At 58.6% G+C, this 57671-nt stretch carries 57 protein-coding genes and 1 pseudogene (2 of these 58 only partly in view); 5 read left to right on the top strand and 53 right to left on the bottom strand.

Going from position 1 to position 57671, the window contains the following annotated elements; all coding sequences use genetic code 11:
* The 33 genes and pseudogenes from rplE to JJ917_03925 all read right to left on the bottom strand — a co-directional run.
* A protein-coding gene (gene rplE / locus JJ917_04085; GenBank protein MBO6697991.1) for a 50S ribosomal protein L5 crosses the window boundary here: on the bottom strand, positions 1-458 show its 5' portion. 97 nt of this gene lie to the left of the window's left edge; 458 of the gene's 555 nt are visible here — the first part of the coding sequence; the start codon lies at positions 456-458; the stop codon falls past the left edge of the window.
* Positions 451-768: a 50S ribosomal protein L24 gene (gene rplX / locus JJ917_04080; GenBank protein ID MBO6697990.1), complete on the bottom strand. Its 318-nt coding sequence runs from the start codon at positions 766-768 to the stop codon at positions 451-453. Before rplX ends, rplE begins: the two co-directional genes overlap by 8 nt.
* 2 nt (positions 769-770) lie before the next feature.
* Complete coding sequence (rplN, locus tag JJ917_04075) at positions 771-1139, bottom strand: 50S ribosomal protein L14 (GenBank protein ID MBO6697989.1); 369 nt, start codon at positions 1137-1139, stop codon at positions 771-773.
* Between the two features lie 35 nt (positions 1140-1174).
* Positions 1175-1435 (bottom strand): 30S ribosomal protein S17, encoded by a 261-nt coding sequence (gene rpsQ / locus JJ917_04070; GenBank protein ID MBO6697988.1) that lies wholly within the window; start codon positions 1433-1435, stop codon positions 1175-1177.
* 24 nt (positions 1436-1459) lie between these two features.
* On the bottom strand, positions 1460-1663 hold the full coding sequence (gene rpmC / locus JJ917_04065) for a 50S ribosomal protein L29 (GenBank protein MBO6697987.1): 204 nt from the start codon (positions 1661-1663) through the stop codon (positions 1460-1462).
* A gap of 18 nt (positions 1664-1681) precedes the next feature.
* Entirely contained in the window at positions 1682-2095 is a 414-nt protein-coding gene (gene rplP / locus JJ917_04060; GenBank protein MBO6697986.1) for a 50S ribosomal protein L16, read from the bottom strand.
* A gap of 124 nt (positions 2096-2219) precedes the next feature.
* Positions 2220-2957, bottom strand: coding sequence for a 30S ribosomal protein S3 (gene rpsC, locus JJ917_04055; protein ID MBO6697985.1), 738 nt, complete (start codon positions 2955-2957; stop codon positions 2220-2222).
* Positions 2957-3337: a 50S ribosomal protein L22 gene (gene rplV / locus JJ917_04050; protein ID MBO6697984.1), complete on the bottom strand. Its 381-nt coding sequence runs from the start codon at positions 3335-3337 to the stop codon at positions 2957-2959. The genes rpsC and rplV overlap by 1 nt, the downstream gene beginning before the upstream one ends.
* A gap of 1 nt (position 3338) precedes the next feature.
* A complete protein-coding gene (gene rpsS / locus JJ917_04045) occupies positions 3339-3617 on the bottom strand; it encodes a 30S ribosomal protein S19 (GenBank protein ID MBO6697983.1) in 279 nt (92 codons plus the stop codon).
* Between the two features lie 10 nt (positions 3618-3627).
* Entirely contained in the window at positions 3628-4467 is an 840-nt protein-coding gene (gene rplB, locus JJ917_04040) for a 50S ribosomal protein L2 (GenBank protein ID MBO6697982.1), read from the bottom strand.
* Between the two features lie 22 nt (positions 4468-4489).
* A complete protein-coding gene (locus tag JJ917_04035) occupies positions 4490-4786 on the bottom strand; it encodes a 50S ribosomal protein L23 (GenBank protein ID MBO6697981.1) in 297 nt (98 codons plus the stop codon).
* A complete protein-coding gene (rplD, locus tag JJ917_04030; protein ID MBO6697980.1) occupies positions 4783-5403 on the bottom strand; it encodes a 50S ribosomal protein L4 in 621 nt (206 codons plus the stop codon). Before rplD ends, JJ917_04035 begins: the two co-directional genes overlap by 4 nt.
* Positions 5403-6122, bottom strand: coding sequence for a 50S ribosomal protein L3 (gene rplC / locus JJ917_04025; protein ID MBO6697979.1), 720 nt, complete (start codon positions 6120-6122; stop codon positions 5403-5405). Before rplC ends, rplD begins: the two co-directional genes overlap by 1 nt.
* A gap of 55 nt (positions 6123-6177) precedes the next feature.
* A complete protein-coding gene (rpsJ, locus tag JJ917_04020) occupies positions 6178-6492 on the bottom strand; it encodes a 30S ribosomal protein S10 (protein ID MBO6697978.1) in 315 nt (104 codons plus the stop codon).
* Positions 6493-6600: 108 nt separating this feature from the next.
* Positions 6601-7776, bottom strand: coding sequence for an elongation factor Tu (gene tuf / locus JJ917_04015; protein MBO6697977.1), 1176 nt, complete (start codon positions 7774-7776; stop codon positions 6601-6603).
* A 63-nt stretch (positions 7777-7839) separates the two neighbouring features.
* Positions 7840-9930 (bottom strand): elongation factor G, encoded by a 2091-nt coding sequence (fusA, locus tag JJ917_04010; GenBank protein ID MBO6697976.1) that lies wholly within the window; start codon positions 9928-9930, stop codon positions 7840-7842.
* 36 nt (positions 9931-9966) lie between these two features.
* Entirely contained in the window at positions 9967-10437 is a 471-nt protein-coding gene (rpsG, locus tag JJ917_04005; protein MBO6697975.1) for a 30S ribosomal protein S7, read from the bottom strand.
* Between the two features lie 12 nt (positions 10438-10449).
* Positions 10450-10821, bottom strand: coding sequence for a 30S ribosomal protein S12 (locus JJ917_04000; protein ID MBO6697974.1), 372 nt, complete (start codon positions 10819-10821; stop codon positions 10450-10452).
* A 536-nt stretch (positions 10822-11357) separates the two neighbouring features.
* On the bottom strand, positions 11358-15566 hold the full coding sequence (rpoC, locus tag JJ917_03995) for a DNA-directed RNA polymerase subunit beta' (GenBank protein MBO6697973.1): 4209 nt from the start codon (positions 15564-15566) through the stop codon (positions 11358-11360).
* Positions 15567-15695: 129 nt separating this feature from the next.
* Positions 15696-19853 (bottom strand): DNA-directed RNA polymerase subunit beta, encoded by a 4158-nt coding sequence (gene rpoB, locus JJ917_03990; GenBank protein ID MBO6697972.1) that lies wholly within the window; start codon positions 19851-19853, stop codon positions 15696-15698.
* Positions 19854-20206: 353 nt separating this feature from the next.
* Positions 20207-20587, bottom strand: a complete 381-nt coding sequence (gene rplL / locus JJ917_03985; protein MBO6697971.1) for a 50S ribosomal protein L7/L12 — start codon at positions 20585-20587, stop codon at positions 20207-20209.
* A gap of 48 nt (positions 20588-20635) precedes the next feature.
* Positions 20636-21154 carry a 50S ribosomal protein L10 gene (gene rplJ, locus JJ917_03980; GenBank protein MBO6697970.1) on the bottom strand — a complete coding sequence of 173 codons (519 nt, stop codon included), beginning with the start codon at positions 21152-21154 and terminating at the stop codon, positions 20636-20638.
* A 374-nt stretch (positions 21155-21528) separates the two neighbouring features.
* Positions 21529-22224, bottom strand: a complete 696-nt coding sequence (gene rplA / locus JJ917_03975; GenBank protein ID MBO6697969.1) for a 50S ribosomal protein L1 — start codon at positions 22222-22224, stop codon at positions 21529-21531.
* 3 nt (positions 22225-22227) lie between these two features.
* A complete protein-coding gene (gene rplK, locus JJ917_03970; GenBank protein ID MBO6697968.1) occupies positions 22228-22656 on the bottom strand; it encodes a 50S ribosomal protein L11 in 429 nt (142 codons plus the stop codon).
* A 121-nt stretch (positions 22657-22777) separates the two neighbouring features.
* Positions 22778-23308, bottom strand: a complete 531-nt coding sequence (nusG, locus tag JJ917_03965) for a transcription termination/antitermination protein NusG (GenBank protein MBO6697967.1) — start codon at positions 23306-23308, stop codon at positions 22778-22780.
* A gap of 14 nt (positions 23309-23322) precedes the next feature.
* Positions 23323-23520 (bottom strand): preprotein translocase subunit SecE, encoded by a 198-nt coding sequence (secE, locus tag JJ917_03960; protein MBO6697966.1) that lies wholly within the window; start codon positions 23518-23520, stop codon positions 23323-23325.
* Positions 23521-23897: 377 nt separating this feature from the next.
* Positions 23898-25673 (bottom strand): adenine deaminase, encoded by a 1776-nt coding sequence (locus JJ917_03955; protein MBO6697965.1) that lies wholly within the window; start codon positions 25671-25673, stop codon positions 23898-23900.
* Positions 25670-26560: a nucleoside hydrolase gene (locus tag JJ917_03950; GenBank protein MBO6697964.1), complete on the bottom strand. Its 891-nt coding sequence runs from the start codon at positions 26558-26560 to the stop codon at positions 25670-25672. Before JJ917_03950 ends, JJ917_03955 begins: the two co-directional genes overlap by 4 nt.
* Complete coding sequence (locus tag JJ917_03945) at positions 26560-27576, bottom strand: ABC transporter ATP-binding protein (protein MBO6697963.1); 1017 nt, start codon at positions 27574-27576, stop codon at positions 26560-26562. The genes JJ917_03950 and JJ917_03945 overlap by 1 nt, the downstream gene beginning before the upstream one ends.
* A 7-nt stretch (positions 27577-27583) precedes the next feature.
* Positions 27584-28363 carry an ABC transporter permease gene (locus JJ917_03940; protein ID MBO6697962.1) on the bottom strand — a complete coding sequence of 260 codons (780 nt, stop codon included), beginning with the start codon at positions 28361-28363 and terminating at the stop codon, positions 27584-27586.
* Between the two features lie 13 nt (positions 28364-28376).
* Complete coding sequence (locus tag JJ917_03935) at positions 28377-29198, bottom strand: ABC transporter permease (protein ID MBO6697961.1); 822 nt, start codon at positions 29196-29198, stop codon at positions 28377-28379.
* Between the two features lie 69 nt (positions 29199-29267).
* Positions 29268-30299, bottom strand: coding sequence for an extracellular solute-binding protein (locus JJ917_03930; GenBank protein MBO6697960.1), 1032 nt, complete (start codon positions 30297-30299; stop codon positions 29268-29270).
* Positions 30296-31261: pseudogene (locus tag JJ917_03925) on the bottom strand (LacI family DNA-binding transcriptional regulator). Before JJ917_03925 ends, JJ917_03930 begins: the two are co-directional and overlap by 4 nt.
* A 299-nt stretch (positions 31262-31560) precedes the next feature.
* On the opposite strand from JJ917_03925, the gene JJ917_03920 reads away from it, so the two are divergent.
* Entirely contained in the window at positions 31561-33276 is a 1716-nt protein-coding gene (locus JJ917_03920; protein ID MBO6697959.1) for a serine/threonine protein kinase, read from the top strand.
* An 18-nt stretch (positions 33277-33294) separates the two neighbouring features.
* Here JJ917_03920 and JJ917_03915 read toward each other — a convergent pair whose 3' ends face one another.
* The 10 genes from JJ917_03915 to dctP form a co-directional block, all read right to left on the bottom strand.
* Positions 33295-34233, bottom strand: coding sequence for a sulfite exporter TauE/SafE family protein (locus tag JJ917_03915; protein MBO6697958.1), 939 nt, complete (start codon positions 34231-34233; stop codon positions 33295-33297).
* Between the two features lie 3 nt (positions 34234-34236).
* A complete protein-coding gene (locus JJ917_03910) occupies positions 34237-34695 on the bottom strand; it encodes a hypothetical protein (protein ID MBO6697957.1) in 459 nt (152 codons plus the stop codon).
* 13 nt (positions 34696-34708) lie between these two features.
* The gene (locus tag JJ917_03905; protein ID MBO6697956.1) at positions 34709-36706 is read right to left on the bottom strand and encodes an FHA domain-containing protein; all 1998 of its coding nucleotides are present in this window, start codon (positions 36704-36706) and stop codon (positions 34709-34711) included.
* 2 nt (positions 36707-36708) lie between these two features.
* On the bottom strand, positions 36709-37584 hold the full coding sequence (locus JJ917_03900; protein MBO6697955.1) for a hypothetical protein: 876 nt from the start codon (positions 37582-37584) through the stop codon (positions 36709-36711).
* Positions 37585-37668: 84 nt separating this feature from the next.
* Positions 37669-38742, bottom strand: coding sequence for a serine/threonine-protein phosphatase (locus JJ917_03895; GenBank protein ID MBO6697954.1), 1074 nt, complete (start codon positions 38740-38742; stop codon positions 37669-37671).
* Between the two features lie 11 nt (positions 38743-38753).
* Positions 38754-39413, bottom strand: coding sequence for an FHA domain-containing protein (locus JJ917_03890; GenBank protein ID MBO6697953.1), 660 nt, complete (start codon positions 39411-39413; stop codon positions 38754-38756).
* A gap of 139 nt (positions 39414-39552) precedes the next feature.
* A complete protein-coding gene (locus tag JJ917_03885) occupies positions 39553-41004 on the bottom strand; it encodes a sulfatase-like hydrolase/transferase (protein ID MBO6697952.1) in 1452 nt (483 codons plus the stop codon).
* 5 nt (positions 41005-41009) lie between these two features.
* Positions 41010-42299, bottom strand: coding sequence for a TRAP transporter large permease (locus JJ917_03880; protein MBO6697951.1), 1290 nt, complete (start codon positions 42297-42299; stop codon positions 41010-41012).
* A complete protein-coding gene (locus JJ917_03875) occupies positions 42296-42856 on the bottom strand; it encodes a TRAP transporter small permease (GenBank protein ID MBO6697950.1) in 561 nt (186 codons plus the stop codon). Before JJ917_03875 ends, JJ917_03880 begins: the two co-directional genes overlap by 4 nt.
* A gap of 117 nt (positions 42857-42973) precedes the next feature.
* The gene (dctP, locus tag JJ917_03870) at positions 42974-43969 is read right to left on the bottom strand and encodes a TRAP transporter substrate-binding protein DctP (protein MBO6697949.1); all 996 of its coding nucleotides are present in this window, start codon (positions 43967-43969) and stop codon (positions 42974-42976) included.
* 136 nt (positions 43970-44105) lie between these two features.
* Between dctP and JJ917_03865 the strand changes: the two genes are divergently transcribed.
* Genes JJ917_03865 through JJ917_03850 form a run of 4 tightly spaced genes read left to right on the top strand, consistent with a single transcriptional unit; the run spans position 44106 to position 48067 of the window.
* Positions 44106-45026 carry an N-acetylneuraminate lyase gene (locus tag JJ917_03865; protein MBO6697948.1) on the top strand — a complete coding sequence of 307 codons (921 nt, stop codon included), beginning with the start codon at positions 44106-44108 and terminating at the stop codon, positions 45024-45026.
* Positions 45027-45039: 13 nt separating this feature from the next.
* The gene (locus JJ917_03860) at positions 45040-45735 is read left to right on the top strand and encodes a GntR family transcriptional regulator (protein ID MBO6697947.1); all 696 of its coding nucleotides are present in this window, start codon (positions 45040-45042) and stop codon (positions 45733-45735) included.
* A 3-nt stretch (positions 45736-45738) separates the two neighbouring features.
* Positions 45739-46677 (top strand): dihydrodipicolinate synthase family protein, encoded by a 939-nt coding sequence (locus JJ917_03855; GenBank protein ID MBO6697946.1) that lies wholly within the window; start codon positions 45739-45741, stop codon positions 46675-46677.
* The gene (locus tag JJ917_03850) at positions 46667-48067 is read left to right on the top strand and encodes a sulfatase-like hydrolase/transferase (protein ID MBO6697945.1); all 1401 of its coding nucleotides are present in this window, start codon (positions 46667-46669) and stop codon (positions 48065-48067) included. Before JJ917_03855 ends, JJ917_03850 begins: the two co-directional genes overlap by 11 nt.
* Positions 48068-48109: 42 nt before the next feature.
* Here JJ917_03850 and JJ917_03845 read toward each other — a convergent pair whose 3' ends face one another.
* The 10 genes from JJ917_03845 to JJ917_03800 form a co-directional block, all read right to left on the bottom strand.
* Positions 48110-49615: an aldehyde dehydrogenase (NADP(+)) gene (locus JJ917_03845; protein ID MBO6697944.1), complete on the bottom strand. Its 1506-nt coding sequence runs from the start codon at positions 49613-49615 to the stop codon at positions 48110-48112.
* 24 nt (positions 49616-49639) lie between these two features.
* On the bottom strand, positions 49640-49831 hold the full coding sequence (locus JJ917_03840) for a hypothetical protein (GenBank protein MBO6697943.1): 192 nt from the start codon (positions 49829-49831) through the stop codon (positions 49640-49642).
* Positions 49832-49909: 78 nt separating this feature from the next.
* A complete protein-coding gene (locus JJ917_03835) occupies positions 49910-50800 on the bottom strand; it encodes an SMP-30/gluconolactonase/LRE family protein (protein ID MBO6697942.1) in 891 nt (296 codons plus the stop codon).
* A gap of 199 nt (positions 50801-50999) precedes the next feature.
* Positions 51000-51608, bottom strand: coding sequence for a histidine phosphatase family protein (locus tag JJ917_03830; protein MBO6697941.1), 609 nt, complete (start codon positions 51606-51608; stop codon positions 51000-51002).
* The gene (locus JJ917_03825; GenBank protein MBO6697940.1) at positions 51605-52669 is read right to left on the bottom strand and encodes an ABC transporter ATP-binding protein; all 1065 of its coding nucleotides are present in this window, start codon (positions 52667-52669) and stop codon (positions 51605-51607) included. Before JJ917_03825 ends, JJ917_03830 begins: the two co-directional genes overlap by 4 nt.
* Positions 52670-52680: 11 nt before the next feature.
* Positions 52681-54426, bottom strand: coding sequence for an iron ABC transporter permease (locus JJ917_03820; protein ID MBO6697939.1), 1746 nt, complete (start codon positions 54424-54426; stop codon positions 52681-52683).
* A 92-nt stretch (positions 54427-54518) separates the two neighbouring features.
* Positions 54519-55640 (bottom strand): ABC transporter substrate-binding protein, encoded by a 1122-nt coding sequence (locus JJ917_03815; protein ID MBO6697938.1) that lies wholly within the window; start codon positions 55638-55640, stop codon positions 54519-54521.
* Positions 55641-55668: 28 nt separating this feature from the next.
* Complete coding sequence (locus tag JJ917_03810) at positions 55669-56505, bottom strand: MurR/RpiR family transcriptional regulator (protein ID MBO6697937.1); 837 nt, start codon at positions 56503-56505, stop codon at positions 55669-55671.
* 140 nt (positions 56506-56645) lie between these two features.
* Positions 56646-57158, bottom strand: a complete 513-nt coding sequence (locus JJ917_03805) for a hypothetical protein (protein MBO6697936.1) — start codon at positions 57156-57158, stop codon at positions 56646-56648.
* A protein-coding gene (locus JJ917_03800; protein MBO6697935.1) for an MMPL family transporter crosses the window boundary here: on the bottom strand, positions 57155-57671 show its 3' end. Its footprint extends 1649 nt past the window's final position; only the last 517 of its 2166 coding nucleotides appear in the window; the start codon falls outside the window, past its right edge; it ends in the stop codon at positions 57155-57157. Before JJ917_03800 ends, JJ917_03805 begins: the two co-directional genes overlap by 4 nt.

The raw sequence follows: 57671 nt of genomic DNA, 5'->3' as shown, positions 1-57671 counted from the left end.
ACCTGATCAACCTTGTCATAGTCGATCTCGGGGAACACGATGTGCTCTTTGATGCCCATGGCGTAATTGCCGTTGCCATCGAAGCTTTTCGGGTTCAGGCCGCGGAAGTCACGCACGCGCGGAAGCGCGATCGTCACCAGGCGATCCAGAAACTCGTACATGCGCGTCTTGCGCAACGTCACCTTCACGCCGAGCGGCATCTCTTCACGCACTTTGAAGCCGGCAATCGACTTGCGAGCATGCGTGACGACAGCCTTTTGACCGGCGATCGCTGTGAGGTCCTCAGCAGCGGTGCGCACCTTCTTGGAATCACCGACAGCTTCGCCGACGCCCATGTTCAGCACGATCTTATCCAGCGCAGGGATCTGCATCGGGTTCGCGTAGGAAAACTCTTCCTTCAGCTTGCCCTTGATCTCGCTCTCATAGAGCGACTTCATGCGGGGTGTGTAATCAGCCATCGATCGCTTCTCCCGAGCGGCTGGCGACGCGCACCTTGGTGCCGTCGTCTTGAATCTGGAAACGGACGCGCGTCGGCTTGCCATCTTTCGGGTCGCGCAGAGCGACGTTCGAAAGCTGGATCGGCGCTTCCTTGGTGATGATGCCACCTTCGGAGTTCGGGGTCTGGCGCTGGTGACGTTTCACCAGGTTCACACCCTGCACCAAAGCGCGGTTCTCGCGCGGCATCACCTGCATGACCTGGCCCGAGCGACCCTTGTCGCGGCCAGCGAGCACAACAACGGTGTCGCCTTTTTTGATCTTAGCAGCCATGGTTACAGCACCTCCGGTGCAAGCGAGATGATCTTCATGTGGCTCTTGGCGCGCAGCTCGCGCGGCACCGGGCCAAAGATACGTGTACCGATCGGCTCTTTGTTGTTGTTCACCAGAACAGCAGCGTTGCGATCAAAACGGATAACCGAACCGTCGGGACGACGGATGTCCTTGGCGGTGCGTACAACGACCGCCTTCATCACATCACCCTTTTTTACCCGACCCCGGGGGATGGCTTCCTTCACGGAGACGACAATGATGTCGCCCACGCCAGCGTACTTACGCTTGGAGCCGCCCAGGACCTTGATGCACATAACACGGCGAGCGCCGGAATTATCGGCGACGTCGAGGTTTGTTTGCATCTGAATCATGGCCGTATGCCTTTCTTACAAATAGAGCTGAGCGATTAACCGTGCGACGCCATCAGCGCGCGCGACTCATCGGCCAGAACCATGAAATTCTTCGACTTCGAGAGCGGACGGCATTCTTCGATAAGAACGATGTCGCCGGTCTTGAAGGCATTGTCAGCATCGTGCGCGTGGTACTTCTTAGTCCGACGCACGGTCTTCTTCAGCAGCGGGTGTGTGAAGCGACGCTCGACAAGCACGGTGACCGTCTTGTCTGTCTTATCGCTCACCACGGTGCCTTGCAGAACGCGTTTTGGCATAGTGTCTCTCCTCGTGACGAACGCTTAGGCGCTCGCCGCTTCGCGCCGCTTGGCGTTCAGCACAGTGTTGATACGCGCGATGGACCGGCGAACCTGCCGAAACCGCGCGGTGTTTTCAAGCTGACCCGTGGCGCGCTGGAAGCGCAGATTGAACTGCTCTTTCTTCAGCTTCACCAACTCGTCTACAAGCTGGTCAGGGGTCATGAGGGCTGCGTCTTGCGCTTTCATCTCTCTGGTCTCCTGCCGCTATTCGCCGATACGCTGAACGAAACGGGTTTTCACCGGAAGCTTCATCGCAGCAAGGCGAAGAGCCTCGCGCGCCACATCTTCCGACACACCATCAATCTCGAACATGATCCGGCCAGGCTTCACTTTTGCGGCCCAGTATTCCACAGAGCCTTTACCCTTACCCATACGCACTTCGGTCGGCTTCTTGGTCACCGGCACATCGGGGAAGATGCGAATCCAAACACGTCCAGCACGCTTCATGTGACGCGTCATGGCACGGCGAGCGGCCTCGATCTGGCGTGCAGTCACACGCTCAGGCTCTTGAGCTTTCAGGCCAAAGGCACCGAAGGTCAGCGTCGTGCCGCCCTTCGCCGCGCCCTTGATGCGGCCCTTATGCTGTTTGCGAAACTTGGTACGTTTCGGCTGAAGCATCGTCTTCGTTCCTGTTTCTCATGCCCGGTCTCCGTGGAAGCCACGGACGCAAGGCACATCCTCAAATTTCTGGTCATGCAAGCTCAGCCGCCAAGTTCGGTCGGCCGAGCGAACTCTTTGCGCCCTAGTCGCGGCGACGCCCGCCACCACCACCGGAGGCTTCCAAAGCACGGCGTTCTGACGCAAGCGGATCATGTTCCATGATCTCGCCTTTGTAGATCCAAACCTTGATGCCAATGATCCCGTAAGCGGTCTTGGCTTCAGCGGTGCCATAATCGACATCGGCGCGCAGCGTGTGCAGCGGCACCTGGCCTTCGCGGTACCACTCGACACGCGCAATCTCAGCGCCACCAAGACGACCACCGGAGTTGATCCGGATACCAAGAGCGCCAGCTTTCATGGCGTTCTGCACGGCGCGCTTCATGGCACGGCGGAAAGCAACGCGACGCTCCAGCTGCGAAGCAATAGACTGAGCAACCAGTGTTGCGTCAGTGTCAGGCTTGCGCACTTCAACAATGTTGAGATGCACTTCGCTGTCGGTCATCTTCGAAATTGCGCGGCGCAATTTCTCGATGTTGTCGCCTTTTGGCCCGATGATGAAACCTGGACGGGCCGTGTGGATCGAAATCCGGCATTTCTTCAAAGGACGCTCGATGACAATCTTTGAGATCGCCGGATCAGCACCACCCTTGTTGCGGCCACCGTCGCTTTTCACGAAGGTCGGCAGCTTCTCAGTGATGAACTTGCGGATCTTCAGATCTTCATGCAGCAGCTTGGCGTAATCGTTGTCAGCAAACCAACGCGAGTTCCACGTCTGGTTGATGCCCAGGCGCAAGCCTGTGGGGATGACTTTCTGGCCCATTAAGCGGCCTCCTCAACTTCGCGAACAACGATCGTCAGGTTCGAAAACGGCTTCTGAATCCGACCGACGCGACCGCGCGCACGCGGCTGCCAGCGTTTCATCACCAGCGCCTTGCCGACGAACGCCTGGGCAACGACAAGATTGTCGACGTCCAGATCATGATTGTTTTCCGCATTGGCGATGGCCGATTCCAGCGCCTTTTTCACGTCCACAGCGATGCGCTTGCGCGAGAAGGTCAGATCGGCCAGCGCCTTATCGACCTTCTTGCCGCGGATCATCGCAGCGACCAAGTTCAGCTTCTGCGGGCTGATGCGAAGACGACGGACAACCGCCTGTGCTTCATTGTCAGCAAGCGAGCGTTCACGCGATGCTTTGCCCATCTTACTTCCTCTTTGCCTTCTTGTCGGCGGCGTGGCCGTAATAGGTGCGCGTGGGCGCGAACTCGCCGAACTTGTGGCCGATCATGTCTTCCGAGATCGAAACCGGAATGTGCTTCTGGCCGTTGTAGACGCCAAAGGTCAGACCGACGAACTGCGGCAAGATGGTCGAGCGGCGCGACCAGATCTTGATCACATCGTTGCGACCGCTTTCGCGCGCCTTATCGGCCTTCTTTAAAATGTACCCGTCGATAAACGGGCCTTTCCATACCGAACGTGACATGGGAGCTCCGTTACTTCTTCTTGCGCTGATGGCGCGAGCGAATGATGAATTTGTCGGTCGCTTTGTTCGAGCGGGTCCGCTTACCTTTGGTTGGCTTACCCCACGGCGTCACAGGGTGACGGCCACCTGAAGTCCGACCTTCACCACCACCATGGGGGTGATCGACCGGGTTCATAACCACACCACGAACCGACGGGCGACGACCGAGCCAACGGGCGCGACCGGCTTTGCCGAGATTGGTGTTCATATGGTCGGGATTGGAAACCGCACCGACCGATGCAAAGCACTGGCCATGAATGAGACGCTGTTCACCTGATTGCAGACGCACAATGGCATAGGCGCCGTCGCGACCAACCAGCTGAGCATAGGCGCCAGCTGAGCGTGCGATCTGACCGCCCTTTCCGATCTTCAGCTCCACATTGTGGATGATCGTACCGACCGGCATAGACGCAAGCGGCATGGCGTTGCCCGGCTTAACATCGGCCTTGGTGTCGGAAACGACCTTGTCGCCTTCGGCCAAACGCTGCGGCGCCAGGATGTAGGCCTGATCGCCATCATCGTAGGTAACCAGTGCAATAAACGCCGTGCGGTTGGGATCGTACTCAAGACGTTCGACCGTACCGAAAACACCCAGCTTCTCGCGACGCTTGAAATCGATGATGCGGTAGGTGCGCTTCACGCCGCCACCACGACGACGCACCGTGATGCGACCGGTGTTGTTGCGACCGCCCTTCGACGACAGACCTTCGGTAAGCTGCTTGACCGGCTTGCCCTTGTGCAGGGCCGAACGGTCGACGGCAACCAACTGGCGGCGTCCCGGCGATGTCGGATTGAATGTCTTCAATGCCATTGTTCTAAATCCTTACTTCGCCTTAAAGACCGGTCGTCACGTCGATGGACTGGCCATCTTCGAGCGTCACGATCGCCTTTTTGACGTCGGACTGGCGACCAATCATGCCGCGAAAGCGCTTTTCCTTGCCCTTGCGGACCAGCGTGTTCACAGCCTTCACTTTGACCGAAAACAGAGCTTCCACAGCCTGTTTGATCTGAGGTTTGGTGGCGGTCGGCGACACATTGAACATCACCTGACCGTTTTCCGACGCCATGGTCGATTTCTCAGTGATCACCGGTGAGACGATCACGTCATAGAGTTTTGGGTTCGAGCTCATTTGAAGCGCGCCTCCAGCGCATCGACCGCATCCTTGGAAAGGACCAGCGTGTTACGACGCAGAATATCGTAGACGTTGATGCCCTGCACCGGCAGCACATCCACATTGGGAAGGTTGCGGGCAGCTTTGGCGAAATTGTCATTCACCGAAGCACCATCAATGAACAGCGCATTGGTCAGGCCGCGCTCACCGAGAACGCCAGCGACCACTTTGGTCTTGGCTTCCACATCGGCAAAGCTTTCAACCACGATCAGGTTCTCAGTCTGAGCTTTCGACGAAAGCGCATGACGAAGGGCCAAAGCGCGAACCTTCTTGGGGAGATCATGGGCGTGCGAGCGAACGACGGGACCGTGCGCCTTACCACCACCAACGAACGAACCAACGCGGCGCGAACCGTGACGAGCACGCCCGCCACCCTTCTGCTTGCCGAATTTTGCGCCCGTGCGATTGATCTCGGCACGCTGCTTGGTCTTGTGGTTGCCGGTCTGGCGCTTGGCGAGTTGATAGCGAACCATGCGCTGCAGCAGATCGGCACGCGGCTCAAGACCGAACACCTCATCAGACACTGCGACCTTACCGGCAGCCTTACCGTCAAGTTTGGTGACCTTGATATCCATTAGACGGCCTCCTCAACTTGCGCAGTTTCCGTTGCAGCGCCAGCCGGTGCGCGGAAGGCACCTGGAGTTGGCACGTCGCCAGGCAGAGACTTTTTCACGGCGTCACGCACCATGATCCAGCCGCCCTTGGCGCCAGGCACCGAGCCTTCAACCATGATCAGGCCGCGCTCGACGTCAGTCTTGACCACTTTCAAGTTCTGCGTGGTCACGCGCTCATTGCCCATCTGGCCGGCCATCTTCTTGCCTTTGAAGACTTTGCCGGGATCCTGACACTGACCGGTAGAACCATGCGCACGGTGCGAAATCGACACGCCGTGCGATGCGCGAAGGCCGCCGAAATTGTGCCGCTTCATCGCACCGGCAAACCCTTTACCGATCGACGTGCCGGACACGTCCACATATTGGCCAGGAACAAAATGATCGGCGGTGAACTCAGCACCGACATCAACCAAATTGTCTTCTGACACGCGGAACTCGACGACTTTGCGCTTCGGCTCGACATTTGCTTTGGCAAATGCGCCGCGCTCAGCTTTGGTCGTGTTCTTCACCTTCGCCAGGCCGCAACCCAGCTGCATGGCCGTGTAGCCATTCTTTTCCATGGTGCGGTGGCCAACCACCTGGCAATTGTCGATCTTCAAAACCGTCACGGGGATATGACGCCCGTCCTCGGCGAAGATGCGGGTCATGCCCACCTTCTGTGCGATAAGTCCTGACCGCATGGGTCTCGTCCTTCTAATCGCGTTTCAAACGCTTGTTTCTTGAAAGCTGACGGCTTTAGCCGCCCAGCTTGATTTCCACATCCACGCCAGCGGACAAATCGAGCTTCATCAGCGCGTCCACTGTTTGTGGCGTCGGGTCGATGATGTCCAAAAGCCGCTTATGCGTGCGGATCTCGAACTGCTCGCGGCTCTTCTTGTCGATGTGCGGCGAGCGGTTGACCGTGAATTTTTCAATCCGCGTCGGCAACGGGATGGGACCGCGCACCTGCGCACCCGTCCGCTTGGCGGTCGAAACGATTTCAACGGTCGACGTGTCGAGGACACGATGGTCGAACGCTTTCAACCGAATTCGAATGTTCTGTCCGTTCATGGCCGAACCTTCTGCCTATCTTCTGTGTGACGCCCCACCCTTGGAGCCTCACGAGGGAACGAAAAAGCGCGCGGCCACCATGTGGCGCACCGCGCGCTATAAGTCTGTCTACTCGACGATTTTTGAGACGACGCCTGCGCCGACGGTGCGGCCGCCTTCGCGGATAGCGAAGCGCAGCTTCTCTTCCATCGCAATCGGCACGATCAGATCAACATTGATCTCAACATTGTCGCCCGGCATCACCATCTCGGTGCCTTCCTTCAGCGTCACGATGCCGGTCACATCGGTCGTGCGGAAGTAGAACTGCGGACGGTAGTTGGTGAAGAACGGCGTGTGACGGCCACCCTCTTCCTTCGTCAGGATGTAAGCCTCAGCCACAAACTTGGTGTGCGGCGTCACCGAACCCGGCTTGCAGAGGATCTGGCCACGCTCAACATCTTCACGGCCGACACCGCGCAGCAGCGCACCGATATTGTCACCCGCTTCACCGCGATCAAGCAGCTTACGGAACATCTCAACGCCCGTGCAGGTCGTCTTCTGGGTGTCGCGGATGCCGACGATTTCGATCTCGTCGCCCACATTCACCACACCGCGCTCCACACGACCGGTCACAACCGTACCGCGGCCGGAGATCGAAAACACATCTTCGATCGGCATCAGGAACGGCTGGTCCACCGGACGCTCAGGTTGTGGGATGTAGCTGTCTACCTGCTCCATCAGTTCGCGGATCTTGGTCTCACCGATCTCAGGCGTCTTGCCTTCCAGAGCGGCCAGAGCCGAACCGGCAATGATGGGGATATCATCGCCCGGGAAGTCGTAGGACGAGAGCAGCTCACGGATTTCCATTTCGACGAGCTCAAGCAGCTCTTCATCGTCGACCTGGTCAACCTTGTTCATGAACACGACAAGCGCCGGCACACCGACCTGACGGGCCAGCAGAATGTGCTCGCGGGTCTGCGGCATCGGGCCATCGGCAGCCGAGCACACCAGGATCGCGCCATCCATCTGCGCAGCACCGGTGATCATGTTCTTCACATAGTCAGCATGGCCTGGGCAGTCGACATGGGCGTAGTGACGGTTGTCCGTCTCATACTCAACGTGAGCGGTCGAAATGGTGATACCGCGCGCGCGCTCTTCAGGCGCACCATCGATCTCATCATAGGCTTTGAAATCGCCAAAATACTTCGTGATCGCCGCCGTCAACGTCGTCTTGCCATGGTCAACATGACCAATCGTGCCAACATTCACATGCGGCTTGTTACGCTCAAACTTCTCTTTCGCCATCTTAGGCTCTCCGTAATCTCGACTGACGTCGTGTTAATCTTGGGGGTCGCAAGAACGCTTGGGTTAAGCGTATTTGGACTTAACTTCTTCCGCGATTGCTTGCGGAACCTGCTCATAATGATCAAACTGCATGGTGTACTGCGCGCGGCCCTGCGTGGAGGATCGCAGCGCTGACACATAGCCAAACATGTTGGCCAGCGGCACGAAGGCGTTGATCACCGTGGCAACACCACGGGTCTCGGTGCCCTGGATCTGACCACGGCGAGAGTTGAGATCGCCCATCACCGATCCGGCATACTCATCCGGGGTTACGACCTCGACCTTCATCACCGGCTCAAGCAGTTTTGGGCCAGCCTTTTGAACAGCTTCGCGGAACGCGGCACGACCAGCGATCTCAAAGGCAAGAACCGAGGAGTCCACATCGTGGTAGGCGCCATCGGTCAGCGTGGCAGTGATGTCGAGCATAGGAAAGCCGGCAATCGGACCCGAAGACATGACCGAGCCAATGCCCTTTTCAACGCCTGGGATGTATTCCTTGGGCACATTGCCGCCGACCACTGTGTCGGTGAACACGTAACCGGAATTGGCCTCGCCCGGCTCGATTGTGATCTTCACGCGGGCAAACTGACCCGAACCACCCGACTGCTTCTTGTGGGTGTAGTCCACATCAGCGGTCTTGGTGATGGTTTCGCGATAGGCCACCTGCGGCTGGCCGATATTGGCCTCAACCTTGAACTCACGCTTCATGCGATCAACCAGAATGTCGAGGTGCAACTCGCCCATACCGGCAATGATGGTCTGACCTGATTCATGGTCGACCTTCACGCGGAAAGAAGGATCTTCAGCCGCCAGACGGTTAAGAGCGATGGACATCTTCTCCTGATCAGCCTTGGTTTTAGGCTCGATTGCGATCTCGATGACCGGCTCAGGGAATTCCATACGCTCAAGAATAACAGCGCTTTGCGGATCACACAGCGTGTCACCCGTTGTTGTTTCCTTCAGGCCAGCGATGGCAACAATGTCGCCCGCATAGGCGATCTTGATGTCTTCACGGCTGTTGGAGTGCATCAGCATCATACGGCCAACACGCTCTTTCCTGTCTTTCACCGAGTTCAGCAGCGTCGAACCCTGCTCCAGCACGCCCGAATAGATGCGGCAGAAGGTTAGCGAGCCAACAAACGGGTCGTTCATGATCTTGAACGCCAGAAGCGAAAGCGGCTCATCATCAGATGCTTTGCGGTCCGCCTCAGCTTCGGTCTTCACATCGATACCTTTGATGGCGGGGATGTCGACCGGGCTAGGCAAATAATCAACCACAGCATCGAGCAGCGGCTGGACGCCCTTGTTCTTAAAAGCAGAGCCACAGAACACAGGGAAGAAATCAACGTTACACGTACCCTTGCGGATCAAGCGACGAATGGTGTCGTTGTCCGGCATGGTGCCTTCAAGATAGGCGTCCATGGCTTCATCATCGACTTCCACGACGGTCTCGATGAGTTTCTCGCGGAACTCTTCGGCGCGCTCTTGCAAATCAGCCGGGATGTCAACGACATCCCACTCAGCGCCAAGGTTTTCAGACTTCCAAACCAACGCCTTCATCTCGATGAGATCAACGACACCGGCGAACTCGTTCTCGGAACCGATCGGCAGTTGAACGACGGCAGGTGTTGCGCCCAGGCGCTCTTCGATCATCTCGACGGAGCGATAGAAATCAGCACCGATCTTGTCCATCTTGTTGACGAAGATCATACGCGGCACGTGGTACTTGTCAGCCTGGCGCCACACGGTTTCGGTCTGCGGTTCGACGCCGGCATTGGCGTCCAGGAGTGCAATCGCGCCATCGAGCACGCGCAGCGAACGCTCAACTTCAATGGTGAAGTCAACGTGGCCTGGCGTATCAATGATGTTGAAGCGACGCTTCTTGCCGTCACGGCCTTCCCAGAACGTGGTGGTCGCAGCGGACGTGATCGTGATGCCGCGCTCTTGTTCCTGTTCCATCCAGTCCATGGTGGCAGCGCCATCATGCACTTCGCCGATTTTGTGCGACTTGCCTGTGTAATACAGGATGCGCTCGGTCGTCGTCGTCTTGCCAGCATCAATGTGAGCCATGATGCCGAAATTGCGATAGTCCTCAATGACGTAGTCGCGTGCCATGGGGGGATGCTCCTTAGCGAACCAAACGGTTCAAAATTACCAGCGATAGTGCGAGAACGCGCGGTTGGCATCGGCCATCCGGTGCGTGTCTTCGCGCTTTTTCACGGCGGTGCCGCGGTTGCTGGAAGCGTCCAGCATTTCACCCGACAGGCGATCGACCATGGTGTTTTCATTGCGTCCACGTGCGGCGGCGATCAGCCAACGGATGGCCAGTGCCTGGCGACGCTCGGTGCGCACTTCAACCGGCACCTGGTAGGTTGCACCACCAACACGGCGTGAACGAACCTCAACCGATGGAGACACGTTGCCCAGAGCCTGATGGAACACTTCCAACGGGTTCTGACCGGTGCGTGTTTCGATGGTGTCGAAGGCACCATAAACAATGCGCTCAGCGGCAGATTTTTTGCCATCAATCATGATGGCGTTCATGAATTTGGAGACAACCAGATCACCGAACTTGGGATCAGGGTTGACGACGCGCTTTTCGGCTGCGTGACGACGTGACATCGCTTCTTACCCTTACTTAGGACGCTTGGCGCCGTATTTGGAACGACGCTGCTTACGGTCTTTAACGCCCTGGGTATCCAGAACACCGCGCAGAATGTGATAACGCACGCCCGGCAAATCCTTCACGCGGCCACCGCGAAGCATCACAACCGAGTGCTCCTGCAGGTTGTGGCCGACGCCCGGGATGTAACCGATCACTTCAAAGCCATTCACAAGGCGCACCTTGGCAACCTTACGAAGGGCCGAGTTCGGCTTCTTCGGGGTGGTGGTGTAGACACGGGTGCAAACGCCGCGCTTTTGCGGGTTCTGCTCCAGAGCCGGAACTTTGTTACGCTTGACCGGAGCCTGGCGCGGCTTGCGGATCAGCTGATTAATTGTTGGCATCTAAGCCTCTTCCTTTTTGGTCGAACGCGCTGGCCCAATTGGCCAACAGCTTTTCGCCTCATCGATTGCGCCCAGGTCAAAGCCAAAAGACGCGTACCTTAACGACAACAAACAAAGCGCCCCTTGGGGAAACCCCCGGGCGCTTTGCAATCAGAGGACCAGGAGCGAACTCCGGATCGTGACATGCTTCAATTTGCAGCCAGTCAAAGCAGCGTTTGGTACGAAGCCCACTTGCGAATTGGCACAAGCTAATCGGCTTTGCGAACCACGGCCTGCCGCAAAAGTGAGCGGGAGATACGATGCAGAGGGGTGTTGGTCAAGCCCCCTGCGGCAATTTCCGGCCAGAAACGCCCGCTGCGGCAATCATAAGGCCAGCCTTCGTGTTCCGCCCTCATCCACCCTTTGCAAACTGTGCGTTTGCGACGGCTGAGACGCAACAAAAGTTCGTCGCATCAATGGGCACCCTAGAGGGTAAAAGGCCGCTGGAATCACACCTGATTCCAGCGGCCTTGATTCTTGTTGGAGAAGACTTCGACCTACTCGGCCGGCGTCTGCTCGGACAGATCTTCCAGAACCGCTTCGACGTCCACAACGGGTTCGGCTTCGCGAGCATCGAGGATGAGATCATCGCGCTTCTGCGCAACCTGCTTGATCTTGTTCATCATTCGGCCAGTACCGGCGGGGATCAGACGACCCACAATGATGTTTTCCTTCAAGCCTTCAAGCGTATCGACCTTACCGTTGACGGCCGCCTCGGTGAGCACACGCGTGGTCTCCTGGAACGATGCCGCTGAGAAGAACGAACGTGTCTGCAGCGAGGCTTTGGTGATGCCCAGCAGGACCGGCGTACCGGACGCTGGTTTCTTGCCATCGGCGGTCAGCTGTTCATTGAGCTCTTCAAGCTCGATGCGATCAACCTGCTCACCGGCCAGAAACTCACTGTCACCTGGATCGGTGATATCCACCTTCTGCAGCATCTGACGCACGATCACCTCAATATGCTTATCGTTGATAAGCACACCCTGGAGGCGATAGACCTCTTGGATTTCGTTGACGAGATAGGCCGCCAACTCTTCCACGCCCTTGACCGCAAGAATGTCGTGCGGTGCGGGCAGACCATCGATCAGGAAGTCACCCTTCTGAACCTCATCCCCATCCTGAAGCTGCATGTGCTTGGATTTCGGGATCAGATATTCAGCTGGCTCCATACCTTCTTCGTGCGGCTGGATCGAAATCCGACGCTTGTTCTTGTAATCGCGGCCAAAACGCACCACGCCGTCAATGTCGGCCATGATGGCCGCATCTTTCGGACGACGCGCTTCGAACAGTTCGGCAACACGCGGCAGACCACCGGTGATGTCACGCGTCTTCGCACTTTCAAGCGCGATACGCGCCAACACGTCACCGGCTTTCACCTTGTCGCCAGGCGACACCGAAAGCACGGCATCGGCAGGCAACAGGGCACGAGCATCGCCACCGCGTGCGGTCTTGAGGATCTCGCCCTTCTTGTCCTTGATCACCATCGCTGGACGCAGGTCAGCGCCGCGCGGCGTTGAACGCCAGTCGATGATCAGACGCTTGGCGATACCGGTGACTTCATCGACCTGCTCGGACATGGACACGCCATCGACCAAATCTTCGAACTCAACCAGACCGTCAACATCGGCAAGGATTGGACGGGTGTAAGGATCCCACTCGGCCATGCGCTGACCACGGCGGACGATGTCGCCCTCCTCGATCAACAAACGCGAACCATAGGTCACGCGGTGTACGGCAGCTTCATTGCCCTGATCGTCGGTGACAACGATGAACATGTTGCGACCCGTTGCAATCAAATGACCTTCCGTGTTGCGGGAGATCGAACGATTGCGCAGCGTGATCTTGCCTTCATGGCCTGACTCGATGAACGAGCTATCCACCACCTGCGCCGTACCACCGATATGGAACGTACGCATCGTCAGCTGGGTGCCCGGCTCACCAATCGACTGCGCGGCGATAACGCCGACAGCTTCACCCATGTTCACCGGCGTACCACGTGCAAGGTCACGGCCATAACAGGTGCCGCAAACGCCGTGACGGGTCTCACAGGTGAGCACCGAACGGATTTTCACGCCCTGCACGCCGCTCTCTTCGATGGCCGTCACCATCTTCTCATCGATGAGCGATCCTTTGGCAACAACCACTTCCAGCGTTTCGGGGTGGATGACGTCATCAGCAGCCGTACGTCCAAGGACGCGCTGACCCAGCGAGGCGACAACCTGCCCGGCATCGACAATCGCTTGAACGCGAATGCCGTTTTCGCTGCCGCAATCCACCTGACTGATGATCGAATCCTGCGCCACATCGACAAGGCGGCGAGTCAGATAGCCGGAGTTGGCCGTCTTCAGCGCCGTATCGGCCAGACCCTTGCGGGCACCGTGTGTGGAGTTGAAATACTCCATCACGGTCAAACCTTCTTTAAAGTTCGACGTGATCGGCGTCTCGATGATCGAGCCATCGGGCTTGGCCATCAGGCCACGCATACCGGCAAGCTGTTTCATCTGTGCCGGCGAACCACGGGCACCGGAGTGCGCCATCATGTAAACCGAGTTGATAGGCTTCTGACGGTTGGTTTCCTCGTCGATCTCAACAGCGGAGATGCGGCCCATCATTTCATCGGCCACTTTGTCGGAGCACTTGGCCCAAGCATCAACAACCTTGTTGTACTTCTCACCCTGGGTGATCAGACCGTCATTGTACTGCTGCTCGAACTCCTCAACCATGGTCCGGGTCTCATCAACGAGGCCCTTCTTGGTGTCGGGGATCACCATGTCGTCCTTACCGAACGAAATGCCAGCCTTACAGGCCTGGCGGAAACCAAAGCCCATCACCTGATCGGCGAAGATAACCGTCTCTTTCTGCCCACACGCACGATAGACGGCGTCGATCATCCGGCTGATTTCCTTTTTGGTCATCAGACGGTTGGCGGCATCGAACGGCACCTTGACGTTCTTCGGCAGCAGGTCGGCGAGCAGATAGCGACCGGCGGTCGTATCGTGGATCTCCGAAATCATGTTGCCGGCTTCGTCGACCGTTTTGTAGCGGCCTTTGATCTTGGTGTGCAGCGTGATGATCTTCGCATCCAGCGCAGCCTGCACCTCACCGGTCGAACCGAACACCATGCCTTCGCCAGGCTCATTGTCGGCTTCGATGGTCAGGTAGTAGAGGCCAAGAACCATATCCTGCGACGGCACGATGATCGGCTGACCATTGGCCGGGTGCAGAATATTGTTGGTCGACATCATCAGGACGCGCGCTTCCAGCTGCGCCTCCAGCGACAGCGGAACGTGCACAGCCATCTGATCGCCGTCAAAGTCCGCGTTAAAGGCGGTACAAACCAGCGGATGAAGCTGAATGGCCTTGCCTTCGATGAGCACCGGCTCAAACGCCTGGATGCCCAAACGGTGCAGCGTCGGCGCACGGTTGAGCATCACCGGATGCTCGCGGATCACCTCATCGAGGATATCCCAAACTTCCGGACGCTCTTTCTCGACCAGCTTCTTGGCTTGCTTGACTGTGTTGGAATAGCCCTTGGCATCAAGGCGCGCATAAATGAACGGCTTGAACAGCTCCAACGCCATCTTCTTCGGCAGGCCGCACTGGTGCAGTTTCAGTTCAGGACCGGTCACGATCACCGAGCGACCCGAATAGTCAACACGCTTGCCGAGCAGGTTCTGACGGAACCGGCCCTGCTTGCCTTTGAGCATATCGGCAAGCGATTTCAGCGGACGCTTGTTGGCACCGGTGATGACGCGGCCTCGGCGACCATTGTCAAACAGCGCATCAACCGCTTCCTGAAGCATGCGCTTCTCGTTGCGGATGATGATGTCCGGCGCGCGTAGCTCGATCAGCCGCTTCAAGCGGTTGTTCCGGTTGATCACACGGCGATACAGGTCGTTGAGGTCAGACGTCGCAAAACGTCCGCCATCCAGCGGCACCAGCGGGCGCAAATCGGGAGGAATGACCGGCACTACGGTCATGATCATCCATTCCGGCTTGTTGCCAGAATTGAGAAACGCGTCGATCAGCTTGATGCGCTTGGCAAGCTTTTTCGGCTTCAGCTCGCCGGTGGCTTCCACCATCTCCACGCGAAGCTGCTCGCGCAGCACCGGCAGATCAAGGTCGCCCAAAAGCTTGCGGATTGCTTCGGCGCCAATCATGGCGGTGAACGAGTCCGCGCCATACTCATCCTGCGCCTGAAGATACTCTTCTTCCGACATCAGCTGATAGGGAGCGAGCGGCGTCAGGCCCTGCTCGGTGACGACATAGTTCTCAAAGTAGAGCACCCGCTCCACATCTTTGAGCGCCATGTCGAGCAGCGTTGCAATGCGCGACGGCAGCGATTTCAGGAACCAGATGTGCGCAACCGGCGCGGCCAACTCAATATGGCCCATGCGCTCGCGGCGCACCTTGGTCAGCGTGACTTCAACGCCGCACTTCTCGCAGATAATACCTTTATATTTCATGCGCTTGTATTTGCCGCACAAGCACTCATAGTCCTTGATCGGGCCAAAAATACGCGCACAGAAAAGGCCGTCCCGCTCGGGCTTGAACGTACGGTAGTTGATCGTTTCAGGCTTTTTGATCTCGCCATACGACCAGGAGAGAATTTTCTCCGGGCTCGCAAGTGAAATGCGGATCTGGTCAAAACTTGGCATCGTGGACTGAACGTCACGGCCAAAGACGTTTTGGATTTCCTGGTTCAAAGCGTGTCTCCTAAGGGGTCTACTTCAAGCCTTGCGCTATCGGCTTGTCGTCAGACCCGGGCAATTCAATCGTTCACGCGCTCCAAGGGACGGGACGCAAAGCGCCCTGCCCCTTGGTATCTTTGTTCGTTACTCGGCAGCGTCCTGCGTTGGGATTTCAACGTCGATGATGCCCTCATCATCTTCGTCTTCCTCGCTCTGCGCCAACTCCACATTGAGGCCAAGAGACCGCATCTCTTTGACGAGCACATTGAAGCTTTCGGGAATGCCAGCTTCAAACGCGTCCTCGCCGCGGACAATCGCCTCGTACACCTTGGTACGACCGGCCACGTCATCGGACTTGACGGTGAGCATCTCCTGAAGCGTGTAGGCCGCGCCATACGCCTCAAGCGCCCACACTTCCATCTCACCGAAGCGCTGACCACCGAACTGCGCCTTACCGCCCAGCGGCTGCTGGGTAACAAGCGAGTACGGTCCGATCGAACGGGCGTGGATCTTATCGTCCACCAAGTGATGCAGCTTGAGCACATATTTGTACCCAACCGTCACCTTGCGGTCGAACTGATCGCCAGTGCGGCCATCATAGAGGGTCACCTGACCGGAACGATCGAGACCTGCCTTTTCCAGCATCTCGGCCACATCCGGCTCACGGGCACCATCAAAGACCGGCGTACCAATCGGCACACCCTTGGAAAGCTGCTTGCCAAGACCGACAATCTCGCCTTCCGAAAGCTTGTCGACCTCAACGGCATCGCCATAGATCGTGCTGATCCGCTCTTCCAGCTGCGCCACATTGGCCTCAGCCTTGTAAGCATCGACCGCCTTCTGGATCGACTTGCCAAGACCGGAACAGGCCCAACCCATATGGGTTTCCAGGATCTGTCCCACGTTCATACGCGATGGCACACCGAGCGGGTTCAACACCACATCGACCGGCGTTCCGTCATCGAGGAAGGGCATGTCTTCCTGCGGCACGATCTTTGACACCACGCCTTTGTTGCCGTGGCGGCCGGCCATTTTATCGCCCGGCTGGATCTTGCGCTTCACGGCGATGAAGACTTTGACCATCTTCATCACACCTGGGGGAAGCTCATCACCACGCTGCAGTTTTTCGACCTTGTCCATGAACCGCTGTTCCAGCTGTTCCTTGGATTCATCGTACTGCGCGCGCAGCGCTTCGATCTCACCCATCAGCGTGTCGTCGTCGAGCGCGAACGTCCACCACTGCGACCGCGGGTACTCGTTGAGCACGTCAGTCGTGATCTTCGTGCCTTTCTTGTAACCCTTCGGTCCGGCAATGCCGTCCTTACCGGACAGCATGTCGGCGAGGCGACCGTAGACGTTGCGATCGAGGATCGCCTGCTCGTCATCGCGGTCTTTGCCGAGGCGTTCGATTTCCTCACGCTCGATGGCGATCGCGCGCTCATCCTTATCGATGCCGTGACGGTTGAAGACGCGGACCTCAACAATGGTCCCCTTCACACCTGGTGGCACACGCAAAGACGTGTCGCGCACATCGGAGGCTTTTTCACCGAAGATGGCGCGCAGAAGCTTTTCTTCCGGCGTCATCGGGCTTTCGCCCTTCGGCGTGATCTTGCCGACAAGAATGTCGCCAGCTTCGACCTCAGCCCCGATATAGACCATGCCGGCCTCATCAAGGTTCTTCAGCGCCTCTTCCGACACGTTCGGAATATCGCGAGTAATCTCTTCAGGGCCCAACTTGGTGTCGCGCGCCATCACCTCGAACTCTTCAAGGTGGATGGAGGTGAACACATCGTCTTTCACGATGCGCTCCGACATCAGAATGGAATCCTCGAAGTTGTAACCGTTCCACGGCATGAACGCGACGAGCACGTTTTTGCCGAGCGCCAGCTCACCCATCTCGGTCGACGGACCGTCAGCGATGATCTCGCCCTTCTTCACCTCATCACCAATCGTCACAAGCGGACGCTGGTTGATGCAGGTGTTCTGGTTCGACCGCTGGAACTTCATCAAGCGGTAGATATCAACGCCCGGACGACCTGGATCGAGGTCTTCGGTGGCACGGATCACGATACGCGTCGCGTCCACCTGTTCCACGATACCAGTGCGGCGTGCACCAATGGCAGCGCCAGAATCCTGCGCCACGATCCGCTCCATGCCGGTACCGACCAGCGGTGCTTCAGCGCGCACCAACGGCACAGCCTGACGCTGCATGTTCGAGCCCATTAGCGCGCGGTTGGCGTCATCGTTCTCAAGGAACGGAATCAGCGAGGCAGCGACCGAAACGAGCTGCTTCGGCGAAACGTCCATCAGATCAACGCGCTCGCGCGGGGTGAGCATCACATCCGATTGGTGACGGCAGACGACCAACTCGTTGATGAAGTTACCATCATCATCAAGTTCCGAGTTGGCCTGCGCGATGTAGTGGCGCGCCTCTTCCATCGCCGACAGGAACACGACATCGTCGGTCACATTGCCGTCGTTCACCTTGCGATACGGCGTTTCGATGAAGCCGTATTTGTTCACACGAGCGAACGTTGCCAGCGAGTTGATCAGACCGATATTCGGGCCTTCCGGCGTTTCAATCGGGCAGATACGACCATAATGTGTCGGGTGCACGTCGCGCACCTCAAAGCCTGCGCGTTCACGCGTCAGACCACCCGGTCCAAGCGCCGAAAGACGGCGCTTATGGGTGATTTCCGACAGCGGGTTTGTCTGGTCCATGAACTGCGAGAGCTGCGAGGAACCAAAGAACTCGCGCACAGCGGCAGACGCAGGTTTGGCGTTGATCAGATCCTGCGGCATCACCGTGCCGATTTCGACCGACGACATGCGCTCCTTGATGGCGCGCTCCATCCGCAGTAGACCGACGCGATACTGGTTTTCCATCAGCTCGCCGACCGACCTCACACGGCGGTTGCCGAGATTGTCGATATCGTCGATTTCGCCCTTGCCGTCACGCAGATCGAGCAGCGTGCGCAGAACTTCCAAAATGTCTTCCTTGCGCAGCGTGCGCACCGTGTCCTCGGCGTCGAGGTCAAGGCGCATATTCATTTTCACGCGCCCAACAGCCGACAGGTCATAGCGCTCCGGATCGAAGAACAGCGACTGGAACATCGCCTCAGCCGCTTCAATGGTCGGCGGCTCACCGGGACGCATCACGCGGTAGATATCGAACAGCGCTTCAGCTTGGCTTTCGTTCTTGTCAGCCATCAGCGTGTTGCGGATATAGGCGCCGGTGTTCACATGGTCGATGTCGAGCAGAGTGAGCGACTTGAAGCCAAGCTCAAGCAGCTGTTCCATCAGCTCTTCGGTGATTTCCTCGCCGGCTTCAGCGTAGATTTCGCCGGTTTCCATGTTGACGACGTCTTCAGCCAGATACTGGCTGATCATGTCTTCAGCTTCGACCCGCAGGTTTTTCAAACCTTCGTCCGCCACGCGCTTGGCCTGACGCGGGGTGACCTTCTTGCCGGACTCAACAGCAACCTCACCGGTGGCATCGTTGATCAGGTCACGGGTGACCTTCATGCCCTCCATCTTCGCCGGATCGTAGGCCGTCTTCCAACCATTCTTGGTCTTGGTGTGCACCGAGGACGTGTAATAGGTGCTCAGAATTTCCTCGGTATCGAGACCCAGTGCATAGAGCAGCGATGACACTGGAATTTTCCGGCGACGGTCGATACGTGCGTGCACGATGTCCTTGGCATCGAACTCAATGTCGAGCCAGGAGCCGCGATAAGGGATGATGCGGGCCGCGAACAGCAGCTTGCCGGACGAGTGGCTCTTGCCCTTGTCATGATCGAAGAACACGCCTGGCGAACGGTGCATCTGAGAAACGATCACACGCTCGGTGCCGTTGACGATGAACGTACCGTTCGTCGTCATCAGCGGCATATCGCCCATATAGACGTCTTGCTCTTTGATATCTTTGACCGATTTGGCGCCGGTTTCTTCATCGACATCGAACACGATCAGCTGAAGATTCACTTTCAGCGGCGCAGAGAATGTCATCCCGCGCTGGCGGCACTCATCCACATCGTATTTCGGCGGTTCGAATTCGTAGCGCACGAACTGCAGCATCGCCGTGCCGGCAAAATCAGAAATCGGGAACACCGATTTGAAAACCGACTGCAGGCCTTCATCATCGTTGCGGCCGCCTTCGGGCTCATCCACCATTAGGAACTGATTGTAGGAAGCCATCTGCACTTCGATGAGATTGGGCATATCGGCAACTTCGCGAATGTTGCCAAACATGCGCCGCGGGCGCGAGCGAACAGAGAAGCTCGTCACCGGTACCGTATTCATTTTGCGGGAAAGATCAGAAGTCGTTGAGGTATTTGCCACGTCGATAGTCGCCATGTCCGCTCCTTTTATGGACCCAAGACCGAAGCGACCTCAGGGGGTGGATCGCCCGGTATCAGATCACCTGGAAAGCGCTGCGCCGCCGTTGCTAAGCCAGCGTTTGCCAGGTCATCCGATCATTTAAATCCGCCTCGCCGGCCACAAAGGGCTTTAGAGACGCGAAAAAGATGGCACCGAAACCCGGAAAATCCGGCCGGTCCATCTTCACACTTCACACACCAAACGCCTGAAATACGCAGCGTTTGGTCGGCGTGGCTGCGACACGAGTCGCAGCCACGCTTTGGCGGGCCGAGGCCCTACTTCAGTTCGACCGAAGCACCAGCTTCTTCGAGCTTCTTCTTCAGCTCTTCAGCTTCGGCTTTGGCAACGCCTTCCTTGACAGGCTTCGGTGCGCCTTCAACCAGATCCTTGGCTTCTTTCAGGCCAAGACCGGTGATGGCACGCACTTCTTTGATGACGTTGATTTTCTTATCGCCAGCTGCAGTCAGGACGACGTCGAACTCGTCCTTTTCTTCAGCAGCTTCTGCAGCACCACCAGCTGCACCGCCAGCAGCGGCAACAGCCACTGGAGCAGCGGCGGAAACGCCCCACTTTTCTTCGAGCATCTTGGAAAGCTCAGCAGCTTCCAAAACGGTGAGGTTGGACAGGTCGTCCACGAGTTGTTCAAGATTTGCCATTAGTTTCAGTTCCTTACGAGGTCTGTTCGATCAGTTTGTGAAAGCCGCTTACGCCGCTTCGCCCTTGTCAGCATAGGCTTGGACCACACGTGCCAACCCACCAGCCGGTGCATTGACGACCTGCGCGATACGCGTTGCCGGGGTTTGAATCATACCCACGATCTTCGCACGCAGTTCATCAAGCGACGGCATCGTTGCCAGCGCTTTGACGCCATTGGCGTCCAAGTGTGTGGCGCCCATTGCACCGCCCAGAAGAACGAGTTGCTCGTTATCCTTGGCAAATGCGCTGGCCACCTTTGGCGCCGCCACCGGATCGTCCGAATAAGCAATCAGTGTTTGCCCTTCAAACAGATCGGCAATGTGCGCCGCGTCCGTGCCGTCAAGAGCCAGCTTTGCAAGGCGGTTTTTGGCGACTTTGACCGTGCCACCGGCTTCACGCATTTTGGCGCGAAGATCGGTCATTTTGGCAACGGAAAGACCACCATAGTGGGCAACGACCACAACGCCGGCCGACGCAAACACGTCGTTCAGCGTGGAGACCATTTCGCGCTTTTCCGCTCTATCCACTGTCTCTCTCCAGTTGGCCAATCCTTCCTCAAAGGAGGAGATCAAGGCCGGTTTCAGTGTAGTGCGCACCGCAACCCGGTACCCACCGTTCAAAAACCTGCCCCGACCGCCCGAAGGATGGCCGATAACGGATCGAACTGACCTGTGGAATCGACAAACGATCCCAAAACTCAGCTCTTCGCGTCTCATGCTGGCCTGGAGGATTTCCAGATTAAGCCCCTCGCCTTCCCAGGAAGGATTAGAGCACCCGCAATCTCGGACAGGTAAGAGACGCCGAAGCTTTTGGAGCCCGGCGGCCCTACCGGGGCCGGATCAAAAAACCCAACCCGCGATTTCTTCTGGCGGAGCAAGCTCCACCCACAACCTTGCGCCGTTTAGGCGCTCAGGCTGGAAACATCGATTTTGACGCCGCGCCCCATGGTCGAGGACACCGCCGCGCGCTGCATATACGTGCCTTTGGCGCCTGATGGCTTGGCTTTGGCAACCGCATCGGCAAACGCTTTGACGTTTTCGGCCAACTGCTCAGCGGTGAACGAGGCCTTGCCGACACCGGCATGCACAATGCCGGCTTTCTCAACGCGGAACTGCACTTCACCACCCTTGGCGTTTTTGACGGCATTGGCGACATCCATCGTCACCGTGCCAACGCGTGGGTTCGGCATCAGACCGCGTGGGCCAAGAACCTTACCGAGACGACCGACCAGGCCCATCATGTCAGGCGTAGCGATACAGCGATCGAAATCGATCGTGCTGCCCTGAACGATCTCAACGAGATCCTCAGCGCCAACCACATCAGCACCGGCTTCGCGCGCTTCGTCAGCTTTTTCACCGCGTGCAAACACACCCACACGCACCGACTTGCCGGTGCCGTTGGGAAGCTGCACAACGCCGCGCACCATCTGGTCCGCATGGCGCGGGTCAACGCCGAGGTTCATCGCCACTTCGATGGTCTCATCGAACTTTGCTTTGGCGCGTTCTTTGACCATCGCGACAGCTTCATCCACCGGATAGAGCTGATCAGGATTCAAGCCGTCATCTGCGGCCTTTAGCCGTTTGGAAACACGTGCCATCGGTTAGCCCTCCACCTTCAGGCCCATCGAACGGGCAGAACCGGCAACCATTTGCATGGCGCCTTCCACAGACGTCGCGTTGAGATCAGTCATCTTCTGTTCAGCGATCTCGCGCAGTTGCGCCTGGGTGATCGAACCGGCCGTGCTACGACCTGGCTCAGAACCGCCCTTTTGCAATTTGGCTGCTTTTTTCAAGAAGAACGACACCGGCGGCGTCTTCATCTCGAACGTGAACGACTTATCCTGGAAGATGGTGATGACCACCGGAACCGGTGCACCTTTTTCCATTTCTTGCGTCTTGGCGTTAAACGCCTTGCAGAATTCCATAATGTTCAAACCGCGCTGACCAAGCGCCGGCCCGATGGGCGGCGACGGGTTGGCAGCACCGGCAGGCACCTGAAGCTTCAGGTAACCAGCGATCTTCTTCGCCATGTGTCATCCCTTTAATGGCGCCGCATGAGATGCGGCTGGTTGGGGTTGCGTGGTGCGATCAGAACCTGGCGGCGAAACCAGACCATCTCTCCCACGCGGAGGTTAGGCGGAGAAAAGGCCCTTAGAGCTTTTCAACCTGCCCATATTCGAGCTCGACCGGCGTAGCCCGGCCAAAGATCGAAACTGAAACTTTCAAACGCGCACGCTCGCCATCGACTTCCTCGACAACACCGTTGAAGGAGGCAAACGGACCATCGGAAACACGCACCTGCTCGCCGACATCGAACGTGATCGATGGTTTTGGACGCTCCACGCCTTCCTGCACCTGGTTGAGGATGTGCTCGGCCTCAGCATCGGAAATTGGGATCGGCTTCATATCGGAGCCAAGAAACCCGGTCACTTTCGGCGTGTTCTTGATGAGGTGATAGGCCTCATCGGTCATTTCCATGCGCACCAGCACATAGCCGGGGAAGAACTTGCGCTCGGTATCGACCTTGCGGCCACGACGCACTTCGACGACCTTCTCTGTCGGCACCAAAATCTGATCGAACAACGCATCCAGGCCAGCCGCCTGCGCACCCTCACGGATCGACTCGGCGACCTTTTTCTCGAAGTTCGAGTAGGCGTGAACAATGTACCAGCGCAATGCCATAAATCTGCGCCTCCTTAACGGCCAAGTGCCAGAAGCTGGCCAACGATGAAGCTCAGAACCTGATCGGCAGCCAAAAAGAAGATGGCAGCCAGGAACACCATGATGAAGACCATGATCGTCGTCACAGTCGTCTCACGGCGTGTTGGCCACACAACCTTGGACACTTCCTGCCGCACTTCCTGCATGAAAGTGAAGGGATTGGTCTTTGCCATCATCTACCTTTTGCCACTCGGCCTTTTGGGCCTTGCCACCGGGTTGGCGCGTCCCTTTCACCGCCGCTCCAACAAGAGCCGACACGGGAGGGATACCTTCCTACGGTAACGGGTTTCCGGCGACACCCCGCCAACGGGCCGCGCACAACACAATAAGGGCGTGCGAACGGATCACACGCCAGAATGCTGGAAGTAATCGCGAATCTGACCGAAATCAACCCTTCGGTAAGGGATTTTTTGCACAGGCCGAAACGCGTTGCGCCAGTCGCATGCAAGTCATGAGGACGATGCTATGAATCGGCCACTTGCAATGAGAATTCAAGACCCACGCCCATCACAGGTCCGTTGCTTGCCATCATCATGACCCAAGTCCGTGTTCAATCGGTCAAAACCACCGATTCAAGTCGGATACCTTCAAACGTGTCCACAACGCCCTTATCGCTGAGATGCGGACCGGCATTGCAGACAAGCGATGCACCGAAACACGCCTTAAAGACGAGATAGGGCGGTTGCCAAGCGACCACCTGGTCCATCGCCTGGACAATGCTGTCAAAGTCCTCGGCGACAGCCGCCAGATCATCATCCCGCATCAAACCGCCGACAGGCAATGGCAATGTTGCGATGACCTCACCGACCTTTACCACGGCAAGGCCGCCCTGCATGGCAGAAACAGTGTTCGCGGCGAGCGCCATGTCCTCCGCGCCTCTGCCGAACAGCGTGAGATTATGGCTGTCGTGCGAAACGCTGGTGGCAAACGCGCCATGCCATGTTCCCCACTCCTCCAGCAGAGCAAGGCGTGGCGAGGCATTGTCACCGTACCGATTGACGACGGCCATCAACGCCATGTCATCCGGGCAGACCACCAGGCCGTCGCGCACTGGCACTTCGCGCTCGCCCCATGCGGTGAACCGAGGCCGCTTGATGGTCGCGATGCGCGCCATCTTGCCAGATGCTTGTATCTCAAAGTCGCTCGCCCGGAAGGTCGGCGTTTTGACAGTGTTTTCCAGCGCCTGTTGCGACGTTGTGGTGGTGTCCCGTTTCAACATTGCGCCTTGTTCGGCAACGATCGTCCCATTCAGAACCACTTTGTGGGCAACAAAATCCGACAGATTCTCGAACAGAACGATGTCGGCACGTTTTCCCGGCGCGATCAGCCCAAGGTCACGGCGGCCGAGTTGGGTGGCGGCGTTGAGCGTGGCCGCCTGCAACGCTTTGATTGGCGGCAAGCCGTAACGCACAAGACGTCGCACCACATCATCAAGCCCACCAGCGCGATGCAGATCATTGGGGAACACGTCATCGGTACAGAGCGTGAGCGTTTGCGGGAACGTCTCAAGCGCATTCAGCGTCTCAACGAAACCTGGCAGCAAATGATCATGCGAACCGCGCAGCTCAATGGTGAGGCCAGCTTGCAGCTTGGCCAAAAGATCGTTGTTCGAGGTCAGTTCGTGGTCGGTCTGAACACCTGAGGCCACATACGCGTTGAGCGAGGCACCGGTCAGGCCGCGAGCATGGCCACAGACGCGTTTGCCGGATTCGAGCCCAGCCTGGACGATGCCAGCCATGCGCGGTGTGCGCTTGAGCAACGCGTGCATCGACATGACCTCGGCAACGCCGTGCACATCGTCGCGGGCCAGCAAGCGTTCCAGATCATCAACATCAAAGTCCGCGCCTGTCGATTCAAATCCCGGAGCTGACGGCACGCAGGATGGCGCCAAGGGCAGGAACCGCAGGCTCGCGGCCTTAGCCGCATCGAGCGCAAACGTTATGCCGGAATGACCGGCCACATTGGCGATCTCATGCGGGTCCCAAACAGCCGCCGTCACGCCGCGCGGCAGCACGGCATTGCTGTAGGCGGCGGGCAGTACCATCGAACTTTCAACATGCATGTGCATATCGATCAGGCCTGGGCTGAGAAACAACCCAGTCGCATCAATCCTAGCATCGGCACCAAACGCGCCGGCTTCGCTCGGCGCGTGAACACTGGCAATCAGCGGACCAACGATCCCGATATCAGCCGGACGCAGCTGTCCGACCACTGGATCGACAAGCGTGCCACCCTCAATCAACAGATCGAATGGCGCTTTGCCTTGCGCTGCCAGCACCGCGCGATGGCGCAGGTCAGGATCTATGAGGTTATGCGGTTCCCTCATGCGGTGACCGTCGCCAAGGCATCCACGCACAGCGATGCGGCCTCGGAGGCAACGCCGGTTGCCAGGCTAATGTGGCTTTCGTCAGGTGGCTCGAAGCTGGTTTGACCATAGGTTTCTGCCGAGCTCGTATCGACCGACAGAGCCTGAGGTTCAAAGGTCAGGACGTTCGGATGGGCGAAGGCCAAAGCAGCCAGCGGATCATAGATCGGCATCCAGTCGCGCCCTCGCCTGATGCCGATGTCCATGTAGCCGCCCATCAGATCGCCTAGCGGCGCCCGCATGCCGGTTGGGATGTCTTTCTCGCCATAGGTTGCCTTATGGCAAGCAACCAGATCGACAATCGCCAGCCGCACTCCGGTCTTTGCCACAACGTCAACGGCATCGGCGTCGGCGTGGGCATTGAATTCCGCATATGGCGTCTGATTGCCCTGCCCCGATGAGCCCCCCATCCAGACTAGGCGGTCTATTCGGGCAAAGGCATCCGGCGCATTGATAGCAAGATGCGCGAGGTTCGTCAGCGGTCCCAAGGCAAGCACCTCGCGAGGTCCATCATTCGCGGTCAGCCAGCCAAGCATAGCGGACTCCCCTGGAGGCAACACCTCTTGAGGAGGTTCGGGCAAATGCTCGCCGCGCGTCTGCATGCCGCGCGGGCCCAGCACGCGTTCTGCGGTCTGCAAGGGACGTTTCAGCGGTGACGCCGCGCCACTGTAAAACGGCCATTCCAGATCAAAGGCAAGCCGTGAGCCCAGCGCGTTGCGGGTGACATTTTCAAGCGTTGAGTTGCCGGCAACCAGTGACACGCCGTCAATTGCGATATCATAGCTGCGCAGCAGCAAGAGCGCCCATAGATCGTCAAAACCGAAATCTGTATCGACCCAAACACCCATCAGGACGCCTTCAGGCTGTGTGCGGATTCCCGCGGCAGGTCGAACATCACGGTCTCGTCGACCGCGAATGCCGGCGCCGTCACATCAACATCGGCGCGAACCGGTCCTATCGGCGTATCAAGAACATATTCGCGATGCTCTCCAGCAAATGCGACGCTGCGCACACGCGCTTCATGATTGCCCTTTCCAAGCTGGACTGCGCCAGGACGCCAGCCAAGATAAGGGGCATCGGCTTGATAGTTCACCGGCAGAGCACCGGTGGAGCTGGAAAGCGTAGAATCATCCATCGCGAAAATGTTCTCAAACCCCATAAAGTCAGCTGCAAAGGCGGTCACCGGCTTGTTGTAAAGATCATCCGGTGAGCCGATCTGCTCGATCAGGCCATCGCGCATCAACACCACCCGGTCCGCCAATGCTAAGGCTTCGCTCTGATCATGAGTGACAAAAACCATGGTGATGCCGGTTTCTTTTTGCAGGCGTTGTAGTTCGGTGCGCATTTCCAGCCGCAGCCGCGCGTCCAGATTGGACAGTGGCTCATCGAGCAACAGCACCTTGGGTTCCATGACCAGAGAGCGCGCAAGGGCAAGCCGTTGTTGTTGGCCACCGGACATTTCTGCCGGTTTGCGCGTGGCCAGATGAGTGAGACCCACGCGCTCAAGCGCTGCTTGGGTGCGGTCTTTGATCTCGGCTTCGGATCGCCGTTGCAGGCGCAATCCAAAGGCTGCGTTTTCGAACGCCGACAGGTGCGGGAACAAAGCGTAGGACTGGAACACCAGGCCGATGCCACGCTTATTGGCGGCGACCCGTGTCATGTCCTGGCCATCGATCAGGATCGACCCGGTCTTGGCCGGCATCAAACCGGCGATCGCCCGCATCGTCGTCGTCTTGCCGCAGCCTGATGGGCCAAGAAGAGCAATCAGCTCGCCCTTGCGGATGTCAAGATTGAGATCAGGCACGGCGATGGTTTCGCCATAGGCAAGCGTGAGGTTTTGCAGGGAAACAAAGGCATCAGGCATTTTAGGATCAGACATAGCGGGAGAAACCTAGAAAGCGCTCGGCGGTAAAAACAATCGCCACGCAGAGAAAAGCGAGCAACGCTGACAAGGCTGCCACGGACGGATCGTAGGTGATCTCCATGTAGGACAGCATGTCGATCGGCATGGTGCGCACGCCCGGACCGGACAGGAACAGTGAAACAGGCACTTCGTTGAAGCTCGTCACGAACCCCAAGATAAACGCCGCCAACACGCCGCCTTGAATGTTGGGCAGCACCACTTTCATGAAAGCCTGCAACCGCGAACAGCCGAGCAGGATCGCTGCCTCTTCCATGTCGACGCGCAAATTCTGCAAACTGGAGGAGACCACGCGCACCGCATAGGGAAGCACCAGCGCCGTGTGCGCGACGAACAGCGCCATGGTGATCGTCACATCGAGCGGCACCACCAGATACCGCAGCAGCGCAAGGCCGACGATGATGCCCGGAACGATGATCGGCGCAGCGACCGCCAGCTTGATGGTTTCCGCACCTGGGATGTCATAGCGGTTGAGCGCATAGGCGGCCGGGATGCCGATAATCAAGGCGGCCAGGGTTCCGAATACGGCCAAAAACATCGAAAGCGCAAAGCTGGCGTGGAAGCTCTCAATGGTGAAAACCTTGAGGTACCATTTGAGTGACAGACCCTGCGGCGGAAACGCCAGCGAGTTGCCCGCCGACAGCCCGGCAAAGATGATGATCAGGAACGGCCCGATCAGAAAAGTCAGTGTTAGGCCGAGAATGATCCATGTTGGCCATCGGGTGGTCATGCTGGGTCTCCTCCTAGCGCCGCGCCGTCGCAATGCGTTTCAGCAGCAAGTTGGCTGAGAAACTCATCACGATGAGGATCATGGCGATCACACTGGCACTGACGAAATCGTTGGAGACATTGACCTTTTGATAGAGCAGCGTTTCCAGCATCAGAACCTTGGAGCCGCCTAGGATAGCCGGCGTGATATAGGCCGTCAGCGACCCGGTGAAGACCAGTGTTCCCCCCATCACGAGCCCCTCCTTGGTCAGCGGCAAAATGATCCGCGTGAACACTTGAAACCAGCTCGCACCAAGAACGCGAGCAGCGGGGATCACATCTTTGGGAAGATTTTCCATGGCGCTGACCAATGAAATGATCATCAATGGCAGAAAGAGCTGCAAAAGCCCCAAAAAGACGGCCGTCTCGGTGAACAGGAGCCGGATCGGCGTTTCCGACAGGCCAAGGCCAACAATTGTGTCGTTGACGATGCCGGTCCGGCCCAAGATCACTATCCAGGCATAGGTTCGCGCCACGGGTGAAATCATCAGCGGCAAGACGACAAGTCCGAAGATTTGGCCACGCGCTTTGCCGTCCAAATTGACGATACAAAAGGCTGCCGCGTAGCCGATCACCGCTGAGGTCGCGGCAACCAAAAACCCAAGCTTCAGCGTGCGGAAGAAAACCGATTGGTTGAGCGGCTCGGAAAAGAACTGAACATAGCCCTGAAGCGACCAGCCGCCGTCAAAGCGAAAGGCCACTGACAGAAAGATCGCCACAGGCACAAGGAACACCAGCAGCGTGAACATCGCCGCCGGCAGCGCCAGCGCCAAGCCTTCCCGACGGTTTTGAAACATGCGGCCCCTGCCTCAGTGCTCATCAAACGGTGGCGGGCGCGTGCACCCGCCACCAAACGTCATCGATCTCTATTGAATGACTGAGCGGTTCCACTGATCCACCCAGGCATCGCGATTGGCGATGATGTCTTCAGGCGGCAGAATGGTCAGCGAGTTGATGAGATCAGCACCATAGGTCAGCGCTTCGGCAACCTCCTCGCTCACTTCCACTTCGCTGTTGGCCGGGTTGTCGATGCGCGCATTGGCGATGCGTGTCTGGACTTCCGTTGAAAGCCAATAGTCCATGAACTCAAGGGCCAATTCTTCATTGCCATTGTCCTTGGTCATGATCATCACGTTCATGCCACCGGCCTGCCCTTCAGCTGGCTCAGCCCAAGCAAACGGAAACGGTGTGTCTTGGAAACGGCTCCAGGCAAAGCGACCAACAGGGGCCGCAATGACTTCTTCCTGCAGCATCAACTGCGCGAGCTCAGAGGAGCGCGAGTAGAAGGTGACGATGTCGTCGGCGCTTGCGCCGATGGAGTCGATTGTTGCGGAAAAATCTTCGGCGTCCTGATCAAGCGCGGCGTTCAGCATCATCAAGGTCAGCGGACCCTGGGTGCCCGTGATGTTGGGCAACGCTACCTGGCCAGCCAACTCAGGCGAAAGCAAATCGGCCCAGCTATCGATGGTCACAAGGTCGGACCGGTAAACGATCGAGCTGGCGTAGAATGTGTAGCCAACGGCCATCCCATTGCCGAGCGGGTCCTGCGCTGATGGATAGAGAAGGTCGTGATTGGAAAGCGCAGCGGTATCGATTTCCGCCAGCAAGCCTTGCTCAGCAAGTGCCAGAGCATCATGTGAGGAGATCACCGCCATATCGATCACCGGGTCGGCGGCATTAGCTTCGATCTTAGCCATGCGTTCGACGCTGTTGCCGGTTTCGATGACCAGTTCGCAATCGCAGATTTCTTCAAAGGGATCGTAGAGCGCTTCTTTGTAGGCGTCCTGCGCAAAGGAATAGACCGAGATGGTCAAGGTCCGGTCCTGGGCCTGCGCTCCTGAAAGGCCAGCCGAAAGGCCCAGCGCAACTGCACCGGCGGTGAGGAATAGATGTTTCATGACGGTTCTCCAGTTTGATGATGGGGTGCGGCGGCCGTTGAGCCGCGAAGCGTGAGGGTCATTGGAATGACGGATTGGTCAATTTCGTCAGGGCTTGGTTGATCCTTGGTGATCGCGGCATCCAAGTAAGCAACGGCCGTTTCGGCGATCTGGCCAACATCTTGCGACACAGTAGAAAGTGTTGGCCGTACCGCTGTGGAAAGCGGCAGATCATCAAAACCAATGATGCTCAGATCGCGCGGCACCTTGATGTCGGCCTGATAGGCATCGCCCAAAACACGCAGCGCGATCAGATCGGAGGTTGTAAGCACGGCAGACACACCAGCCTGCCAATGCGCGGCAATCGGTGGAAAGCCGTCGGTGGTCCATGCCGTCTGGTGATGCACTTTGCCGTTGAGAACGCTGACCATCCCATCGATCCTGTCGCGCTGCACCTCTGAGGCCGGGTCCCCACCGATGATCAGGATGGATCGGTGGCCAAGGCCAAGCAAAGCCCTCGCAGCCAGCCGGCCGCCTTCGGCATGATCGGAGGAGACCGTGTTCAGTGGATCAGATGGGGTATGGATGACCGCAGCCGGAAGCGATTGAATTTTCGGGCGCGTGCCACGATGCGGCACGATCACCAGCCCATCGACGCCGCGCTGGCGCAAGCGCTCAATCGCCGCCGATTGTTCAACGGCATCGCCGCGCGAATCCGCGATCAAGACGCCATAACCAGCCTCTGTGGCTGCGACCTCAACGCTCTGCGCAAGTTTGGGAAAAAGTGGATTGGCAAGGTCCGGCATGACAAAGCCAAGAATGCCACTGCGCCCAGTTTTCAGCGCGCGAGCCGCGAGGCTGGGGCGAAACCCAACCTCATCGGCACGTCGGCGCACCCGTTCGGCCATATCGGCAGATACCCGTCCTTTGCCCGTCAAAGCATTGGATACGGTAGCCGAGGAAACGCCCAAGCTTTCCGCGATGGTCTTGATGCTGGTCAGGATGGCAACTCCGCTTTGCTTAATCGATTAAGCGCTTGGAAAACCCTGAAGTCAATGGCCTGATTATACGTGTAAGCACAGAGAGTCGCGACGTCCTTCGCCGACTGGCGTGCCAAACCCGATGACCGTCAGCAGCGCAAAACCCTGATTGCGCACCGCCAACCCTCAGGCGGTCAACCTCACCATGTCTCTCGGATTGGTGAGGCAGGCTGGATTTACAAGGACGCGCATGTCTGGTCATACTTCCCATTCTTCGGGGCGGAGTATGATATCGGGGTTCCATGGCAGACGACGATCAACTGACGCGTCCCTTGCCGGATGGCCCGCCGGGCGAGTTACCGGTCGGGGCTGAGCTAAATGGCGGACAATACAAGATCATTCGCAACATCGCCGCCGGCGGTTTTGGGATAACCTATCTAGCCAAGGACAATCTCGATCGCGATGTCGCGCTCAAAGAGTGCTTCCCGCTTGGCCTTGTGGCGCGCTCGTCCAGCCGCTCGGTTAGTGCCGCCAGCGAGTCGACTGCGGCCTCATTTAGCACAGCACGCAATCTGTTTTTGCGCGAAGCGCGGCTCCTCGCCGGCCTTTCCCATCCCAATGTGGTGCATGTTCAAACCCTGTTTGAAGAAAACGGCACCGCCTACATGGCGATGGACTTCATCCACGGCCATGATCTGCAGACCGTCATCAACTCCGATGCCGAGAGCTTGACGCCAGCCGCCGTCGTAGAAATGGCGCGGAGCATTCTGGATGCCCTCGCCTATCTGCATGAGAGCGGGCTACTGCACCGCGACATCAAGCCGTCCAATATTCGCATCGACAGATTTGATCGACCGATCCTGATCGATTTTGGCGCCGCCCGGCAGCAAATCCGCGCCGAAACACGCAAGATGGGGACGTTTCGCGTTGTCTCCGATGGATATTCGCCCAGCGAGTTCTACACGACGGGTGCCGAGCAAAGCCCGGCCAGCGATCTCTATTCGCTCGGGGCAACCTTGTATCACGCCATCGCAAGCGAGGCGCCGCCCGCCGCCGACGTGCGCATCCAAAGCGTTGCGACAGCAGAGCCGGATCCTTATGAGGCGCTGTCAGGTCGGTTTGCCGACCATAACCAAGTGCTTCTCTCGCTCATCGATCGTTCGCTGGCGATTTCCCAGAAAGAGCGGCCACAATCGGCCAAAACCTGGCTAGAAAAGCTCGATGCCGCCGTCACGCGGGCTTTGCCGCCCGAGCTTGCAACAAGCGCTCCAGTAGCTGCGTCATCGACTTCCCCTGACAGTTCCGGCAAGTTTCTGCGTGGCGTTCTGGCTGGCGGTGGCGGCATAGCTGTCGCCGCCGGAGCCTACATCGCCTTAACCGCTGGTGGCATGAGCGCGGACGACGCCAGCGCTCTGCAGAACCAATTGGATACCGCAAACGGTACAATCACTGAGCTCACCCAATCGGTGGAGGCCCTGCAGACCGATCTCGATGCAACACGCAGTGACGTGTCGAGGGTCGAACAGGAGCGCGATCAGGCGCTGGCTGACCTAGCTGCCGCCGGCAACGGCAGTGGCGCAGTGCCGGTCGGGTGCCCGGACTTCGATGCCAGAGCTGCCCGCACGGTTGGGCTCACCGGCAATTTTCTGCAAACCAATAGACCAACCTATCGCCTCAACGCTGGGGGCGGCGCGCCACTCGCCAGTTGTCCCAACACGACCGGTCGCGGCTATGTTTCCGAAGCGCCGAGCATTTCGCTGCTCCTCTCGGAGATGTCAACGGAAACGGGCTGGCTGCAGTTTTCGGTGACCGCAAGCTGCGACACCACGCTGCTCGTCAACACGCCGACAACGATTTGGTATTTTGATGATGACTCCAACGGCCAGCTGCAACCACGCTTGATGATCCCCAACATCGAGGCCTTCAATGGCACCGAAGGCGGACGGTTGGATGTTTGGCTAGGCACCTTTGACCAGGGCGTAACCTGTGAAGCGACTCTTGAGCTCCAGGGAATTTGAGGCGAAACGCATCGAACGCTACGTCACGAGCAGGTAGACGCTTGACGCGATAATCCATATGGATGCCGCCGTTTTCAGCCACAGCGATCCAAGCAGCGAAGCAATGCCCTTGGCGAGGAAGCCGCCGAGAATGGCACCAGGCACAGCAATCAGTGCAATCTCCAGGCGAACCAGACCAGCAAAATAATTGTCCCAAAAGCCGGTGAACACGCAAATCACCGAGACCCAAACGGCCACCGCAATCGCAACCTTTGTCGGAAAGCGCCGCAGGATGAGATAGATCGCCAAAAACTCGCCAATGCCGACCGAGAATAAGGCCGTGACCGCCCCGCCCAATGCACCGAGCAGGAGCAATACCCACAGCTCGCCCGGTCCGATGGTCAGCTTACGTTCTAAAGCGGATTGATGGCGCTGTACCCAGGTGAAAATCAGTAGAATTATGCCCAGTGCCAGCGAGAAAAACTTAAACCAAACAATCAATTGAGCGCCATCGATCTCAATGAAGGCCTGGGTGAGAAGAAGTGCTGGAATGCCAGTCGCCAGTGGTGTTGCGGCCAGCGCAAGCAGCGTGTGCGGCGCAATCTTTTCATCCCACGCCAGACTGTCTTTGACGAAGATGGCATGGGCCCAAGTCAACGCCCCTATCGACATGCCAAAGCATTGGATGGTGAAAGAAACGGCGACGCCCTCATTGGCGTTTTGCGGCAACAGGCTGAGCAGCGCGTCTGGCACCATAATGCCGCCGTCTTGCAACGCAGCAAAGACTGGCACAAACACCACGCCGCCACCCGTACCGGTCGCATTGGCGATGATCGCACCCATCACGCCGACAGGCACGAAGAACCAAAGGCCGAGCAGGACATCAAGGGTGAGAGAGGACTGCCAAAACAACAGCGCGTAGGCGGCCGCCAGTAGCGCCAGGTGAATGGGTATCCAGGTTTTGACCAGTCGGCTCACGACCTAGAGCTTCCCGAACTGACCGGCCTTGAACCGCCACCGGATGAAAAACACCGACAGGGGACCCAAAAGGGCCAGGAAAGACGGGATGAACACGCTCGCAAAGTGCAGTGTGACAGTCTGCAGCTCTATCGCCCCCTTTCCACCCGCCATCGGCAGCCAAGGGATCAGATCGCTGAACATCAGGCCGACGACGATGCCGAACTCGATGATGGAAAAGAAGAACTGAAAAGCGAACGGCCAATCGCGGTCCCAACGCACTGATTGGATGAAGATGTAGACCGAGTCCAGGATCAGCCCGACGCCAAGAAGCGTGGTCAGAAACAAGAAGAAGATCTGCGCCTGACCCCAGTCCCAGGCCCAGCCATTGTGCGCGTAGGCAAAAAGCGCGGTGATTGGAAGTCCAAGAAAAACAAACAGAAAAAGCCGGGTCTGAATGCGGCCAGCAAGTGTGGGAATCATGCTCTTGGCCTCCCTAAGGTGCGCTACCGACGGCCCATTTGAGCCATTGGGTCATCGAGCGCAGAGGTGTCAGATCGCGGACTTTGTGCGTCTTCTCAGTGACTAGGTGGTCGACTGATCGCAGCGCGGAATATTGCAGGCCTAGAAAACTATCGACCGCAAGATAGGGGCCGCCCGTGGTGATCGTGCCAGCCGCATAGGCCCTGCCCTTGCCGTTTTTCAATCCGCCGATCTCAAAATCATTGGTGACTTGCAAACCTGTCGGTCCGCGCTTTTCAGCCTTACCGCCACGTACGGAATAGGCGTGATTACGTGGCAGATCGTAGGTATCGAGAAGATCGGCCATGAAAGGCGAGCGGCGAATGTCGGCGATTAAGCCGGTGCAATCGATCAGGTAGTGAGCGAAGAGTTCTTCGCGATGCTTTTCCGGTGTTTCGATCAACACCCGGATCCGGTCTTCGGCGCCTTCCACCGGATCAAGCTCTTTGATCGATCCAAAGACAACGCGATACCAGTCTTCTTCGGTGCCGCGCTCGGCGATTGCCACCCAATCAGAGCGCAGCGCCGTGGATGTTCCGCCCAGCGTTGAGAGAATCTCACCACGGCGCGCCTCGTCGGCTTTCTCATACTCGAACCGAAGATCGCCGCCCCAGGCCGCTTTCGGCCAATTGAACGGCTGAATTTCAACATTGTTGATCACCGCACGCTTGGCCCGACCATAAGTCGCGCCGTCACGTGCGCCCAGAGCGCTTCGCATGGATTGGATGATCTTGATTTGTGGGTTCTTGGCACGCGCCTCGCTGAGCCGCTGCAGGATACGGCTGGCGACAATACCGCGCCCACGCACAACAACGAAAATTGGCTCCTGGCGTTGTTCGATCGTGCGGTAGATCTGATCGTGGGGTTCATAGGCGTTGGCAACCAAAGGCCGCTTGTCCGGGTGGTTGGCAACAAATTCCTGGAAATCATCGACAAACCGCGTCGCGGGATAACCAGTCGACAGATGCACGACATCGGCGATGATCAGCGCCATCTTGGGACGCCCGGCATCCGCCGCCTCACCGCGAGGCTGATAGGCAACGCAATAGCGTCCATCGCTGGTTTTTCTTAGTCGGCGAACCTGGCCTTGCCGATACATCGCGTCCCATTGGATGCGTTTGGCTTCACGATCCAGGGAGTCGAAGACATCGCCGGCGCGCGGTGTGTAGCTTTCAGCAAGCGCCGGCTCACCGAAGACCTTGAAAACGCCCTTGATGCCGGACGCTTGCCCCTTGAACACCTCACGCAAGGCGTAACCTGGGAATCCCCAGATATTGTCCGGTCGCGAGAGCGAGTTCGAACGCAACCGTTCATGGTCGGGGATCTGGCTGTTTTTGCAGTACCGCTTGTAGGTCTCATAGCATTTGCGTTCGGTGCCAACGACGGCGATGTCGTCGGTTGGAACGCCGTAGCAGCGCAGATGATCGACCCAAACAAACGATCCAAGACCGCCGCCAACGGCGCAGAATTTCACCTCGCTGATCGGAAACCCGCTTGCGGCCAACGCCTCGACATCGACCTCATCCTTGCCGCCAAAAAGCTCTGTGTAAGGATCGATTGGCGGCGGGACGGCCACCTCGCCTGAATCACCGGTGATCAGCCGGCTCAAAACAACGGCATCGCTCTTCGGCGTCTGGTCAGCCTGGGCGCTTTCGGCTCCCATCAAAATGAGATGCCATCCCGGCAGTTCAATCTGATCGCCAGGAACCACGTCGGCATCGGCGACGCGCGTTCCGTTCAGGAACGTTCCATTGGTGCTGTCCTCATCGCGCACGCGCACATCATCTTCACCAAGGATGAGAACCAGATGCTGGCGCGAAACCGATGCTCCATCCAACTGGACATCGCAGTCTTTCGACTTGCCGACCGTGAACTCGCCTGGGCTTTCGCATTTGAGCGTTCTGGCCTCGCCGATCGGCTGACCGAGATCGGAGATTTGTTGGACCTGAAAGAAAATGGGATAGGTCAGCATCGTCAGGCTCCGAGCGGCAATTTCTGGGTGCGGCCATCGCCGAGGCGGGTGCCGCAATAGCGGCAGTTGCCGCCGACCTCGTAGGCGTTCATCTGCCGGCAATCGGGATTGACGCACACAATCGGCTGCTCGCCGCCCTCCTCCATGATGCGCAAATCCATCCCGCCTACTTCAAGCGTGTCCATGTGCGCCAAGGCAAAGGGCGTGTTTTCCGGCAGCGATCGGCGGTTGCAGATCACGCTTCTGTTTTGCCCCGGTATGACGATGGTCCGCCCGTCATCATCGCCGCCGATCACAGCCAGACAGACTTGGCGGGCTTCCTTCACGCCCTGCAAAACCTCTGCCGCCGACGCCCCTGGCTGTCGTTCCATACGCACGGAACTGGCATCGCGAATAAGACAGAGATAACCGTCCGTCAGATCAATCGCCTTGGGTCGACCGGCGCTGGCGCTGTCATAGACGGCATAGATCTTCTCGCCGGTGGCGCCGGCTTCCAATGGCCGCGAGGCATGTGGCAGATTGATCTCGATGACCAACCCAACCGTCTCATATTGCCGCTGGCTGCCCACCGGTAATTTGTCCACGCCGTCTTTACCGAGCAGGCTGTTGGGTTCGCCAGGCATCTTGCGCTGAACGCCGTTGCTCGAGCGGTCAATGACGCAGGCGCCGCCGGTGTCAGAAACGGTGATGTCCATGTGATGTCGCGATAGTGTTGCAAGCCCGGCGCCAAACAACACTTCCTTGCCGTCGGCATCGGTCAGCCGGCCTGCGTCGCTCGGCCCATGTCGGCCGAGAACAACCGGCAATCGCATTTCCAAGGCGGAAAGCAAAACCGCGCCGGAAGCGGCCTGCCATATCGATATTTGCGCCTTGCCCATTCTGCTCCCCCAGCAATTCGCCGCCCCGACAGCGACACCTATGCAAATTGTTTCTTCAAAGCCAAGTTCCCGCGCCTATCAAAGTTAGCGAAGAAGCAAGGCGACTGCCGCTACGGCGGCAAGACCGACAACCAAAAATAGGACGCCGGAATTCATCACCGAACTGCCAGCGGACTCTGACGGCGCTTTGCGTTCAGGCGCCGGTTGCGGTGGTTCTTCCGTCACTGTTTCGTGTGCATCCTGCACCAGTGGGACGGCATCATCGGACTGAGCTTCGGCGTCTGGCTGATCGGGCACGATCCGCGTTTGGGAAATGTCGGCGCGAGCCGGTGGAGCAGGTTCATCTGCAACAACATCAGCCTCCTCTGCCGCTTCAGCGCGCATCTGAACGACTACGATCGCGCAATTATCCTGGTGCGGATCGTCGAGTTCCTTCAATGCGCCCATCAGTTTATCGCAAAGCGTTGAACTGGACGCCGGCAGCGCGGCCGTCACCAGCTCCAAAACTCGCTCTTCGGGCAGGAATTGCAGACCGTCACTTGCTGCGATCAGCACATCTTTCGGCATGACCTCAAACGCTGTTTCCGGCACGTCTTGTTTCTCGATCCGCTCGCCCATCAAAACAGACGTCAGCGCATTGCGATCCGGGTGCTGCTTGGCCTGATCAGGCGTGATCTCGCCGCGTTCCACCATGGCGGCAATCACCGGTGCCATCGAGTGGTCCTGGTTCAACTGACGTAGGGTGCCGTCGCGGACCAAATACAAAGGGCTGTCGCCAACTGAGCCCCAAAACAGTTTGTTCTCGTTGATTGCGAGCGCCAACAGAGTGGTGCCCATACCGGCAACCCGGCTGTCAGCGCCAACCCGCTCGGCAATCGCGCCATTGGCCTTTTCAATGGCAGCACCCAATGCCTCGGGCAGGCCATCGGCCTTGCCTTCAAGCTGCTGCATGGCAAGTTTCAGTTCGCCGGACCCGTGAATGGTCGCCAAGTTCGACGCCACATCACCGGCTGCGTGACCACCCATACCATCGGCGACAATGGCAAAGCCGTTCGGTGAACCGGCATGAAAATCAGTCGACAGACTGTCCTCTTGGTAGGGGCGCATGCCCTTCCAAATGGCGCTGGCAACGTCGAACTCGGTGGGGATGGCCGTCACGGTCGCGGTGCTCAGTCGCCCGACCAGTCAAAATCGGGACCGCACAGCGTCACCAAACGCAACGTGGTTCTTCCCAGACGCAGTTGGTCGCCGCTTTGCACTTCCTTGGCCTCCAGGAGGGGTTCATCGTTGAGTCGCACAACGCTGTTCTGCCCGGCATGTGTTGCATGATAAGACCGCCCCTCTTCGTCATAGACGATGTAGGCGTGTGCATTGCTCACAATCTCGGCGTCGCCGAAATCGACAACCACGTCATTGTCACCACCGCGACCGATGGCGTTCATGCCGACGGCAAAAGACAGGTCTTTTCCACGCCCCGGCCCATCGACGACAACGAGCCAACCAACGACTGGGTTCGCAGGCTGGGCGTATTCCAGGGGTTCATTGGCTTCCGGTGCGGGCTCTACGGCCAAAACACGCGTCACCTCTGGTGCTGGTGGAACCGTTTCAACCAAACGCGTGGCATCACCAACCCGATCACCTGCGCCAGCCGGGCTCGCCGGCTCTGAGGCAATAATGCGCGTGGCATCGCCCACACGGGACGGCAAGTCGGGTGGCGTCGTCTCGGCAGGGTCGCGATAGAGCCGCGTTGGCGCTGGATCGCTGCCTTCCTTATTGGCTCCAGTGTTGTCCTCTGCGTCGGGAGAAATGAAGATCGGTTTTTTCGCCATAAGGCAGCCCAGCTCAAACAAACACTATCGTCGGCCCACGCCAATTGGCTCGCACCACACGCGATCTGTCAAGGGACCTGCAAACTGATCCTTGTTCCATCACAGGTAGAGATTGCCATATCAGTCAGGTCGATCGAGCTCACAGCCGGGTCGCATCAAATTGGCCAGAACCCGTGTTCCAATGCCCGTTGAACTTGGCCACACAGTCTCGCAATGGATCGTCCAAACGTGCCGTCGCGGCAATCATGCTATCCCTGCACCTTGCGAGAACATCGGCTGTTGCGGCGTCGCCAGCCAGATTGTTCATCTCGCCCGGATCGCTGTTGAGATTATACAGTTCATCATCATCGCCGGGCGTGAAGATGAACTTCCAGCCATCCTGAAAAAGCAAAGCGCGCTGCGAATAAAGGAAGCGCAGCCCGTGATATTCGACCAGCATCTGGTTGCGTCCACTCACCTCTGGATCCTCGAGCTGCGGCGCAAGGCTCATCCCGTGCCTAGGTGGTAAATCGAGGTCGAGTAAATCGAGCGCCGTCGGCAGAATGTCCATGTTCATGGCGAGTTGATTACGCTCGCCGGGCGCGAGGCTTCGATGACGAAAGAGAAGCGGGATTTTGATCGCTTCTTCGTAGAGCAGCCCTTTGTCGATCAGGCCGCCATGGGCGCCGGTCATGTCGCCATGATCGGAGGTGAACACAACCAACGTTTCATCCGCGAGACCGCTATCATCGAGCCAGCTCAGAAGCCGACCGATCTGCGCGTCCAACATCGCCATATGATCGCAATAGTGCCCGATATAGGCGATTAGCTCGTCTTCGGATCGAGTGTGCAATCGATAGAAGTCATCCCGCTCGCGGCCAACGCGCCTTGGCTTGCCGTTGAGATCATCAGCGAAATTCGGCCAAGCCGAGATCGCGGCTCGGTCTGTGATCCCGCGAAATTCATCGGCCACGAGATGAGGTTGGTGGGGATCCCAATATTGAACGGTGGCAAAGAACGGAGCGTCGGCGTCCGCGTAGCCGGACAGCAGATCGATGGTCCGTTCGGTCAAGTAATAGGATGGGGTTGAGGCTGCAGGCCCGTTCCAATTGCCGGCCAGCATGGTTTGTCGATCGGGATTGAGAAAAACAGTCGGCTCCACCGAATAAGAAAGAGCGTTGTCCGCCAAGTAGGACAAGAATTCCGGCGACATGGCGACATTGCCATAGCCAGCCAGATCCATTCCCTCAAAGCCAAAGCTGGCCGGACCTTTGGTTGTGCCGACATGCCATTTGCCGACAAACCCCGTCCGATACCCGGCATCTTGGAAAACGCGGTGCAGCAAGCGTGACGGATCGGGCAGTTCCGTCGCCAAGCTATGATACATGTCGCAATTGGTGCCCATCCCGTGGCGGAAGGCGTAGTCGCCGGTGAACATCGAAGCTCGGGCCGGCGAACAAAGCGGACAGGACGCATAGGCACGGGCGAAATTCGCGCTTTGCGCGTAGAGCTTATCCAGCGCAGGCGTCACCGCCGGGACCGTCTTCCCTGGACCAGCGACATCGCTGCGCATTTGGTCCACGCCAATCAACAGAACGTTGCGGATTGCCATCTTACCTACCCCGCCATGCCCGGAAGCCAGAGCACAAATTGCGGGAACACCGTGATCAGGATCATGACGACGTAGAGTGTGATCATAAAGGGCACGCTTTCACGAAAAATCGGCCCGATCGGAATCTTCGCCAACCCACCAACAATGAAAACCATCAGGCCCATTGGCGGCGTGATCATCGAGATCATCATGTTGAGGACGATCAGCACGCCGAAATGGACCAGATCGATGCCGGCGGCGGCCAATCCTGGCAGCAAGGCCGGCACGACCACGTACATCATCGGTGCTTTGGTCAAGAACATGCCCATGACAATGAAGGCGCCATGCACCACGAACAAAAGCTGCAGCTGCGTGATCTCAAGCGCCAGGATGAAGTCCGTGATCTGGTCGGTAACCCGCTCCACGGTGAACACGTAGTTCAGTGCGAATCCGCCGCCGATCAGCAGGAACACCATGCCGGACTGACGCGCGCTTTCAACCAGGGCGCTGTAAAGAGCACCCCAGGACGATTGGCGATAAAGAAAAACCGATAGGAGAACGGCATAGGAGCCAGCCGCCGCCGCTGCCTCTGTCGGCGTAAACACGCCTGAGTAGATGCCGCCAAGAAGGATGACCGGCATGAGCAACGGGCCAATAGCGGCAAGCGTTGCCGCCAGCATGGCAGCACTCGTCAGGCGCGGCTCAACCGGAAAGCCACGGCGACGGGATTGGACAGCAACGAGCACCATCATCGCCAGCCCCATAATGAGCCCGGGAATGATGCCAGCCAAAAACAAAGCGCCAATCGAGACCTCGGCAAAGAAGGCATAGACCAGCATCGGAATGGACGGCGGAATGATCGGCCCGATCGACGACGATGCCACCGTCACCGCAGCCGCATAGGCCGGCGGGTAGCGCCCCTCCTCACGCATCATCTTGATCAGTACCTGGCCGATGCCCGACGCATCGGACGTGGCATCGCCACTCATGCCGGAAAAGATGATCGAGGAGACGATGTTGACCTGCGCCAGACCACCCGGTCGGTGTCCCACCAAAGCCAGACAGAAGTCGAGCAACCGTTTTGAAATACCACCATGATCCATCACCTTGGCGGTGAAGATGAACAGCGGGATAGCGATAACGATGATGTTTTCGACCGAGGCGAAGATGACCCGTTCAGCCATCACGCTGGTGTCTGCGCCCGCAGCCAGTGCCCACACGACCACGGTGGAGATCAGCACCATGCCCACAGGCAAGCCCAGTACGATCTGAAGGCCAAAGAACAGCGCGGCCCAATGCAGAGGATCGAGCATCATGGGGCGTCGCGCCCTTTGATGCCCCGCAGATGCCCCCACGCCTCCCAGAACGCGCGCAGGGCATAGATAACAACGAACGCGATCATCAGCACGAACAGGTGGCCGAGGTTCAATCGCAACGCGAATGTGCGCTCGCCATACATCCACTCAAGGACGCGTACCGTGTCAGGCACCGATAAGAGCATGACCACGCCGAAGATGATCAACGAAAGGGCTCGAAGGAGCCGACCGAGGCCATTTGGCACGGCTTCGACCAACAGATCGAGCGCGACATGGTCACGAAACCGCATTTGCGTCGCGGCTGTGAAGAGGCTGACCGTCACGAACAACAGGCCCGCCACCTCCAACGTCCACACCAAAGGATTGTTGAGGACGTAGCGCCAGACAATTTGGGCGACGAAAGTAAGGAAAAGCGCGGCGAACATCGCCGCCGAAAGAGCTGTTGCCACCCGCACAAAAACCCGATGGACGTGCGCCACGCGACCGGTTCGCTCAGACCCCGCACTTGGAACGCGACCAGTCTTGTTGCGATCTTGATCATCAGAGTCCAGCGACACGAGGCAGGTCTTTCAATGCAATTGCCATAGGAACAAACCACGGGCCGAGGGGAGAGGCGCGTGCGGGAAACCGGCGCCGTCAACAACGGCGCCGGTCGAGCTGGGTCTAAACCCAGCCTATTGGCAGGACGCTGGAATCTCCAGGTTCGCGATCCGCTCGAACATGCCCTCTTCCCAAGCTTCAGCAAGCTCACTCTCCAGGAACCGCTGCTGAACGGCGGTGCGGAACGCATCGCGGTCGGGATCGGTGAACACGATTCCCTCGGCCTCCAGCGCTTCGCGCAGCGAGGCTTCCTGTTCGACCACGCTGTTGGAGTAGGATTCCATGGCCACAGCTGCCCCGTCAGCAACAACTTGTTGCTGTTCTTCAGACAAATTGGCCCAGGAGCGTGCCGAGAAAGTCGGAAATTGGATCAGCGCCTTGTGGTTGGTCGTGACGATCTGCTCGGTCACCTCATAAAAGCGGCGCGAATAAATCAGGGTCAGTGGGTTTTCCTGCGCATCGACCGTGCCCGTCTGAAGGGCAAGGTAAAGCTCAGAGAACGGAACCGGCGTTGGCTCAGCGCCCATACCTTCACCCATCAAAATGTTGGACGGCGACGGCACAACGCGAAGCGAAAGACCGGCCAGATCTTCCGGCGTCATCACATCCATCTGCTCACGAAGGTTGAGCGTGCGCGTGCCCTGATAGGCCGCATCGAGAACGACGATGTCCATCGACTCGCGCAAATCCGCGACCATCTGATCCCAGATGTCGCTCTGCCGCACCGCGCAAATATGCCCTGGGCCGCTTAGCAAATAAGGCGTGGCAAAGATCTCCCATTGCGGGGCAGCTTCTGAGAACCAAGCTGGCGACATGTAGGCGGCATCCACGGTTCCACGCGCCAACGCCTGTCCCTGGCGCCCTTGTTCGACCAGCGACGCGCTGTCGAACACTTCCACCTCAAGGTCGGAATTGGCCTCGATATACTCTTCCCACACGTTCATCGCGACCACATCCGGGTCAGAACCGCTGCCGGTGGTTGAGAACCGCAGCTCCTGTGCAAGCGCTGACGTCGCTGCCAACCCAATCGATAGAGCTGCCAAAGCCGTTACGGTCTTCTTCAGTGTCATGTCTTCCTCCCATTGAAGCGCAAACTGGACGTTATTGTTGACGTATCTTAGGTATCATCCTAGCATACTGTCAACATAGCATGCCACTTTGATTGGCGTGGCATTTCTTGAACACGTCTTCGACACGGGAAGCATGATGACAAACCTGACTGGCTTTTTCGCTGCTCTGCCCACGCCATTCACCAGCGATGGGACCGCGCTTGCCCCCACACCCTTGGGCGACTTGGTGGAGCGGAACTTGGCCGACGGCCTGACCGGTCTCTACGTCGGCGGCAGCACCGGCGAAGCGTTTCTGATGACGATTGACGAACGAGAACAGCTTTTGCGTCTTTCGGTCGAAGCAAGTGCCGGCAAGGGCGTGATGATTGCGCAGGTTGGCGATCCTAACCCCACGGTTTCAGCCCACCTTGCCAAGGTGGCGGCAAAGGCTGGATACCACGCGATTTCGGCCGTTCCGCCCTTCTACTATCAGTATTCAATTGCCGAGGTCGAAGCGCATTACCGTTGGTTGGCAACGCAAACCGACCTGCCATTTCTGATCTACAACTTTCCCGCGCTTTCCGGCGTGCGTTGGTCTGTGGACGAGCTTGCCCGCCTGCTCGAAATCCCCCAAGTCGTTGGCGTCAAAAACACCTGCGCAGACCTTTATGCGTTCGAGCAGCTGCGCCGGCGCCAGCCGCACGCGACACTTCTGCACGGCTTTGATGAAACGTTGTTGTCGGGACTCGCAACCGGCGCAGATGGCGGCATAGGCTCAACCTACAATGTGCAGGCAAACCGCATTCTGGCGTTTGCCGAGGCCCTCAAGAACGGCGACATGGATGAGGCCCGCGCCCTTCAGGCCCAGTCGAACACACTGATCGACGCTCTGGTCCAGGTCGGTGTGCTGCCGGCTCTCAAATACATGCTTGAGCAGACCGGCATCGCCATGGGCGCCTGCCGACCACCTTTTCAGCCACTGACATCGCAGCAACGCGCCATACTCGATACGGCAATGGACCTTGTCCCCGGTTCAGGCCTATCACAGGCTCGCAGACAGTCTGCAGCATTGGCCTGAATGAGGATGCACGATGGACACGACACTGGGACGCATGCGGTTGAGCGAGCAAATTGAGGAGGCGATCCTCAATGCCATCCGAAAGGGCGAATACGCTCCTGGCAGCAAATTGCCCTCCGAGCGCACGCTGATGGAAATGTTCAATGTCGGCCGTCCCTCGGTGAAAGAAGCTCTGCTGATGCTCGAACGCAAAGGTTTTGTCCGGCTGAAACGCGGCGTCGCCCCTATCGTGCTTGAGCCGACACCACGCGGCGCCATGGAGGCGATCGGCGACATGGTGCAGGCGATGCTCGCCGATTCCTCCCGCCGGTCCGAGTTTTACGATTTGCGCGTGATGCTTGAAACCTTTGCGGCCATGGAGGCCGCGCGCACCCACGACCAAGACGATATCGAAGCTCTGCAAGAAGCGCTCGATGCCTGCCGCGCTGCCAAGGGACAGGCCAAAGCTTTTCGCGATGCCGACCAGGCCTTCCACCATTGCGTGATGGCCACCCAGCAAAACTCCGTCGCTAAGGCGCTGCACGGCGCGCTCATTGAATGGGGTCTCTACAATCCAGAGCACGGTCCAGGCATCGAAAGCATCCATGCACGCGTCATCGCCCAGCATGAAGCGATCTTTGAAGCCGTACGCGACAGCAACGCGCCGGCAGCCGCCGAGGCGATGCGCACCCATCTTTTGACGCGCAAAGACGCGCCACAGCCGAACTAGCAGATGCAGACACGCTCAGACACATCTTCCATCCATGGTGTCTGGGCAACGGTCCTGTGTCGTGTCGATGCAAGCGGTCATGTGGATCTCGGCGCGATTGACGATCAGGTGGCCGCCTACGCCGCCGCCAAGTGTGACGGCGTTTACACCGGCGGAACGGCATCAGAGTTTCATTCGCAAAGCGATGCCGACTTTCAGGCGATGTCGGAGCGCCTGGCCTCATCCGCGCGAGCCCACGGACTTCCGTTCCAGATCAGCGCAGCACATGCCCTGGCACCGGGAAGCCTGACGCGTATCGCCATCGCGGCTGAGCTCAAGCCTGACGCTATTCAGGTCACCCTGCCCGATTGGACGGCGATTGATCTGCCGACGGCCCATAGGTTTTTGGAACGGGCCGTGCACCTGGCAACTGGCCTCCCGCTCGTCCTTTACAACCCGCCCCACGCTAAGACCGTTCTATCGCCTGACGACTTGCTGTCTTTAGCGATGGCACACCCAGCGCTGGTTGGCCTGAAATGCGGTGGTGGCGAGGCTGACTGGTATCAGGCTATGGCGCCGGTGTTCGACCGCCTCTCGGTGTTCATACCCGGCCACCATTATGCGTCTGGCACAGCACAGGGTGCGCACGGCAGCTACTCCAACATGGCCTGCCTTTCGCCCAAGGCCGCTGTTGCCTGGAAATACATGCCACCCGCGAACGCAGCCTCGCTCGAGGTTCGCGTCGGACGCTTCCTCGATGACGCCATCGCACCGCTGCTCGCGCGCGGACTGCCAGGCTTTGCTTGTGATAAGGCGATGGCAGCGGCTGGTGGCTGGACCGACATCTCGCCTCGACTCCTTTGGCCCTATGAGGGCGCCACCGCCGAAGAGGTATCCCGCATTCGTGGCGCAGCACGCCGCAATATCCCCGAATTCATAGAGGAAGGTCACGATGGCCGATAAGCGACCCAACGTGCTGCTCATCATGTCCGATCAGCAGCGTCCCGATACGCTAGGCTATCGCGGGCAAACGCCCTGCCGGACGCCCAACATGGACTGGTTGGCGCGCGAAGGCACAAGTTTTGAACGCGCCATGACGCCTTGCCCGCTCTGCCTGCCGTCGCGTGCGGCGGTTTTCACCGGGCTTTATCCGCATGAAAACGACATGCTCGACAACGCCACAAGTTCTCTTGAGGCCTGCCAGCTTCTCGATACGTTTCGCGATGGCGGTTACCAAGTCAGCTATGCCGGCAAATGGCATCTCGGCCACGATAATATCGGCCGCTTCACCGACCGCGACGGCGGCGACAGCACAGCCGACTATTCCGCCTGGTGCGTAGACCAGGGATTGGTCGATGGCTGGACGTTCAATGATCCAAGGGTGCGAACGCACCGCACGCCGTCCATGTCGACGCCGATCGCACTGCCGCTGGAGATGCCGCCGGAGACCACTAACGATGCGTACATCGCCGACATCGCCATCGATCATTTGCGCACGCGCGACCGGTCTCGCCCCTTCTTTCAGGTCTGCTCGTTCAATGGGCCGCATCCGCCCTTCATGATCCCGGAACCCTATTTTTCGATGTATGATCCGAGACAGGTCGAAAAACCGGCGAACTTCGGGCCCCAGCCTGGAGAGCCGGAGGTCAACCGCACCAGCTATTATCGACAGCTCTTTCTCGATCACGGCGAGGATTTCGCGGCTTGGCGAAAAAGCTACGCCGTCTACTGGGGTTTCACCTCGCTGATCGACGACCAGCTGGGGCGCGTGCTCTCTGCGCTGGAAGCCGAAGGCGTGATGGAGGACACGATCATTATTTTCCTGTCCGACCATGGAGAAAACCTCGGCGCCCACGGGCTCTGGCACAAGATGGTGGCGTATGAGGAATCGATCCGCGTGCCTATGATCTTTCGCCTGCCCGGCAAGGTGGCAAAGAACGTCCGCAGCGATACGTCTTTCAGCCTCATCGACATCGCCCCGACGCTTTCCGGACTATGCGACTTACCAGCTCATGACGATTGGCGTGGACGCGATATGAGCGATGTACTGGCGGGTGACTCTGTCGATCTATCCGATCGCGCGCTTTTTGCGCTCCATCGCCCGCTTGGCGAATGGATGGGAACGCAGCCATGGCGCATGATCGAACACAGGCTGAAAAAGTACATCTGGCATATGGGCGACGAGCCGGAGCTTTTCGATCTTGCCAGCGACCCCTTTGAGACCCGCAATCTTGCAGCCAAGCCGGAAGCCCGAGATACATCGGCCGAACTGCACGCCCGTATGATCGCGATCATGCGCGAGACCAACGATCCCCTGTTGGACGAGGCAATGGCCGCATCGCAGCGCCCTTAGGGACTAGTGTTTCCCCGATTGGCGCTGCGCAAAACGCGTCCCCTACCTCAGATCGCTTGGCAGCAAGTTCGTCGGCATGGCCTGGAAGCAGATAGGTCGCAGCCACCGACGGATGGAGAGCGTGCCCACAGAGGTGGCGCCGAAATTGGTCGAGGCTGGGTACGGCCCGCCATGGACCATCGCATCAGCGACTTCGACGCCGGTCGGGTAGCCGTTGGCGAGGATACGCCCGGCCTTGCGGGTGAGGATCGGCATCAGGGCTTGGGCAAGATCGCTATCGGCATCATCCATGTGCAGCGTTGCGGTCAGTTGGCCCTTGAGCGCCGTGGCGATGGCGATCATCTGCTCGCTGTCCTTGGCTCGGACAATAAGGCCCAGCGGACCGAACACTTCCTCGGCCAGCGCATGGTTGGCCAGCCAATCATCCCCTGAGACCACATAAAGATCGGCGCTCGCCTGCCGGCCCGGGCAGCTCTTGGAGAGGATCTCGGTGACACCATCGGCTTTGGCGATGGCGTCGCGACCCTCGACATAGGCCTGCGCCATCCCATCGGTGAGCATGGTCTGCGCTTGCAGCGGTTCCAACGCGGCGCGGGTGGCGGCGATGAAGGCATCGGCATCCGGACCATCGAGCAGAATGGCAATTCCTGGATTGGTGCAGAACTGCCCTGCCCCCATGGTGAGCGATCCTGCCCAGCCAGATGCGATCTGCTCGGTGCGATTTGCGATGGCGCTCGGCAGTACGAACATCGGGTTCACCGAGCCCAGCTCACCGAAGAACGGGATCGGATCGGGACGGGCCGCGCAGAGATTGAACAGCGCCCTTCCCCCACCTAGCGAGCCGGTGAAGCCGACAGCACGAATGAGCGGATGCTGCACCAGTGCTTCACCCACCGAGCGATTGCCGCCCTGGATCAGTGAGAACACACCAGGATGGAGATTGCTGGCCTTGATGGCAGCCTCGATGGCCTGAGCGACGATCTCACCGGTGCCTGGATGTGCGGAATGGCCCTTCACCACCACCGGGCATCCGGCCGCCAGCGCCGAGGCCGTGTCCCCACCAGCTACAGAGAAGGCAAGCGGAAAGTTCGACGCCCCAAACACCGCCACCGGGCCGGTCGGCACCTGCATCAGGCGCAGATCGGGCCGCGGCAAAGGCTGACGATCAGGCAGCGCTTCATCATGGCGGCGATCAAGGTAATCGCCCTGTTCGATATGATCGGCGAACAGCCGCAGCTGACCGACTGTGCGGCCACGCTCGCCCACCAATCGGGCTTCCGGCAGGCCCGTCTCCTTCACGACCATCGCGGTAATCGCATCACCACGCGCGTCGATCTCAAAGGCAATCGTGCGCAGGAACGCAGCCCGCTCACCACGGCTCAATGCACTGTAGGACGCGAACGCCTCCTCAGCCGCCTCAACCGCCCGGCCCACCAGCTCCGGCGTGCCAACCGCAAACCGATCCGCCCCGCCCGACACCGGCATGTTCTCAAACGTCTCTTCAGAATCCGTCCAAGAACCCGCAATCAAATGGTGGCCGTGTAGCATTGATAAAATCTCCAGTTGGGCGATCTAAGATCGGCTCTCATCGTCGTGCGGTGTAAGGGCCGCATCATCGACAGGCACGTTGAAGTTCAGTTGCAGCCTGCCACCATCGAGGAACAGACATTCGCTGGTGACGTAGCTCGCACGCGGGCTTGCCATGTAAACGATGGCGTCTGCAACCTCTCCCTGTTCCGAAGGCGACCCAAAGATGTGCAGCATTGGAAGCCTAGCGCCGTCGAACGCGTCGCAGCCATGCCGGTAGAGCATGATGAAGAAATGATCTTCGCGCGCTGGCTGTCAGAATAGATGGTGGCCGGTGACCGCTACGGGTAGCGTGTAAAGCGATGTGAATGATGTCGTCACAAGCGTCCTCCGTTCTGGTCCTATCCAGGTGAAGTTGGCGGTCTTCTCAGGTACCCTGATCACGCCAAGTGGCGTCCCATCGATGGCAAACACATGAACGCCGCCAGGGCCTGTGCACCAGACGCGGCCATCCAGATCGGTCTTCATGCCATCTGGCACACCTTCACCCTCGCCTTCCAAGCGCGCAAAAACCTCGCCGCCGGTCAGCGACCCATCACTGGCCAACGCGAACCGCCGGATGTGGCCGGCTGACGTATCGTTGACATAAAGAACCCTCTCGTCGGGATCGGTACAGAGACCGTTAGGCAGCGTGAAGTCTGTCAGCATGGGCTCGGCAATTTCTTCGCCGGGTCGCAATCGCCAGACACCTTGAAAATCAAGCTCCTGGTCACGTGGCACACCAAAAAACGGTTTCCTACCCGGCAGCGGATCAGTGAACCAGATCGTTCCGTCACGAGTGACGATGATGTCGTTCGGGCTGTTCAGTTCTTTCTCACCATGGTGGCTGACGAGTACATCGACCCGGCCGTCCAATTCCATCCGCACAACGCGGCTTGTTGCGTGTTCGCAAGTTAACAACCTCCCATCGGCATCATAGGTATTGCCGTTGGCCTTGTTGCTCGGCGTGCGAAACACGCTTGGCGCCTCGGCTCCATAGGCCCACCGGTACATCTTGTTACCGGCGATATCGCTGAAGGTGAGATGCTGCTCGTCTGGATGCCAGGCCGGTCCCTCGACGAACTCAAAGCCAGTCGCCAACTGCTTGAGCTCGGCATTGGGTTGAAGCACAGCACCGAAGTCGGGATGGCGTTTGTCGTAAAGCAAGGCAGGCCCTTTGGGATTGAGCGCTTTTCAAGTCCCAACGCTCAAGGGACGATCTGAACACCATCGACCAAAAATGCCGTGATGAGAAGCGCCGCAATCAACCAAAAAGTCGGTGATGCACACTCGGTAGAAGGCTTTCTCACAGGCTGCCATGCATGACTGGCGAGAGGGTTGAGAGAGCTGGTTAAGGGCGTCACCATCAGTCCGGCGCTTCGAACTCCAGCGTGTCGGGTCGGTAATTGAAGAGCTCCAGCCGGGCGGGCTTTCCGGTTCCATTGGCAAGGCGCATGGCCGTCAGGCTCGCGGGCCCAACCGGGATGATGTTGGCCGGCTGCAGCCCAAGAAAGCGCTGCAGGATCGCGCGGATCACCCCGCCATGGCAGACAACCAGCAGATTTTCGCAAGGGTCCTCTTCTTCAGCTTCAATGACATTGGAGACCCGTGTCGCGAAGACGTCCCAGCTTTCGCCGCCTGGCGGTGTCTGTGTGCCGGCGCGCCAGCCCAAATACCCGTCTGGATCGTCGGCCTGGATGTCTTCGATAGAGCGACCCGTCCAATCCCCCACATCGATCTCCCGCAGGCGGGCGGAGAAACGCGGGTTCTGCGCGCCAATCCGCTCAGCCGTTTCACGCACTCGCGCAAGGTCGGAGGAGATCGCCCGACAGGGTTTCGCTGCCTCAATCACTGGCCGCAGCGTGTCAGCCTGATGACGACCATGATCGGAGAGGCTGATGTCAGCCTGCCCTTGAAGACGGTGCGATGCGTTCCACTCTGACTGTCCGTGGCGGACCAGAAGCAGCCGCATCAATGCAACCTCTGGCCATTCTGGCCGAACCAACAGGCGGGTTCTGGCGGCAGCTCCATATACACCGTTTCGCCGATCTCGGCCTTAGGCGCATCATCGACAATGGCGGTGAGCCGTAAGCCATCGCGCAGTGCCGTCACCATGGTGCGCCCGGCAATGGCGCTCATCTCCACCAGTTCCATCGGCAGGCTCGTGGTGTTTTCCTCGCTGCGAACATGCAGGGCTTCAGCCCGGAACATCGCGAGCGCCTCCGGCGAACCCTTTGGTGGCTCATATGGCATGTGCTTGGGACCGACCTTGTAGCCAGAGCCGTTTTTCACGACCGGGATCATATTGTTTGGCGGCGTACCGACAAAGGTCGCCACGAAGGATGTCGCGGGGTTCTCCAAGAGATCATTGGGTGTCCCGAACTGCTGCAGCCGGCCATGGTTCATCACGGCAACATGGGTCGCCATGGTCATCGCTTCGATCTGATCATGCGTCACATAAACGGTGGTCGCGCCTGTTGCCCTGTGCAAGCGCATCAGCTCGGTGCGCATTTCAACACGCAGTTTGGCATCCAGGTTCGACAATGGCTCATCAAAGAGCAGCACACCGGGCTTGGGGGCAATCGTGCGCGCGATGGCCACGCGCTGCTGCTGGCCCCCAGAAATCTCATTGGGGTAGCGCTCGGCAAGCTGGTGGATGTCGAGCAGCTCCAGCACCTCATCAACCCGCGCGGTGCGCTCAGCCTTGCTCATCTGGCCCACCTTCAGCGGCCATTCCACATTGCCGCGCACCGACATGTGAGGCCACAGCGCGTAAGACTGGAAAACCAGGCCGGAATTGCGCTTGGCAGGGTCCACCGTCCAGTTCTTGTCTCCGTCTGACACGGTCTGCCCGGCAAAGATCAATTGACCTTCGCTCGGGTGCTCCAATCCTGCCAGCATACGCAGCAGTGTGGTCTTGCCACAGCCTGATGGGCCAAGCAGCACCAAAAACGAACCGTCCGGCACTGTGATCGACACGTCTTTGACGGCTTCAACGTCGCCAAAACGCTTCGTGATGTTTTTGATCTCAAGCATGCGTGTGCCCTCTAATTTTTCAGCCAGGGCTGGGATTTGGTTTGCAAGGCATTGGCGATCAGTGTCGCGGCGATAGAGATCATCAAAATGATGACCGTGATCGCGTTAGCGAACTGCGCAAAGCCTTCCGATGCGTAGCGATAGGCGACGACCGATAGCACCGGCATCGTCGGCGTGAAGAGAAGCACCACCAGCGAGAGATCGCGGATGATCTTCACGAACACCAGAATGCCGCCCGCTGCCAGACCGCGCACCGCCAAGGGAACGGTGATCGAGGCAAGTCTCCGGAAGAAGCTGGCACCGGTGATGCGTGCGCTTTCTTCCAACTCGCCGCCGACTTGTTGGATAACAGCGCGGCCCGTCTGAACCGAGAAGGGCAACAGATAGGCCGTGCCCGCGATCACCAGCAGCGCGAACGTGCCATAAAGCGCCGGGAACGGGCCGATGGGCGCACCGAGATAGGCAATGTAGGCCGCGCCAAACGCAATGCCAGGCACGAGCAAGGGCAAGAAGCTGATCTGCGTGATCGCTGCCGACATCAACCCCTCACGATACCGCGCCACGGTGTAAGAAGTCAGCAATCCAACGCACATGCCGGTCACGGCGACGGCACACCCCAGAGCTAATGTCACAAGCAAGGCCCGCACAATGTCGTTGTTGTGGATGATGCCAGGAATGCCCTGCGCGAAATCAGGGCTCGACTCGCCAATCCAGTAATGCAGCGTCCAGTTGGCAAAAAGGTCGGCCGAGGACGGCGCGAAGCTGGAGGCGATCAGCACAATCACCGGCACAACCGTGGCAGCCATCAGGATCACGAAAGCCACGGCGAAAAGCGGCCAGCGGCTGGCGCGCAGATCGAACCGTTTGGCGCGACCGCCCTTGCCAGTGATGGTGGCGTAAGAGCGGCGGCCCGACACGATGCGGTTACCGGCCCAGAGAAACGCCCCGGAGATCAACACCAGGAGAATGCCAATGACATAGCCGCGGCTCACTTGCCCCACTTCGATCATCCCGAACAGGCGGGTGGAGAGCGTCTGCATACGAACAGGCAGGCCAAGCAGCGCTGGCGTCGCAAAGTTGGAAACGGCCCCGGCAAAACAGAGCGATCCCGCCGCGACCAAAGCTGGTGTGGTCACGGGCAGAATAATGCCCATCAGAATCTTGCCGCCTTTGGCGCCCGCGATCTGCGCGGCCTCCACAAGATCGGAGTTCACGGTCGCCAACGAGGCGGCGATAATGGTGAAGGCGAGCGAGAAATAATGCAGCGTCAAGACGATGAGTGTCGGCCCCATCCCCCAGGAAAGCCAGTTGGGAATGTCGAGACCCAAGCCCTGCAGCCAGCCAACCTGACCGCCGACGCGGTCATTGCGGAACAGCGAGCCCCAGGCCAAAGCCGCTGCAAATGACGGGATCATAAAGGGCAGCGTTGCCATAACGCCAATAGTTTTGCGGAACGGCACATTGGTCATCACGACCAGCCACGCCAGGAACCCACCAATCAGGACACAGGCGCTGGAGACCACGACACCGATTATCAGCGTGTTGGTCAGCGGCTTGTAGAAGAGGTTCTCCGAAAGCCGTCCGGTTAGAACATCAGACCAGGCGGTGATCGTTTCAGGCTGGAGCGTGAACAGGACCGTGCGCAACAAAGGCAGCACGATGAGCGCGATCAGGATGGCCAGAACCGTGACTTTGAGCACGGTGCCCTGGCGAAAATAGACGCGTCGTCCCGGTCCGCTCATGGCGGCATCGGCCATAGCTGGTCTCGTCTTCTTATGTTCGGCGTGGAAAGCGTAGCATGGACCGGCCGGAGCGTTGGATCCCCGACCGGTCATCTTGCGAGGAAGGCTTATTGTAGGGTCAACACCAGGTCGCCAACATCCGCGCGGATCGTGGCGGTCTCAGCCGGCTGGATGCGCCAAGCATTGAAGTCTTCCAGCGGCACAGCATCGGGATGCGGTGGGATATCGGTGCGGGTCACATAGTCGCCAGCCACATAGAACGGCGCGAGACCGGGGCCACCGGTTTCGCTCTCATCACCCATCAAAAAATCGATGACGAGGCGCGCAGCCGCGGGATTGTTTGGCTCGGCAGCCAAGGCAACGATTGCCGGGAAGATGATGCCAGGAGACGGCGCAACATCGTTTGCCACCTGCAACGCCCACCCTTCGTCTTCATTGTCACGGCGATCGGAATAGCTCGTGAAACCCACCGGCGGATTGTCCTGGCCAAGCCGACCGACCGCGGCGTTCACATCATCGGTGGACGACACCAGGATCAAATCGTTGGCAAACAAATCAGCGATGAACTTCTCGCCGGCATTCGCCATGCCATCCAGGTCGATAGCCTCGCCGAAAAGGTCCTCATAGGTCGCTGCCATGGCATCGGATTGCAGAACGATCTCCGTCATCAGATCAAGATAGTCACCACGTTGCAGCGGATCGACCATGACCACGCGACCGGTCCACTCATCCGTCGTCAACTCCCAGAGGTTGGAAACCGGCGCACCGTCCGGATTGGCTTCTTCATTGTACATCAGCACCTTGGTGGAAAGGCGCTGCGCCAACAGCGGCGACTGGAATTCAGCGGGCACGCGGTCAGCCACGCGCGGCGGCACATAAGGCCCAATGATGCCGGTTTCCAAAAGCTCGGTGAGCACCACCGGCGTATCGGAGATGTAAATGACATCGGCATTGGTCACGCCTGCCTGTGCTTCTGCGCGAAGACGGGCGATCTGCTCGGTCGAGGAGATATCAAAACCCTGCAGGTCAATGCCGGGATAGGCTTCTTCAAAGGCGGCTTCCACGCGGCCAATGCGGCTGGTGAAAGAGTAGACCGTCACTGTGCCCTCTTCCTGCGCCATGGGCAGCAGGTCTTCAGCAGACAGCGTGTCGAGATGCCCATCCGCCATCGCGGCAGAAGACAATAGGATACCGATCGCGCCGAAGCACGTTGCTTGCAAAACTCGCATGTTTTCCTCCGATAGGTTTTTTGTTTGGTTAGTCAAACCGCTCGATCAGCTGACCCAGCTTCTCGAGTTTCTGCAGGGATTCCTCTTTCGCAGTTAGCCCCGCCGCGATGACAACAGCATTACAAATGGCCATCGGAACGGTGAGCGTTTGAAAGGCGTCGGGATGGCCGGACCGGGGGGCTGCCAAACTGTAGTCCGGTCGGGGGGAGAGCGTGGTTCCGGTGATGCCGGAGATCACGATGTTGGTGGCGCCGGCTTCGCGCGCGGTCTCCAGCAACGGGGCGTAGCCCTTAGGCGCGCGGCGAAAGACAAATGTCAGAACCACATCGCCGTCGGTCATGCCAACAGCCTGCTCGGCAAGACTGCGTGAATCCGCATCAAGCTTGTGCACGTCCTTGCCGAAACGGCGGAAGCGCTTGAGCATCAACAGCGCCAAGATTTCTGCGTTGCCAGACCCGTAAACAAAGATCCGGCGCGCGCCCATCAACTGCTCGGCAACCGTGTTGATCTGGTCGGCCGAGATGAAAGTTTCCATCCGACCCAGCGCTTGCATTTCCTCTTGGACCAAGCTGCCCAGGATCGTATCGGAATTGTTCTCTTCGATGGTCTTTTCAAACCGCGTGGCGGTTTCGCGTGTGGCGATGAACTCATCGCGCAACGCCTCACGAAACGCCGCATAACTGGCATAGCCGAGCTTGCGCGCCAGCCGCGAGGCCGTCGCCTCGTGCACACCGGTTGCCTTTGCAAGATCACTTGCAGTGCCGAGCGCCGCGCTGGTCGGGCTGTCCATGACAGCCTTCACCAACCGACGTTCGTTCGGCGTCAGGCTTTCCTGGCTCTGCGTGATACTGCTGATAATCGACATAACTGGCCGATTGACCCCACCTTCTAGGTTTATGCAATTTTTCTTGCATACCTAGATTTTCATTGCAAGTGTTTTTGCAAGAATGGGATTTGCACCATTGTGGTTTGGCGCGGGTTGCCCAGGCGGACGAGGCACGCTTGCTAGCGGTCGAAGACCAGCTCACCCACGGCCACCCGGCGTTCCGGTGTCTGCACGTAAGATTCGAGGCTGAACTGGTTCTGGCGGAAGGTCCAAACGAGAACACCCGTCAGACGCTCGCCGGTATCCGGATCATCGCCGGCAAAGGTAAAAGAGAGCTGCGACCCCGCACGTTGGCCAGTCAGCGGCACCATCGTGTCATTGCGTGGATCGCGCCACTGGCCGCTATAGCCGCCTCCATCCGGAACCAGCATGCCCTCAATTGTCCAGGTTTGCCCCGGTACTGCACACCGGCCGGACAGAGAGAGTTGCGATGTCGAAGCATCATAGGTGTTGGAGACGCGACAACGGGCTGGCTCAAGCGCCCCATCCAGGCTGATGCGTAGCGATCCATTGCCAGTCCAGTCTCCGTTCGCCGACGCAAGCAGGGAATCCGACCAACCGGTGGTTGGCAGCGCCAGTAGTACGACAGAAGCAAGGGCTATCCTGGCGCTAAGTTTTTGGGCCGCTCTCATCGCCACCATCCTTTCTTGATCAGTGCCGGCAGCAGCAGCAAATCGGCGACCAATGCCGAGGTAAAGATTGTAATCAACATAACGCCAAACAGGCGCACATTGGGGAAGCTGCTGAAGAATGTCGACGCCGTGCCAACGCATATCACCAGCGTTGTCACCAACAAGACACCTCCGGTCCTCTGGATCGTGTTGGTCAGGGCCTTTTCGGTATCCAGGCCCGTCGATCGCTCCACCAGATAGCGATTGAGAATGTGAATGGAATCATCAATGGCGATGCCAAAGGCGACCGTCAGCGCCAACACAGCTGTGGGGTTGGCAAATCCCTGATGAAAGACATGCAAGAGCGCTGTCGCGACGAGCAGCGGCAAGAGGTTGGGCAGCATCAGCAAGGGCGCCAACAGCGGGCTTCGATAGGCCAATGCCACCATCAAAGTCGCCACAATGCAGGCAACGAACAGGCTCTGCCCCAGCTGATGGACAATGCTGAGGCCCTGGGTGCGCAGGCCTGCTGGA

This window comes from Hyphomicrobiales bacterium, from assembly GCA_017642935.1.
Lineage (GTDB): Bacteria > Pseudomonadota > Alphaproteobacteria > Rhizobiales > MH13 > MH13.
The sequence above is the reverse complement of the archived record's forward strand: the minus strand, read 5'-3'. Positions and strand labels throughout refer to the sequence as shown.

What these genes read in the sequence shown, in the direction of transcription:
- rplX (MBO6697990.1), bottom strand. Translation starts at nt 768, where the DNA reads ATGGCTGCTAAGATCAAAAAAGGCGACACCGTTGTTGTGCTCGCTGGC.
- rplN (MBO6697989.1), bottom strand. Translation starts at nt 1,139, where the DNA reads ATGATTCAGATGCAAACAAACCTCGACGTCGCCGATAATTCCGGCGCT.
- rpsQ (MBO6697988.1), bottom strand. Translation starts at nt 1,435, where the DNA reads ATGCCAAAACGCGTTCTGCAAGGCACCGTGGTGAGCGATAAGACAGAC.
- rpmC (MBO6697987.1), bottom strand. Translation starts at nt 1,663, where the DNA reads ATGAAAGCGCAAGACGCAGCCCTCATGACCCCTGACCAGCTTGTAGAC.
- rplP (MBO6697986.1), bottom strand. Translation starts at nt 2,095, where the DNA reads ATGCTTCAGCCGAAACGTACCAAGTTTCGCAAACAGCATAAGGGCCGC.
- rpsC (MBO6697985.1), bottom strand. Translation starts at nt 2,957, where the DNA reads ATGGGCCAGAAAGTCATCCCCACAGGCTTGCGCCTGGGCATCAACCAG.
- rplV (MBO6697984.1), bottom strand. Translation starts at nt 3,337, where the DNA reads ATGGGCAAAGCATCGCGTGAACGCTCGCTTGCTGACAATGAAGCACAG.
- rpsS (MBO6697983.1), bottom strand. Translation starts at nt 3,617, where the DNA reads ATGTCACGTTCGGTATGGAAAGGCCCGTTTATCGACGGGTACATTTTA.
- rplB (MBO6697982.1), bottom strand. Translation starts at nt 4,467, where the DNA reads ATGGCATTGAAGACATTCAATCCGACATCGCCGGGACGCCGCCAGTTG.
- JJ917_04035 (MBO6697981.1), bottom strand. Translation starts at nt 4,786, where the DNA reads ATGAGCTCGAACCCAAAACTCTATGACGTGATCGTCTCACCGGTGATC.
- rplD (MBO6697980.1), bottom strand. Translation starts at nt 5,403, where the DNA reads ATGGATATCAAGGTCACCAAACTTGACGGTAAGGCTGCCGGTAAGGTC.
- rplC (MBO6697979.1), bottom strand. Translation starts at nt 6,122, where the DNA reads ATGCGGTCAGGACTTATCGCACAGAAGGTGGGCATGACCCGCATCTTC.
- rpsJ (MBO6697978.1), bottom strand. Translation starts at nt 6,492, where the DNA reads ATGAACGGACAGAACATTCGAATTCGGTTGAAAGCGTTCGACCATCGT.
- tuf (MBO6697977.1), bottom strand. Translation starts at nt 7,776, where the DNA reads ATGGCGAAAGAGAAGTTTGAGCGTAACAAGCCGCATGTGAATGTTGGC.
- fusA (MBO6697976.1), bottom strand. Translation starts at nt 9,930, where the DNA reads ATGGCACGCGACTACGTCATTGAGGACTATCGCAATTTCGGCATCATG.
- rpsG (MBO6697975.1), bottom strand. Translation starts at nt 10,437, where the DNA reads ATGTCACGTCGTCACGCAGCCGAAAAGCGCGTCGTCAACCCTGATCCC.
- JJ917_04000 (MBO6697974.1), bottom strand. Translation starts at nt 10,821, where the DNA reads ATGCCAACAATTAATCAGCTGATCCGCAAGCCGCGCCAGGCTCCGGTC.
- rpoB (MBO6697972.1), bottom strand. Translation starts at nt 19,853, where the DNA reads ATGAATACGGTACCGGTGACGAGCTTCTCTGTTCGCTCGCGCCCGCGG.
- rplL (MBO6697971.1), bottom strand. Translation starts at nt 20,587, where the DNA reads ATGGCAAATCTTGAACAACTCGTGGACGACCTGTCCAACCTCACCGTT.
- rplA (MBO6697969.1), bottom strand. Translation starts at nt 22,224, where the DNA reads ATGGCACGTGTTTCCAAACGGCTAAAGGCCGCAGATGACGGCTTGAAT.
- rplK (MBO6697968.1), bottom strand. Translation starts at nt 22,656, where the DNA reads ATGGCGAAGAAGATCGCTGGTTACCTGAAGCTTCAGGTGCCTGCCGGT.
- nusG (MBO6697967.1), bottom strand. Translation starts at nt 23,308, where the DNA reads ATGGCATTGCGCTGGTACATTGTTCACGCCTACTCGAACTTCGAGAAA.
- secE (MBO6697966.1), bottom strand. Translation starts at nt 23,520, where the DNA reads ATGGCAAAGACCAATCCCTTCACTTTCATGCAGGAAGTGCGGCAGGAA.
- JJ917_03955 (MBO6697965.1), bottom strand. Translation starts at nt 25,673, where the DNA reads ATGAGGGAACCGCATAACCTCATAGATCCTGACCTGCGCCATCGCGCG.
- JJ917_03950 (MBO6697964.1), bottom strand. Translation starts at nt 26,560, where the DNA reads ATGGGTGTTTGGGTCGATACAGATTTCGGTTTTGACGATCTATGGGCG.
- JJ917_03945 (MBO6697963.1), bottom strand. Translation starts at nt 27,576, where the DNA reads ATGCCTGATGCCTTTGTTTCCCTGCAAAACCTCACGCTTGCCTATGGC.
- JJ917_03940 (MBO6697962.1), bottom strand. Translation starts at nt 28,363, where the DNA reads ATGACCACCCGATGGCCAACATGGATCATTCTCGGCCTAACACTGACT.
- JJ917_03935 (MBO6697961.1), bottom strand. Translation starts at nt 29,198, where the DNA reads ATGTTTCAAAACCGTCGGGAAGGCTTGGCGCTGGCGCTGCCGGCGGCG.
- JJ917_03930 (MBO6697960.1), bottom strand. Translation starts at nt 30,299, where the DNA reads ATGAAACATCTATTCCTCACCGCCGGTGCAGTTGCGCTGGGCCTTTCG.
- JJ917_03920 (MBO6697959.1), top strand. Translation starts at nt 31,561, where the DNA reads ATGGCAGACGACGATCAACTGACGCGTCCCTTGCCGGATGGCCCGCCG.
- JJ917_03910 (MBO6697957.1), bottom strand. Translation starts at nt 34,695, where the DNA reads ATGATTCCCACACTTGCTGGCCGCATTCAGACCCGGCTTTTTCTGTTT.
- JJ917_03905 (MBO6697956.1), bottom strand. Translation starts at nt 36,706, where the DNA reads ATGCTGACCTATCCCATTTTCTTTCAGGTCCAACAAATCTCCGATCTC.
- JJ917_03900 (MBO6697955.1), bottom strand. Translation starts at nt 37,584, where the DNA reads ATGGGCAAGGCGCAAATATCGATATGGCAGGCCGCTTCCGGCGCGGTT.
- JJ917_03890 (MBO6697953.1), bottom strand. Translation starts at nt 39,413, where the DNA reads ATGGCGAAAAAACCGATCTTCATTTCTCCCGACGCAGAGGACAACACT.
- JJ917_03885 (MBO6697952.1), bottom strand. Translation starts at nt 41,004, where the DNA reads ATGGCAATCCGCAACGTTCTGTTGATTGGCGTGGACCAAATGCGCAGC.
- JJ917_03880 (MBO6697951.1), bottom strand. Translation starts at nt 42,299, where the DNA reads ATGATGCTCGATCCTCTGCATTGGGCCGCGCTGTTCTTTGGCCTTCAG.
- dctP (MBO6697949.1), bottom strand. Translation starts at nt 43,969, where the DNA reads ATGACACTGAAGAAGACCGTAACGGCTTTGGCAGCTCTATCGATTGGG.
- JJ917_03865 (MBO6697948.1), top strand. Translation starts at nt 44,106, where the DNA reads ATGACAAACCTGACTGGCTTTTTCGCTGCTCTGCCCACGCCATTCACC.
- JJ917_03860 (MBO6697947.1), top strand. Translation starts at nt 45,040, where the DNA reads ATGGACACGACACTGGGACGCATGCGGTTGAGCGAGCAAATTGAGGAG.
- JJ917_03855 (MBO6697946.1), top strand. Translation starts at nt 45,739, where the DNA reads ATGCAGACACGCTCAGACACATCTTCCATCCATGGTGTCTGGGCAACG.
- JJ917_03850 (MBO6697945.1), top strand. Translation starts at nt 46,667, where the DNA reads ATGGCCGATAAGCGACCCAACGTGCTGCTCATCATGTCCGATCAGCAG.
- JJ917_03845 (MBO6697944.1), bottom strand. Translation starts at nt 49,615, where the DNA reads ATGCTACACGGCCACCATTTGATTGCGGGTTCTTGGACGGATTCTGAA.
- JJ917_03840 (MBO6697943.1), bottom strand. Translation starts at nt 49,831, where the DNA reads ATGCTGCACATCTTTGGGTCGCCTTCGGAACAGGGAGAGGTTGCAGAC.
- JJ917_03825 (MBO6697940.1), bottom strand. Translation starts at nt 52,669, where the DNA reads ATGCTTGAGATCAAAAACATCACGAAGCGTTTTGGCGACGTTGAAGCC.
- JJ917_03820 (MBO6697939.1), bottom strand. Translation starts at nt 54,426, where the DNA reads ATGGCCGATGCCGCCATGAGCGGACCGGGACGACGCGTCTATTTTCGC.
- JJ917_03815 (MBO6697938.1), bottom strand. Translation starts at nt 55,640, where the DNA reads ATGCGAGTTTTGCAAGCAACGTGCTTCGGCGCGATCGGTATCCTATTG.
- JJ917_03810 (MBO6697937.1), bottom strand. Translation starts at nt 56,505, where the DNA reads ATGTCGATTATCAGCAGTATCACGCAGAGCCAGGAAAGCCTGACGCCG.
- JJ917_03805 (MBO6697936.1), bottom strand. Translation starts at nt 57,158, where the DNA reads ATGAGAGCGGCCCAAAAACTTAGCGCCAGGATAGCCCTTGCTTCTGTC.